Source organism: Dactylosporangium thailandense (assembly GCF_059739745.1).
Genome location: NZ_AP029195.1, coordinates 9,833,329 through 9,890,999, shown reverse-complemented (window position 1 = coordinate 9,890,999; position 57,671 = coordinate 9,833,329). Strand labels below are relative to the sequence as shown.

At 70.7% G+C, this 57,671-nt stretch carries 48 protein-coding genes, 2 tRNA genes, 2 pseudogenes and 1 riboswitch (2 of these 53 only partly in view); of the genes and pseudogenes, 33 read left to right on the top strand and 19 right to left on the bottom strand.

Features of this window, described 5'->3' with window-relative positions:
- The 6 genes and pseudogenes from AC6JBM_RS43985 to AC6JBM_RS43960 form a co-directional block, all read left to right on the top strand.
- Window positions 1-869: the 3' portion of a protein kinase family protein gene (locus AC6JBM_RS43985; RefSeq protein ID WP_497979644.1), read on the top strand. The gene continues 649 nt to the left of window position 1, outside the view; 869 of the gene's 1,518 nt are visible here — the last part of the coding sequence; the start codon falls outside the window, past its left edge; its stop codon occupies window positions 867-869.
- Between the two features lie 27 nt (window positions 870-896).
- Window positions 897-1,493 (top strand): annotated as a pseudogene (gene sigM / locus AC6JBM_RS43980) (RNA polymerase sigma factor SigM); the annotation flags it as partial.
- Window positions 1,494-1,666: 173 nt separating this feature from the next.
- Window positions 1,667-2,596, top strand: coding sequence for an RsmA family anti-sigma factor (locus AC6JBM_RS43975; protein ID WP_497979643.1), 930 nt, complete (start codon window positions 1,667-1,669; stop codon window positions 2,594-2,596).
- Between the two features lie 92 nt (window positions 2,597-2,688).
- Window positions 2,689-3,615, top strand: coding sequence for a thioredoxin-disulfide reductase (gene trxB, locus AC6JBM_RS43970; RefSeq protein ID WP_350622722.1), 927 nt, complete (start codon window positions 2,689-2,691; stop codon window positions 3,613-3,615).
- A gap of 30 nt (window positions 3,616-3,645) precedes the next feature.
- Complete coding sequence (gene trxA, locus AC6JBM_RS43965; protein WP_350622573.1) at window positions 3,646-3,981, top strand: thioredoxin; 336 nt, start codon at window positions 3,646-3,648, stop codon at window positions 3,979-3,981.
- Window positions 3,982-4,224: 243 nt separating this feature from the next.
- Window positions 4,225-5,403, top strand: a complete 1,179-nt coding sequence (locus AC6JBM_RS43960; RefSeq protein ID WP_497979642.1) for an N-acetylmuramoyl-L-alanine amidase — start codon at window positions 4,225-4,227, stop codon at window positions 5,401-5,403.
- Between the two features lie 337 nt (window positions 5,404-5,740).
- On the opposite strand, the gene AC6JBM_RS43955 is transcribed toward AC6JBM_RS43960, so the two are convergent.
- The 11 genes and pseudogenes from AC6JBM_RS43955 to rpmH form a co-directional block, all read right to left on the bottom strand.
- On the bottom strand, window positions 5,741-6,421 hold the full coding sequence (locus AC6JBM_RS43955) for a GNAT family N-acetyltransferase (protein WP_350622577.1): 681 nt from the start codon (window positions 6,419-6,421) through the stop codon (window positions 5,741-5,743).
- A gap of 200 nt (window positions 6,422-6,621) precedes the next feature.
- Window positions 6,622-7,509, bottom strand: coding sequence for a hypothetical protein (locus AC6JBM_RS43950; protein ID WP_497986677.1), 888 nt, complete (start codon window positions 7,507-7,509; stop codon window positions 6,622-6,624).
- 354 nt (window positions 7,510-7,863) lie between these two features.
- Complete coding sequence (locus AC6JBM_RS43945; protein WP_497979641.1) at window positions 7,864-8,901, bottom strand: ParB/RepB/Spo0J family partition protein; 1,038 nt, start codon at window positions 8,899-8,901, stop codon at window positions 7,864-7,866.
- The gene (locus AC6JBM_RS43940; protein WP_497986676.1) at window positions 8,898-10,283 is read right to left on the bottom strand and encodes a ParA family protein; all 1,386 of its coding nucleotides are present in this window, start codon (window positions 10,281-10,283) and stop codon (window positions 8,898-8,900) included. Before AC6JBM_RS43940 ends, AC6JBM_RS43945 begins: the two co-directional genes overlap by 4 nt.
- Before the next feature lie 511 nt (window positions 10,284-10,794).
- Window positions 10,795-11,562, bottom strand: coding sequence for a 16S rRNA (guanine(527)-N(7))-methyltransferase RsmG (gene rsmG, locus AC6JBM_RS43935; RefSeq protein WP_497979640.1), 768 nt, complete (start codon window positions 11,560-11,562; stop codon window positions 10,795-10,797).
- 1,392 nt (window positions 11,563-12,954) lie between these two features.
- Window positions 12,955-13,818 carry a bifunctional 5,10-methylenetetrahydrofolate dehydrogenase/5,10-methenyltetrahydrofolate cyclohydrolase gene (locus AC6JBM_RS43930; protein WP_497979639.1) on the bottom strand — a complete coding sequence of 288 codons (864 nt, stop codon included), beginning with the start codon at window positions 13,816-13,818 and terminating at the stop codon, window positions 12,955-12,957.
- 193 nt (window positions 13,819-14,011) lie between these two features.
- A riboswitch (ZMP/ZTP riboswitch) is annotated at window positions 14,012-14,094 on the bottom strand.
- 208 nt (window positions 14,095-14,302) lie between these two features.
- On the bottom strand, window positions 14,303-14,917 hold the full coding sequence (locus tag AC6JBM_RS43925) for a Jag family protein (RefSeq protein ID WP_350622585.1): 615 nt from the start codon (window positions 14,915-14,917) through the stop codon (window positions 14,303-14,305).
- Between the two features lie 112 nt (window positions 14,918-15,029).
- Window positions 15,030-16,088 carry a membrane protein insertase YidC gene (gene yidC / locus AC6JBM_RS43920; protein ID WP_497986675.1) on the bottom strand — a complete coding sequence of 353 codons (1,059 nt, stop codon included), beginning with the start codon at window positions 16,086-16,088 and terminating at the stop codon, window positions 15,030-15,032.
- Between the two features lie 11 nt (window positions 16,089-16,099).
- Window positions 16,100-16,371, bottom strand: a pseudogene (yidD, locus tag AC6JBM_RS43915) (membrane protein insertion efficiency factor YidD).
- Window positions 16,368-16,763 carry a ribonuclease P protein component gene (gene rnpA, locus AC6JBM_RS43910; protein WP_497979638.1) on the bottom strand — a complete coding sequence of 132 codons (396 nt, stop codon included), beginning with the start codon at window positions 16,761-16,763 and terminating at the stop codon, window positions 16,368-16,370. The pseudogene yidD and the gene rnpA overlap by 4 nt, the downstream one beginning before the upstream one ends.
- Before the next feature lie 47 nt (window positions 16,764-16,810).
- Window positions 16,811-16,948 (bottom strand): 50S ribosomal protein L34, encoded by a 138-nt coding sequence (gene rpmH / locus AC6JBM_RS43905; RefSeq protein ID WP_033360019.1) that lies wholly within the window; start codon window positions 16,946-16,948, stop codon window positions 16,811-16,813.
- A gap of 541 nt (window positions 16,949-17,489) precedes the next feature.
- On the opposite strand from rpmH, the gene dnaA reads away from it, so the two are divergent.
- The 5 genes from dnaA (at window position 17,490) to AC6JBM_RS43880 (ending at window position 23,679) form a co-directional block, all read left to right on the top strand.
- Window positions 17,490-19,208 (top strand): chromosomal replication initiator protein DnaA, encoded by a 1,719-nt coding sequence (gene dnaA, locus AC6JBM_RS43900; protein ID WP_497979637.1) that lies wholly within the window; start codon window positions 17,490-17,492, stop codon window positions 19,206-19,208.
- An 838-nt stretch (window positions 19,209-20,046) separates the two neighbouring features.
- Complete coding sequence (dnaN, locus tag AC6JBM_RS43895) at window positions 20,047-21,177, top strand: DNA polymerase III subunit beta (RefSeq protein WP_497979636.1); 1,131 nt, start codon at window positions 20,047-20,049, stop codon at window positions 21,175-21,177.
- A 15-nt stretch (window positions 21,178-21,192) separates the two neighbouring features.
- The gene (gene gnd, locus AC6JBM_RS43890; RefSeq protein WP_497979635.1) at window positions 21,193-22,065 is read left to right on the top strand and encodes a phosphogluconate dehydrogenase (NAD(+)-dependent, decarboxylating); all 873 of its coding nucleotides are present in this window, start codon (window positions 21,193-21,195) and stop codon (window positions 22,063-22,065) included.
- 2 nt (window positions 22,066-22,067) lie between these two features.
- Window positions 22,068-23,180: a DNA replication/repair protein RecF gene (gene recF / locus AC6JBM_RS43885; RefSeq protein ID WP_350622596.1), complete on the top strand. Its 1,113-nt coding sequence runs from the start codon at window positions 22,068-22,070 to the stop codon at window positions 23,178-23,180.
- Entirely contained in the window at window positions 23,116-23,679 is a 564-nt protein-coding gene (locus tag AC6JBM_RS43880; protein ID WP_497979634.1) for a DciA family protein, read from the top strand. The genes recF and AC6JBM_RS43880 overlap by 65 nt, the downstream gene beginning before the upstream one ends.
- A gap of 16 nt (window positions 23,680-23,695) precedes the next feature.
- On the opposite strand, the gene AC6JBM_RS43875 is transcribed toward AC6JBM_RS43880, so the two are convergent.
- On the bottom strand, window positions 23,696-24,253 hold the full coding sequence (locus AC6JBM_RS43875; RefSeq protein WP_350622600.1) for a hypothetical protein: 558 nt from the start codon (window positions 24,251-24,253) through the stop codon (window positions 23,696-23,698).
- Between the two features lie 438 nt (window positions 24,254-24,691).
- Here AC6JBM_RS43875 and gyrB point away from each other — a divergent pair, with 438 nt between their 5' ends.
- The 6 genes from gyrB to AC6JBM_RS43845 all read left to right on the top strand — a co-directional run bounded on the left by gyrB (window position 24,692) and on the right by AC6JBM_RS43845 (window position 30,452).
- Complete coding sequence (gyrB, locus tag AC6JBM_RS43870; protein ID WP_497979633.1) at window positions 24,692-26,635, top strand: DNA topoisomerase (ATP-hydrolyzing) subunit B; 1,944 nt, start codon at window positions 24,692-24,694, stop codon at window positions 26,633-26,635.
- Between the two features lie 32 nt (window positions 26,636-26,667).
- Window positions 26,668-29,190: a DNA gyrase subunit A gene (gene gyrA, locus AC6JBM_RS43865; RefSeq protein WP_497979632.1), complete on the top strand. Its 2,523-nt coding sequence runs from the start codon at window positions 26,668-26,670 to the stop codon at window positions 29,188-29,190.
- Between the two features lie 3 nt (window positions 29,191-29,193).
- Window positions 29,194-30,027, top strand: coding sequence for a DUF3566 domain-containing protein (locus AC6JBM_RS43860; protein WP_497979631.1), 834 nt, complete (start codon window positions 29,194-29,196; stop codon window positions 30,025-30,027).
- Window positions 30,028-30,156: 129 nt separating this feature from the next.
- Window positions 30,157-30,230, top strand: a tRNA-Ile gene (locus AC6JBM_RS43855).
- A 1-nt stretch (window position 30,231) separates the two neighbouring features.
- Window positions 30,232-30,360 carry a DLW-39 family protein gene (locus AC6JBM_RS43850; RefSeq protein ID WP_345120593.1) on the top strand — a complete coding sequence of 43 codons (129 nt, stop codon included), beginning with the start codon at window positions 30,232-30,234 and terminating at the stop codon, window positions 30,358-30,360.
- Between the two features lie 19 nt (window positions 30,361-30,379).
- Window positions 30,380-30,452: transfer RNA gene (locus tag AC6JBM_RS43845), tRNA-Ala, on the top strand.
- Between the two features lie 632 nt (window positions 30,453-31,084).
- Here the strand turns inward: AC6JBM_RS43845 and AC6JBM_RS43840 are convergent.
- On the bottom strand, window positions 31,085-31,828 hold the full coding sequence (locus AC6JBM_RS43840; RefSeq protein WP_497979630.1) for an SGNH/GDSL hydrolase family protein: 744 nt from the start codon (window positions 31,826-31,828) through the stop codon (window positions 31,085-31,087).
- A 290-nt stretch (window positions 31,829-32,118) separates the two neighbouring features.
- Here AC6JBM_RS43840 and AC6JBM_RS43835 point away from each other — a divergent pair, with 290 nt between their 5' ends.
- From AC6JBM_RS43835 to AC6JBM_RS43825, 3 genes are all read left to right on the top strand, one after another.
- The gene (locus AC6JBM_RS43835) at window positions 32,119-32,847 is read left to right on the top strand and encodes an arginase family protein (RefSeq protein ID WP_497979629.1); all 729 of its coding nucleotides are present in this window, start codon (window positions 32,119-32,121) and stop codon (window positions 32,845-32,847) included.
- Between the two features lie 193 nt (window positions 32,848-33,040).
- Window positions 33,041-34,702, top strand: coding sequence for a substrate-binding domain-containing protein (locus AC6JBM_RS43830; RefSeq protein ID WP_497979628.1), 1,662 nt, complete (start codon window positions 33,041-33,043; stop codon window positions 34,700-34,702).
- Between the two features lie 2 nt (window positions 34,703-34,704).
- The gene (locus tag AC6JBM_RS43825; RefSeq protein WP_497979627.1) at window positions 34,705-35,223 is read left to right on the top strand and encodes a YbaK/EbsC family protein; all 519 of its coding nucleotides are present in this window, start codon (window positions 34,705-34,707) and stop codon (window positions 35,221-35,223) included.
- Here AC6JBM_RS43825 and AC6JBM_RS43820 read toward each other — a convergent pair.
- Window positions 35,182-35,625: a SufE family protein gene (locus AC6JBM_RS43820; protein WP_497986674.1), complete on the bottom strand. Its 444-nt coding sequence runs from the start codon at window positions 35,623-35,625 to the stop codon at window positions 35,182-35,184. The genes AC6JBM_RS43825 and AC6JBM_RS43820 overlap by 42 nt on opposite strands.
- 23 nt (window positions 35,626-35,648) lie before the next feature.
- On the opposite strand from AC6JBM_RS43820, the gene AC6JBM_RS43815 reads away from it, so the two are divergent.
- Window positions 35,649-36,221, top strand: coding sequence for a GNAT family N-acetyltransferase (locus AC6JBM_RS43815; RefSeq protein WP_497979626.1), 573 nt, complete (start codon window positions 35,649-35,651; stop codon window positions 36,219-36,221).
- Between the two features lie 26 nt (window positions 36,222-36,247).
- Here AC6JBM_RS43815 and AC6JBM_RS43810 read toward each other — a convergent pair whose 3' ends face one another.
- Both AC6JBM_RS43810 and AC6JBM_RS43805 read right to left on the bottom strand, forming a co-directional pair.
- Complete coding sequence (locus tag AC6JBM_RS43810) at window positions 36,248-36,673, bottom strand: CBS domain-containing protein (RefSeq protein ID WP_433212504.1); 426 nt, start codon at window positions 36,671-36,673, stop codon at window positions 36,248-36,250.
- Window positions 36,674-36,758: 85 nt separating this feature from the next.
- Window positions 36,759-37,361, bottom strand: a complete 603-nt coding sequence (locus AC6JBM_RS43805) for a hypothetical protein (RefSeq protein WP_497979625.1) — start codon at window positions 37,359-37,361, stop codon at window positions 36,759-36,761.
- A 179-nt stretch (window positions 37,362-37,540) separates the two neighbouring features.
- Between AC6JBM_RS43805 and AC6JBM_RS43800 the strand changes: the two genes are divergently transcribed.
- Both AC6JBM_RS43800 and AC6JBM_RS43795 read left to right on the top strand, forming a co-directional pair.
- Window positions 37,541-38,098, top strand: coding sequence for an arsenate-mycothiol transferase ArsC (locus AC6JBM_RS43800; protein ID WP_497979624.1), 558 nt, complete (start codon window positions 37,541-37,543; stop codon window positions 38,096-38,098).
- Between the two features lie 41 nt (window positions 38,099-38,139).
- Window positions 38,140-39,000: a sulfurtransferase gene (locus AC6JBM_RS43795; protein ID WP_497979623.1), complete on the top strand. Its 861-nt coding sequence runs from the start codon at window positions 38,140-38,142 to the stop codon at window positions 38,998-39,000.
- A 19-nt stretch (window positions 39,001-39,019) separates the two neighbouring features.
- Here the strand turns inward: AC6JBM_RS43795 and AC6JBM_RS43790 are convergent, their stop codons facing one another.
- The 3 genes from AC6JBM_RS43790 to AC6JBM_RS43780 form a co-directional block, all read right to left on the bottom strand.
- Window positions 39,020-39,970: a glycoside hydrolase family 130 protein gene (locus AC6JBM_RS43790; RefSeq protein WP_497979622.1), complete on the bottom strand. Its 951-nt coding sequence runs from the start codon at window positions 39,968-39,970 to the stop codon at window positions 39,020-39,022.
- Window positions 39,960-42,362, bottom strand: a complete 2,403-nt coding sequence (locus tag AC6JBM_RS43785; protein WP_497979621.1) for a glycosyltransferase — start codon at window positions 42,360-42,362, stop codon at window positions 39,960-39,962. The genes AC6JBM_RS43790 and AC6JBM_RS43785 overlap by 11 nt, the downstream gene beginning before the upstream one ends.
- A gap of 207 nt (window positions 42,363-42,569) precedes the next feature.
- The gene (locus AC6JBM_RS43780; RefSeq protein ID WP_497979620.1) at window positions 42,570-43,448 is read right to left on the bottom strand and encodes an ADP-ribosylglycohydrolase family protein; all 879 of its coding nucleotides are present in this window, start codon (window positions 43,446-43,448) and stop codon (window positions 42,570-42,572) included.
- Window positions 43,449-43,561: 113 nt separating this feature from the next.
- Here AC6JBM_RS43780 and AC6JBM_RS43775 point away from each other — a divergent pair, with 113 nt between their 5' ends.
- The 10 genes from AC6JBM_RS43775 to AC6JBM_RS43730 form a co-directional block, all read left to right on the top strand.
- Window positions 43,562-45,337 (top strand): HSP90 family protein, encoded by a 1,776-nt coding sequence (locus AC6JBM_RS43775; protein WP_497979619.1) that lies wholly within the window; start codon window positions 43,562-43,564, stop codon window positions 45,335-45,337.
- Window positions 45,327-48,110 (top strand): hypothetical protein, encoded by a 2,784-nt coding sequence (locus AC6JBM_RS43770; protein WP_497979618.1) that lies wholly within the window; start codon window positions 45,327-45,329, stop codon window positions 48,108-48,110. The genes AC6JBM_RS43775 and AC6JBM_RS43770 overlap by 11 nt, the downstream gene beginning before the upstream one ends.
- A 254-nt stretch (window positions 48,111-48,364) precedes the next feature.
- Entirely contained in the window at window positions 48,365-48,721 is a 357-nt protein-coding gene (locus AC6JBM_RS43765; RefSeq protein ID WP_497979617.1) for a hypothetical protein, read from the top strand.
- 339 nt (window positions 48,722-49,060) lie between these two features.
- A complete protein-coding gene (locus AC6JBM_RS43760) occupies window positions 49,061-49,690 on the top strand; it encodes a TetR/AcrR family transcriptional regulator (RefSeq protein WP_350622640.1) in 630 nt (209 codons plus the stop codon).
- Window positions 49,691-49,819: 129 nt separating this feature from the next.
- Window positions 49,820-51,166 (top strand): acetyl-CoA carboxylase biotin carboxylase subunit, encoded by a 1,347-nt coding sequence (locus tag AC6JBM_RS43755; protein ID WP_497979616.1) that lies wholly within the window; start codon window positions 49,820-49,822, stop codon window positions 51,164-51,166.
- Entirely contained in the window at window positions 51,163-52,050 is an 888-nt protein-coding gene (locus tag AC6JBM_RS43750) for a hydroxymethylglutaryl-CoA lyase (RefSeq protein ID WP_497979615.1), read from the top strand. The genes AC6JBM_RS43755 and AC6JBM_RS43750 overlap by 4 nt, the downstream gene beginning before the upstream one ends.
- A 122-nt stretch (window positions 52,051-52,172) precedes the next feature.
- Window positions 52,173-53,162 carry a hypothetical protein gene (locus AC6JBM_RS43745; protein WP_497979614.1) on the top strand — a complete coding sequence of 330 codons (990 nt, stop codon included), beginning with the start codon at window positions 52,173-52,175 and terminating at the stop codon, window positions 53,160-53,162.
- A 237-nt stretch (window positions 53,163-53,399) separates the two neighbouring features.
- Window positions 53,400-54,989, top strand: coding sequence for a chaplin family protein (locus AC6JBM_RS43740; RefSeq protein WP_497979613.1), 1,590 nt, complete (start codon window positions 53,400-53,402; stop codon window positions 54,987-54,989).
- A gap of 187 nt (window positions 54,990-55,176) precedes the next feature.
- Entirely contained in the window at window positions 55,177-56,691 is a 1,515-nt protein-coding gene (locus AC6JBM_RS43735) for an acyl-CoA carboxylase subunit beta (protein WP_497979612.1), read from the top strand.
- 13 nt (window positions 56,692-56,704) lie between these two features.
- A protein-coding gene (locus tag AC6JBM_RS43730) for an acyl-CoA dehydrogenase family protein (protein WP_350622652.1) crosses the window boundary here: on the top strand, window positions 56,705-57,671 show its 5' portion. 191 nt of this gene lie beyond the right edge of the window; only the first 967 of its 1,158 coding nucleotides appear in the window; the start codon lies at window positions 56,705-56,707; the stop codon falls past the right edge of the window.

Here is a 57,671-nt window from a genome sequence, read left to right as displayed (position 1 = left end):
CGCTGCAGACCCCGCGCCAGGTGCGCGCCGGCGTGCCCGCCGCCCTCGACTCGCTCGTCGCCGACCTGCTCAACCCCGACCTCCCGCTGCCCTCGGCCGAGTCGCTCGCCGGCGAGCTCGCCTCGTTCGGCAGCCTCGAGGAGGACGAGGTGGCCGAGGAGGGCGGGCGCGTCGACTTCGCCGCGTTCGACTCCGCCGCGCAGTCCACCGCCCCGCCGAAGCCCGCCGGGCGCAAGCTCGCCGTGGGCGTCGTCGGTCTGCTCGTGCTCGCCCTGGCCGGCACGCTGGCCGCGGCCCGCGTGCTGGGCGACCCGGCCACGCCGGAGACTCCGTCGCCGGGGAACGCGCCGATCGGCACGACCGCGTCGCAGCAGGCCAAGCCGGCCGGGCAGCCGGTCGTGCTCAAGATCGATCCCTCCAAGGTCCGCATCGTCGACCCGCAGGGCACCCGCTCCGAGGTCAAGGACGCCGACAAGACCGTCGACGGCGACGCGAACACGGTGTGGAAGACCGAGCGCTACCCGAAGGCCGACTTCGGCGGCAAGAAGAGCGGCATGGGCGTGTGGCTCGACCTCGGCGAGGAGAAGCAGGTCGTCTCCGTGCAGGTCGACTTCCAGACCCCGGGCGCGGACGGCGAGCTGCGGTCCGGCAGCCAGGACCTCGGCAGCGGCCAGTCCCAGGACCAGGCGACGGTGCAGCAGTACGCCACCGTGGCCGGCACGCCGCGGCAGAACATGGGCAGCACGACGATCTTCAACGGGCCGGAGCAGAAGACGCGCTACCTGCTCGTGTGGATCACCAAGCTGCCCAAGGAGAGCAACAGCGGATACCGCGTGGCTATCGGAGAGATAACCGTCCGGGTGCAGTGACCCCACGGACCGGCCGCGATCGATAGGGTGCGACCCGTGGAAGCTGCGGAGCCGGGCGCGCGGGACACGCGCGACGACGCGTGGCTGCTGCGTGCCCACTCCGGCGGCGACCCCAACGCCTTCAGCGAGCTCGTCCAGCGCCATCGCGACCGTCTCTGGGCGGTCGCGCTGCGCACGCTGGGCGACCGCGAGGAGGCCGCCGACGCGCTCCAGGACGCGCTGCTCTCGGCGTTCCGCGCGGCCGGCAACTTCCGCGGCGACTCGGCCGTCACCACCTGGCTGCACCGGATCGTGGTGAACGCGTGCCTCGACCGGGTGCGCCGGCGCCAGGCCCGCCCGACGGTTCCACTGCCCGAGACGGACATCACACCGGCCCCGGCGAGCGACCGCGACACGGCCATGGACGTGCGCCATGCGCTGCAACAACTGCCCGTGGAGCAGCGGGCCGCGCTCGTGCTCGTGGACGTGCAGGGCTATCCCGTCGCCGAGGCCGCCGCGATGCTCGGCGTCGCGGAGGGCACCATCAAGAGCAGGTGCGCACGCGGCCGGGCCCGGCTCGCGCTGCTCCTCGGTCACCTGCGGAACCCCGTCGACGGTGGCCGCGTCCCATCTGAGGCGGCCCGGGCCGACGCTGCCGCGAACGCCCGAGCCGCCGCACCGACCGACGCCCTGCACGGCGGCCGGTCCGGCGTCCCGCACGACGCCCGGGCCGACGACCGAGCCGGGCCGACGACCGACAACCGCCCCACCGGGCTCGCGTCAGACGTCCCATCCGCGTCCGGAAAGGAGGGTGGCGCGTGACGGCCTTCACCGAAGCCGACCTCGACCGGCTCGCCGATTTCGTCGGCGGGGCGCTGGACGGCACCCCGGCCGCGGACGACGTGCGCCACCTGGTCAGCACCGAGGAGAGCTGGGCCGAGGCCTACGCGATGCTCGTGTCGGCCGACGCGGTCATGCGTGACGAGCTGCACGCGCTGGGGGCGGAGGCGGCACCGGTACCGCTGGATGTGCAACAACGCCTCGACGCGGCCCTGGCCTCGGCCGTCACCGCGCCCCCGGCGGACGCCCCCGTGGTCGACCTGAACCGTGCGCGCGAAGCGCGCAGGCGGCGCCGGATGCGCTGGACCGCGGGGCTCACCGCGGCCGCCGCGGTGCTCGTGTGCGGCGGCGTGGGCGCGCAGGTGCTGCGCGAGTCCGGAGCCACCAAGTCCGACCGGCCCTCGTCCGCCGTGCCCAACATTGCCGCGGGCGGGCCCGAGCGCGGCTCCGCCACCGGCGCCCAGGGCGACTCCGGCCCCGGGTCGTCGGGGTTCCTGCCGTTCGCGGGAGACTCGCCGATCATCTCCAGCGGCCGCGACTACGCCCGGGGCACGGTCGGCGGCGTCACCGAAACGGTGCCGAAGACGCAGTCCCGCAACGACATGCAGGGCAACGGCGGGCCGAGCGCGTTCGACAACAGCGCCAAGGCCCCGGCGGCCGTGCCGAGCCCCCTCGCGCGCCTCGCCGAGCCGGCCGCGCGGGCCGCGTGCCTCACCGCCATCACGAGGGAATACGGTGGTCAGGTGGCGCTGGTCGACTACGCCGCGTTCGAGGGACAGCCGGCGCTGGTCGTGGTCGTCGACGGTTCGCGGACCGCGGTGGGCAAGCGTCTCGTGATCGTCGTCGGGCCGGACTGCGGCCTCGGCGGGGCGATCGCCGACGAACGGTACCGGACCACCGCCCCGTAGTGGTGATGTGGCACACGAGTCACCGTCCACCGGGAATGGCCGGTTCGTAGGATGACGTTTTGCTGGCACAGGCTGAATTCGAGGAGTCGACCGTGGACGAGGTCCGCAACCTGATCATCGTGGGGTCCGGTCCCGCCGGGTACACGGCTGCCGTCTATGCGGCCCGGGCCAATCTCAAGCCGCTGGTGATCGAGGGCGTTACTTCCGGTGGCGCGCTGGTGACCACCACTGAGGTGGAGAACTTCCCCGGCTTCCCGGACGGCATCAACGGGCCCGAGCTCATGGACAACATGCGCAAGCAGGCCGAGCGCTTCGGGGCCGAGTTCATCACCGACGACGCGACCCGGGTCGCGCTCGACGGCCCGGTGAAGAGCGTGTGGATCGGCGAGACGGAATACCGCGGCAAGGCCGTCATCCTGGCCACCGGCTCCGCCTGGCGCCCGCTGGGCGTGCCGGGCGAGCAGGAGCTGCTCGGCCGAGGCGTGTCGTCCTGTGCCACCTGTGACGGCTTCTTCTTCCGCAACGAGAACATCGTCGTCGTGGGCGGCGGCGACTCGGCGATGGAGGAGGCGACCTTCCTCACCCGCTTTGCCACCAAGGTCACGATCATCCACCGCCGCGACTCGTTCCGCGCCAGCAAGATCATGGCCGAGCGCGCCCTGGCCAACGAGAAGATCGAGGTTCTCTGGAACAGCGTCGTGACGGAGGTCGTCGACGCCGGCGGCCGCGTCGGCGCCGTGCGCGTCAAGAACACCGAGAGCGGCGACGAGCAGGACCTGCCGGTGGCCGGCGTGTTCGTTGCGATCGGTCACGACCCGCGCAGCGAGCTGTTCCGCGGCCAGGTCGAGCTCGACGACGAGGGCTACGTGAAGGTGGCCGCGCCGAGCACCCGCACCAACATCGAGGGCGTGTTCGCCGCCGGCGACGTCGTCGACCACACCTACCGGCAGGCCATCACCGCCTCGGGCACCGGCTGCGCCGCGGCCCTTGACGCCGAGCGGTTCATCGCGGCCCTGTAGAGCAAGAGAGCTTGGAGAGAAGGAGAGCGCATGGGAGCCATCCAGCCCGTCAGCGACAAGACCTTCGAGGTCGACGTCCTCAAATCGGATATTCCGGTTCTGGTGGACTTCTGGGCGGAATGGTGCCAGCCGTGCCGCAAGATCGAAACCATGCTGAACGAGATCGCCGCCGGTGAGCTCGCCGACAAGGTCAAGATCGTGAAGGTCGACATCGACAGCAACCCGGAGACCGCGCGGGCCTACCAGGTCCTCTCGGTGCCCACCCTGACCGTGTTCAAGGACGGCGAGCCGTTCCGCTCGGTCGTGGGCGCCAACCCGAAGAGCGCGCTGGTCCGGCTGATCGAGTCGGCGCTCGACCCGGCCTGATCCCAGCCTCCGATGCCCCGTCTCCGCCGTCGCGGAGGCGGGGCATTTCGGTTCCGGTGTAACGCTGCGCTCGCCGCGGCGCTTTTTCTCCGTGGTGCGGTGCTCGGTAGGGCGCGCCGACGAGGCGGTGGGAGTACGCTGCCTCGCGGACGCGGCTCGGCATGGGTGAATCGCCCCATAACGGCGCGCTCAGGCGGGCACGTACGATTCCGACGCGGGGCACAGGCACTTCAGGAGGACCACATGCGGGCTATCCGGCGCGGGGCGCGGGGAGCGGCGGTTGCCGAGATCCGCGGCATTCTGGTCGTGCTGGAGCTGCTGGAGGATCTCCTGCCGTCGGATCCGTCGTGGGGCGATCCCGAGTACGACGCCGACGTCGAGCGGGCCGTGCGCGCCTTCCAGCAGAGCCGGGGCCTCACCGTCGACGGTGAGGTGGGCGACGAGACCTGGCGCGCCCTGGACGCGGCCCGCTGGCGGCTCGGCCAGCGCGCCCTGTTCCACACCGTCGGTGACCCCTACGTCGGCGACGACGTCCGCCAGCTCCAGGAGCGGCTGCTCGAGATGGGGTACAACCCCGGCCGCGCCGACAGCATCTACGGCAGCCGCACCGCGCACGCCGTGGCCCAGTTCCAGCGCGAGGTCGGCCTGCGCCCCGACGGCGAGTGCGGCCCGGCCACGATCGGCGCCCTGCGCCGGCTCGGCCGCAAGGTCATCGGCGGCCGGCCCCAGCTCCTGCGCGAGGCCGAGGCCTTCCGCGCCTCCGGCCCGACGCTGCTCGGCAAGCGCATCGTGATCGACCCCGGCCACGGCGGCCCCGACACCGGACACGTGGTGCCGGACGGGCCGCTGCGGTGGGTGGAGGCGGACCTCGTGTATGACCTTGCGGCCCGCCTGGAGGGCCGTCTGGCGGCCGCGGGGATGCGGGTGAACCTCACCAGGGGTCCGCAGCCCACGAACGCTCTGAGCGACCGTGACCGGGTGGCCCTCGCAAACGAGCTCGGCGCCGACCTCCTTATCTCGATCCACCTCGACGGCCACGGCACGCCCATCGCCGACGGCGTCGCCACCTACCACTACGGTTCCGTCTCCGGCCCCACCTCCGTCGTGGGAGAGCGGCTGGCCGGCCTCGTGCAGCGCGAGATCGTGGTCCGCACCGGGCTGCGCGACTGCCACACCCACCCGAAGACCTGGGAGCTGCTCCGGCTCACCAAGATGCCCGCCGTCCGGGTCGACGTGGGCTACCTGACGTCGCCGGGGGACCGGCGGCAGCTGATCGACCCCGCCTTCCGCGACCGCGTCGTGGAGGCCATCATGGCCGCGGTCCAGCGGATGTACCTCCCCGTCGAGGCGGACGTCCCGACCGGCTCGATCGACGTGAGTCTGCTTCGGGCCTTGACCGGCTCGACCGCTCCGACCGCGTAGCGCCCGTCCGACATCTGGCCCGGGGCTGTGCGGCATCAGGCCGTCGGCGCTTGCCGAACGCGGCTGCACCCACGCCGAACGCGGCTTCACTCACGCCGGTCGCAGCTTCACGCCGAACGCAGCTCGACCTCAGTCGGCACTGCGGCGCTCGGTCGGCGCCGCGACCTCCGCTGCGGGCACGGGCCTGAAGTCGCTCTGCCGGAACGGACAAACCCGGCCGGCCAACACGACCGCCTCCGCCGGCGGCTGCGCAGCGCCGGCTTGCGTGGCCGTCGGTCGGGCAGCAAGCAGCGCGCGGATTTGCCCGGATTTGGGAGCCTTTACGGAGTCGATCGGCTCAGCCGGAAGTCATCTCTCGAGTCGCCGGGCGAACGGGGAGCACCGGGCGGAGCAGCGACTCCGGGCTCATCGAGCCGAGCAGCTTCTCCAGGGCGTATTCGACGTCCGACTTCCACGACAGCGCGGTTCGCAGCTCGAGACGCAGACGGGGATAGCGCGGATGCGGTCGTACGGTCTTGAAGCCGATCGACAGGAAGAAGTCCGCCGGCGCCAGGCAGCCGCGCTCATTGCGCCCGGCCTCGTCGACCTCGCCGAACTTCGCGTCGCCGAACGCCTCGATCGCCTTCACGCCGCGCTTGGTCAGGTCGCGCGCGACGCCCTGGACGAGCATGCGGCCGAGCCCGCCGTCGGCGAACGGCTGCACGACGTGCGCGGTCATGAGCAGCACGGCGTCGGGCGAGACCGGAGACGTCGGGAAGGCCATGCTCCGCGGCACGTACGCGGGCGGCGCGAACATCACGAATCCGGCCGGCATTCCGTCGACGTACACGAGCTTGCCGCACGAGCCCCACTCGAGCAGCGTCTGCGAGACCCAGGCCTCCTTCTCGAGGCCCGGGTCGCCGTTGGCACACGCCCGATCGGCTGAGACGGGATCGAGCTCCCAGAACACGCAGTCACGGCACGATCGAGGAAGATCCTCGAGGGTGTCCAGCGTCAGACTGACGAGACGTCGCGACATTGGCCCATCTCCACCGCACCCGGGATTAGCTCGTCCTGATCGTACGCACTCGTGACACGCCGTGGGACCCATCCGCGGACAGTTCCTTATCCCCGCTCCCCCCGGCGACCGTTCGGGTGGATCGCAATGACCGGACGGCTACCGAGCGTGGCCGCGTGCCCGTGTCGCGGGTGCTGCTGCCCGTGCCCGCAGGACCTCGGTCAGCGGGTCGGGGTCGAAGGCTGTTGCGAGGCCGGGTCGTCCGGTGCGTCGCCGTTGCCCGCGGCCGGCTCCGGCACCACGACGTCGCCGTTCTCGGCCGCGGCGGCTGCCGGCTCCAGGGCGTCGTCGGACTGGGCCTGGGCCTCGCGCTCGGCCAGGCTCGTCGGGGCGGTCCAGTTGATGCGCGGCGGCTCGGCCAGCGGGCGCCCGCCGAACTCGGCCAGCCACGCGGCGACCATCGCCAGGTTCTCGCGCCAGCGCTCCTCCGGGATCGGGGGCAGGATGTCGTCCCACAGCGCGAGGAAGGTGCCCTGGAGCTGGAGCCGCCCATAGGGCCGGGCGAGGAACCACACATGCAGGTGCGCCGCGCCGTCGCCCCAGCGGTTCACGTGAACCCGGGCCACGTCGTCCAGCGAGCGGATCGCGCGCTCAAGGCGGACGGTCATCACGCCGAGCTCGGCCGCGAGCATGTTCGGCAGGTCGCCCAGGTCGAGGTGCGACCGGGACTCGAGGATCAGCACGGCCGGCAGGCCCGTCGGGCGATCGAGCGCGCGGACGCGCCAGCGGTCGCTCACCCAGATGTATGCGTCGTCCGGCGCCGCGCAGGCCCGGCACTCGGCGGGGTTGTCGCCGTGGCGCGGGGGCTCGATCGGCACCGGGTCGAGGAGGCGTTTGACGCGGATGTCGCCCTCGAACGGGAAGGTGGGCCAGTAGGTGAAGGCGGGGAGCTCTTGCGGTTGCTGCGGCGACTCGGGCACGAAGCCGACCCTAGCCGACCCGGGGCCCGGTGTCCGTACCCTGTGGACAGTGGGCGAGTTATCCACAGGGTCGGTGGACTGTGCTGTGGATGACGCGATCGAGGTCGTCCTACGTGTGGCGATGTTCATCCACAGGGCCGCGACGCATTCAGCGCTCGGTTTCACGTGAAACGGGTGAGCCTGTGGATAACCCCTGTGGACAAGATTCGCTCAGAGCCGTTCTCTCAAGATTTCTTCCCGCCGACTTTTCGGCCTCCGGGCCTCCGGAACGGCACTTTTCGGCCCCCGCTGGGGTCGGTTCCTGCTCTTGGCACCGCGGACCTGGCTGGGCGGGCCCCTCCGGCCGAAGGCCCTCGGGACCGCCCATTTGTCTGGCGGGAGCAACGGTCAGATAGTGACGCGGACCCGAGTCATGGATCTTTGGAAAAGCACGAGGGCCGATCCCGATGGGTACGGGATCGGCCCTCGCTCTGCGCTGAGGCGCTACTGCTCCTGCTGTGTCGCCGATTGCTCCTCCGGCACGCCGATGATCCCCACGATCCGCTCCAGGTCGTCGACCGTCGCGAACTCGATCGTGATGCGCCCCTTGCGGCGGCCGATGTCGACCTTCACCCGCGTGTCGAAGCGGTCCGAGAGGCGGTCGGCCAGATCGGACAGCGCCGGCGCGTGCGGCTTGGCGCGGCGCTGGGCCGGGGCCGACTTCTTCGGCGCGCCCTCCGCCACGGCGAGCTGGACGAGCTCCTCGGTGGCGCGCACCGACAGACCCTCCGCGACGATCCGCGTCGCCAGCGACTCTTGCTCGGCCGAGTCCTCGAGGCCGAGCAACGCACGCGCGTGCCCGGCGGAGAGGACGCCCGCCGCGACGCGGCGCTGGACCGGGGCCGGCAGGTTCAGGAGGCGGATCGTGTTCGAGATCTGCGGTCGGCTCCGGCCGATGCGCTTGGCGAGTTCCTCGTGCGTCGCGCCGAACTCCTCGAGCAGCTGCTGGTACGCGGCCGCCTCTTCGAGCGGGTTCAGGTTCGCCCGGTGGATGTTCTCCAGGAGCGCGTCCCGCAGCATCGCGTCGTCGCGCGTCTCGCGGACGATCGCCGGGATGGCCTCCTTGCCCAGCGCCTGGGCGGCCCGCCAGCGGCGCTCACCCATGACGAGTTCATACTGCTGCTCACCCTCGGTCTCGCGCAGCTCGCGCACGACGATGGGCTGGAGGAAGCCGACCTCCTGGATCGAGGTCTTCAGCTCCTCGATCGCCTCGTCGTCGAACACCTGCCGCGGCTGCTTCGGGTTCGGCGTGATGGCGCCGACCGGGATCTCGGCGAACCGGGCGCCCGGCACCGGGGCGAGCGCGTCGGCCGCCGGAGCGGGAGCCGGAACCGCCGGGGTCTCCGCCGGGGCGCCGTTCGTGACGTTCGGGGGAGTGGCGAGCGCGGTCGCCGTGCCGGTCGCACCCTCGGCCGGCGCGGCGGCGGTTGGGATGAGAGCGCCGAGCCCTCGCCCGAGACCCCCACGTCGGTTGGACTTCATGCGACCCCTCCCACCTGTGCGCCCTGCGCACCGCGCAGCGCGATTTCCTGCGCCGCCTCGAAATAGCTGACCGCACCCCGCGAGCCGGGGTCGTACGTCATGACCGACTGGCTGTAGCTCGGCGCCTCCGATACCCGCACGTTGCGGGGGATCACCGCGTTCAGGCACTTCTCGCCGAAGTGGTTCCGCACGTCCTGCTCGACGAGGTCGGCCAGGCGCGTGCGCCGGTCGTACATCGTCAGGAGCACGGTCGTGATGTCGAGGTTCGGGTTGAGGTGCGACCGGACGAGCTCGATGTTGTTCGTGAGCGCCTGCACGCCCTCCAGCGCGTAGTACTCGCACTGGATCGGGATCAGGACCTCCTCGGCCGCGACGAGCGCGTTGACCGTGAGGAGGCCGAGGGACGGCGGGCAGTCGATGAAGATGTAGTCGTAGTTGTCGCCGCCGGCCTCGATGGCGCGCTTGAGTCGCGACTCGCGGGCGACGACCGAGACGAGCTCGATCTCCGCCCCGGCGAGGTCGATCGTCGCCGGTACCGCCCAGAGGTTCGGGATGCCCTCGACCTGCTGGGTCACCGCGTCCAGCGGGGCACCGTCGATGAGGCAGTCGTACACGTCCGGCACGCCCGAGTGGTGGGGCACGTTGAGTCCGGTCGAGGCGTTGCCCTGGGGGTCGAGGTCGATCACCAGCACGCGGTTGCCGTGGAGCGCGAGGGCTACGGCGATGTTCACTGCGGTGGTCGTCTTCCCGACGCCGCCCTTCTGATTGGCTACACACATCGTGCGGCGCCGTGGTGGGCGGGGCATGGTGATCTCCCCGCTCGGGTTGAGAATCTCCACGGCGCGCTTTGCCTCCTGTGCGAGCGGGGGGTCTTCGGTTTCACGTGAAACATACGCGTCAGTCATGGCGCCCTCGGTATCCGCGGTGACGACGGACGGGTGAGGCCGGGGGGATGGTGGGTTCCGTCGTTCGGGCCGCACCTCGGCCTGAGAAGCGTCGACTGTTGGCGATACTCCCCGGCCGTAAAGGGTACCGGTTGCGCCGCGCTCGTTCGGGCCCGCTACCTGAAACTCCACCGTGCCCCCGCGTGTCGACTCCGCATCCGAGCGCGTCGGCGAGCCGTGCGGCGGAGCGGACACGGGATTTCGCGGCGGTACCGCATGAGGCACGTTTGGCGAGACCGGCCCCGGAGTCGCGGAGGGCGCTCCGGGGGCCTCGAATCGCACCGGCTCGACCGGGCGCGAGGAGTCGCCGTGCTCTGCTCGGGGCTGTGGCACCGGTCGGCCACTCGGGCGTACACCCCAGCCCTCTATCCCCGTTTCACGTGAAACATGACCGTCTGCATCGCCGTAGCCCGGACCATCATCGCTGTCGCGCACCATGTCAGTCCCGTCCCGCTCGGAAAGGTGTGCACCCTCGGCCGCCTCGTCCGCCGGCCCGTGGTCCTCGGGAACATCCGCCGTGTGGTCGACGGTGTCGAGTCCGTCGGTCGCATCGATGGAGGGTTCGCCGGGAGCCGCCCGCGGGCCGGAGTCCGCCGCCCTGGGGGTCGTCCCGGCGGTACCGGCTCCGGAGTCGTCCGCCCCCGCGGGGCGCTCGCCGTCCGGATCCGTTCCGTCCAGGCCGGCCCCATCGGGTGCCGTTCCGTCGGACAGAAGAGTGGCGCGGGGCCAGCCTACGGCGCTTCGCCGGGCGGAGCCATGACTCACCGGCGCGTCGTTGGCCTTCTCACCCCAACTCGGCCGCCAAAAGACCAGAAATCCGTCAACTCGCCGGAGCAGGCCGCCGAGTCGCTGTATCGGCGACATCGGCCATCCGATGCCGACCGCCCTGCCGTCCGCCATGCGTGGTCCCCGTTCCCCGTTGCCCGGGGGTCGCGGAACACGCCCCCGGTTATCGGCCGCGACGCCCTCCGGACTTCCGGGGACGCGCGCCTTCCCGCTGCCGCACGTCTCCCGCGTCTCGGGTCCGCGCGGCTTCCCGCTCGCGCGCGGCCCCGGCCTTGCGGACGCGCACGCCTTCTCGCTCCCGCACGATGTCGACCACGGTGGTGGGCTCGGCGAGGATGGCGTCCCCGCACGTGCGCACCGAGGCCGTACCCGCCCCGAGCTTCGTCAGGACCTCCGCGTGCTCGGCGACCTCGGCCGCCGCGGAGGCGCCCTTCATCGCGAGCAGATGGCCGCCGATGGCGGTGAGGGGGAGACACCAGCCGGCGAGCCGGTCGAGCGGAGCGACGGCTCGGGCGGTGACGACGTCGGCGAGCGCGAGCTTGCCGACGCACTCCTCGGCCCGGGCGCGGACCACGGTGGTCCGCTCGAGGCCGAGGGCCGTCACCGCTTCGGAAAGGAATGCGGTACGTCGTGCGAGCGGCTCGACCAGGGTGACGGACAGGTCGGGACGAGCCACTGCCAGCACCATACCGGGGAGACCGGCTCCTGACCCGACGTCGACTACGGAGGCACCCGACGGAATGAGGTCCGCGACCACGGCACAGTTCAGGAGGTGCCGCTCCCAGATGCGGGGCGCTTCGCGAGGCCCAATGAGCCCACGCACAACTCCATCGGTAACGAGCAACTCCGCGAAGCGGGTCGCGGCGGGGAGCCGATCCCCGAAGACCTTCTCGGCCACGGGGAGAATCTCGCTGGGCACTGCACCGTCCATGAGGTCAAGCAAACCATGGTCGGCTCGCGGCCCCCGGACGCGGGGAGCACCCGGCGGGCGTGTTTCACGTGAAACGTGGTCGGTGGCCGCAGTGGTTCTTGGGTGGGTGGTGGCTGCGGGACCGGTGGGGCTGACAGGGCCGGCGCTACTCGAGGGCGGAGAAATGGCTCGGTCTCGGCCGGGGTTGGGCCGCCTGGCTTCGGTCCCCGCGATCGGGTGCGGAGTGCTTGGCGGCGCGAGTGGTGCGGTCGCGACGCGAGGCGGCGAAACGGCGGGGAGGCAAGCGCGGCGGCGGAGCCGATCGGGCGCTCGGGCCGGCGTGGAGGTTGGGGGCACTCCAGCCGCGTGCACGGGGGAAAAGGCGTGCATCGCGCATGCGGGATGCGACGGAAGCGCGTGGCTGTCCTGGGTCCTGCGGGAGGGCGTGTCCGTGTCGAGTCGGCAGTCGGTTGAGGTCCAGCGCGGTGTCCCGGACTGAGAGCCCTCGACGCGCCGACGGCCCAGGCGGACAGGACCGGCGCCCTCCGAGCGCGACGGGCGGGCCGCGCTCGGGTGCGACCGGCCGACTCGAAGCGGGGCAACACGTGAACGGCAGCCGGAGCGGGCGGCCCTCGGGACGGCGCTGGGGGGAACGAACGCACCGGGCCAGTTGGACTAGCACGCAGAGATGTTGAGCAAGTCGGCCACGCGAGGCGCGACAGTTGGCTGGGCGGGGAGTCGTCTGCGGAGCCACTGCCCTCACCCCATGGCACAGTGCTGGCGCGAGTTCGGACGAGCGGGGAAGCCATCAGTTCGCGACTAATGCCGAAGACCGCCCGACACGACCTCATGCCCTTAATCCCGACAGAGCCGGCGGCCAGCTCTCCTCGGCGCCGCTCGAACGCTTGGCAGTCGATCGACTCCTACATCCCTCGCCTGCGGAGCGACCCGTGCACGTCGTTGCCACCCACCCCGCCGCCGGGCCGCATTGAGTATGGGCGGGCGAGCTCGGCGGACGGGACGAACGGCCACGGACTCACGAGCAGACACAAGACTCTCGTAGACGGGCGAAAAACCGCGGCCGCGAGTTGCCCCTCGGTGATCGAAGCCACCGGGCGGGTCCAACCCCAGGAGACCCCGAACACGGACTAGGGATCTCGGCATCGCCACGGACCTCGGAGAGTCTCAATACTTCTCGACAACACCGACGGCACGCGGCACGCGGCACGGACGGGACGCCGGTGCCGAACCCGAGTGCAGCCGCGTCATCGCCACCCTCGACCTCGCCGAACGCCTCGGCGCCCTCGATCGGCGGGCAGCCGGGCCGGTGGTAGACGAAGTCGGCGATGATGCCTATCGAGAACGAGCAGCGCCGGAGGAGCGGCAAACGCGCCCCGCCCCTCCGGCCCCGTTTCACGTGAAACGGCGCTCGGCGGCCTCGATGGCGTTGCGGAAGAGCATGGCCACCGTCGTCGGGCCTACGCCGCCCACGCGCGGGGTGATGGCGCCCGCCACCGTTTCGCAGGACTCGTCTACGTCGGGGAGGAGGCGGCGGCCGGAGTACCGTACGCCGCCGCCGATCACGACCGCGCCCGGCTTCACGTGCTCCGGCTGGATGATGCCCGGGACGCCGGCGGCGGCGATGAGGATGTCGGCGCGCAGCGTGTACCGGGGCCAGTCCGGCACCCCGGTGTGCACGACGGTCACGGCGGCGTTCGCCGTGGGCCGCTTCTGGGCCAGCAGCATCGCCAAGGGACGGCCGAGCGTCGCGCCGCGGCCGAGGATCACGACCTCGCGGCCGCTGACGGGGATCTCGTAGTGGGCCAGCAGTGCCTCGATGCCGGCCGGGGTGCAGGGGAGCGGACCCGGGATGCCGGCCGCCAGGCGACCCAGGTTCAGCGGGTGCATCCCGTCGACGTCCTTGTCCGGGTCGACTCGCATGAGGGCGGCGTCGTAGTCGAGGTGCTTCGGCGTCGGGTACTGGATCAGGAGCGCGTGCACGTCCGGGGCAGCGTTGAACTCGTCGATCGCGGCGTGGAGGTCGGCCTGCGTCGCGTCCGCCGGGAGGTGGCGGTGCGGGGAGTCGAAGCCGAGCTCGGCGGCCTGGCGTTGCTTGATCCGGATGTACCCGGCGCTGGCGTCGTCGTCGCCCACCAGGATCGTGGCCAGGGACGGGGTGATGCCTCGCGCACGGAGGGCCCCGACCCGCGTGGCGACGTCCGCGAGGATGCTCTCCGCCACCGGGGCACCGGGCAGCAGGCGAGCGGAGCCGGACACGGGCGCGGAACCAGGCGCCACCGTGGGACCGGCACCGGCAGCGGAACCAGGCGCCGCGGTCGAACCAGGCGCCGCGGTCGAACCAGGCGCGGAAGAGGAACCGGAAGCCGAGGGGGCGGAACCGGCTGAGGGAATGGCGCCGCCGAGATCGGAAGCGGAAGCGGGTGAGTTGCGCATACGACTCCTCGTCACACGTGAGAGCCCAGGCGGTCGACTCCCACGACGAGGCTTCCCGATGGTTGCCCATCCTCGATGCCGCCAGTCGCGTCAACAACCAGTATGCCCGTGGCGAAGGGGGAGCGGCCAAGCGGGGAACGCGGGCGAGAGCAGAACAGGAGCGGTCAAGCTGGACCGCGGGCCAGAAAGGCCGAGGGCAAGGGGCCGAGGGCAAGGGGCCGAGGGCAAGAGGCCGAGGGCAAGAGGCCGAGGGCAAAAAGAGAACCGCCCCGGACCAATGCCGGGGCGGTTCAGGAAGAGCAGAAAATCAAGCGGTCGGGCGAACCACGATCCGACGGGACGGCTCCACGCCCTCCGACTCGCTCTCCACCCCGGGCAGGGCGTTGATCACGTCGTGCACGCACTTGCGCTCGAACGCGCTCATCGGCTCCAGCCGCACAGCCTCGCCGTACTCCTTCACCTTCTCGGCCGCGTTCTTCGCGATCGCCCCGAGCTCCTTGCGCCGCAGCGCCCGGTACCCGCCCACGTCGAGCAGCAGCCGGCTCGGCGAACCCGTCTGCCGGAACACGGCCAACCGGCTCAGCTCCTGCAGCGCCTCGAGGGTCGCGCCCCGCTGGCCCACAAGAGCCTGCAGCCGCTTGCCCGAGCCGTCCCCGCCCTCGACGACCTCGACGACCGGCCGGCCGCTCACGACGAGCTCGTCGATGTCGCCGTCGTAGTCGAGGATGTCGAGCAGGCCCTCGACGTAGTCGGCCGCGATCTCGCTCTCGCGGAACAGGTCCGCGCTCGAGCGGCCCGAGCCGTTGGCCGAGGCCGAGGACTCCTCGTCGCCTTCGGTCTCGGACTCGGTGGACGCGGCAGCCGTCTGCTCGTCCAGGTCCTCGGCGCCGAGATCACTGGTGGTGTCGGTCACGAAACTCATCTCCGCTTGTTTGGGGCGCCGAGGCGCCGTCACAGGTCGTCGGTGAGGGGTGGGTTGCTTGCAGGGAGCGCCCCGCGCTGGGCTCGTTGAGGGGTGGCCCAGCGGGGTCGCATCAACCCGACTGCCGCTTCGCGGCGCCACCCTTCTTCGGGTTGATCGGCTTGGCGCCGGGCTTCGGAGCCCGGGACGGCCCGGTGGCCTCGGGGGCCGTGCCGTTGGCCTTGGCGCCGGTCGCCTTCGCGGCGCCCTTGCCGTTGGTCCGCTGCTGCGCCGCGGCGTCCTCGCGGGCCTTGGCGAACAGCGCGCCGAACCCGCTCGGCTGCTTGGCGTCGGCGGCCTTCTTGGCGCCGCCCTTGAACGGCGTGTTGTTGGTCGACGCGCTCGCCGGCGGCGGGTACTTGTGCAGCACCCAGTACTGCTGGGCCAGCGTGATGGCGTTGTTCGTGACCCAGTAGATGATGACACCGATCGGGAAGTACCAGCCGGACGTCAGGGTGAAGAACGGGATGCCGTAGAGCATGAACTTCTGGATCATGCGCTGCTGCGGGTCGGTGTTCCAGCCCGTCTTCTTGATCATCTGACGCTGCGTCAGGTAGGTCGTGGTGATCATCAGCGCGACCAGGATGGCGGCGACGATCTTCACCGTGGTCGAGCTCGCATCGATCTTCAGCAGCTCGGCCGTGCTGCTGCTGAACTTGGCGACGATCGGGGCGTCGAAGAGGCGGGCGTCGACGGCGCTGAGGAACTCCGACTTGGTCCAGCCGTAGAGCTCCATGCTGTGGTCGGACATGCCCGGCCGGAGGTGACGCAGCACGTGCAGGAGGCCGATGAAGACCGGGATCTGCAGGAACATCGGAAGGCAGCCCATGAGCGGGTTGACCTTCTCCTCCTGGTAGAGCTTCATGACCTCCTTCTGGAGGGTCTCCCGGTCGCCCTTGTGCTTCTCCTGCAGCTCCTTCATCTTCGGCTGGATCGCCTGCATCGCGCGCTGCGACTTGATCTGCTTGACGAAGATCGGGAACAGCACGACGCGGACGGTGATCACCAGGAAGACGATCGCCAGGACCCATTGCCAGTTGGTGCTCAGAACCCGGTGGTCCGGCAGGATCGAATCCCAGACGGTGTGCCAGAACAGCATCACCTTCGAGATCAGCCAGTAGATCCCGGCCATCAGCTTGCTAATCACGACACCGCTCCAGTCACGTCGACTCGGGCTCGGGCGAGTGTCCCCGGCGCGGTGGCACCGGGTCGAACCCACCGGGGTGGAATGGGTGGCAGCGCAGCAGCCGCCAGATCGCGAGGCCGATTCCCTTCACCGCGCCGTGCGTGCCGACCGCCTCCAGGGCATAAGCGCTGCACGACGGGTAGAACCGACAACGCGCCGGCAACGCCGGGCTTATCCAACGACGGTACGCGACGATGGGAGCTGCCACGATCCGGGCTCCGGCGTTCATCGACGGACACCTCGGCTCTTCGGTCGGCGCGCGGCTTCCAGCGCCGAGTCCAGGTCTTGCTGCAGAAGGTCGAAGGACCGGGTCGCCGCCTCGGGCAGCGCCCGCACCACGATCACGGAGCCCGCGGGCAGGTCGGCGAGGCGCGGGCGCACGAGGTGCCGCAGCCGTCGCTTCACCGTGTTGCGCACGACGGCGTTGCCCACCGCCTTGGAGACCACAAACCCGGCCGAAGGCGACAAGTCAGAAGGATCCGAAACGCCGGAAACCCCGGGCCGCGGCGGCCCGGGGTTCAGGAAATGCACAACCACTGCCCCCCGGCCGGCGCGACGTCCGTTGCGAATGGTGGCGGCGAAGTCTTCCCGCCGCCGCAGTCGCTGAGCGGCCGCCAGCACGCTGCCTCCCGGAAGGCCCGGTCGAAGAAACGGCTTCGAACTGACAACTAAGCCGAGAGGCGGTCGCGCCCCTTGGCGCGGCGCGCCGACAGGATCGCGCGGCCGGCACGGGTGCGCATGCGCAGCCGGAAGCCGTGGGTCTTCGCGCGCCGGCGGTTGTTCGGCTGGAAGGTGCGCTTGCTCACGTCGAGGCTCCGTCTTCGTGACTGGCGGGACGCGGAGGAGGCGCCCACGGGATGTCGATCAGTGATTGGAGTTTACCAGGGAGCGGTCCTCCAACCGAAACAGGGTACGCGCCGCCTCACGGACCGTCAACGATCACGCTACGAGCCGGGGTGTGAACAAAGAAATGCCTGGTAGAGGCCGAAATCCACAGGCTCGTTGTGGACAAAGGTTGAGTGGTTGTGGACAACGCTGTTAACGTGCCCGGTTGCCGGTAGACACCGCGACTCCGGCGACGGGACAAACTGGACTTTCCGGGATTCGACGGGCGTTCTGCGAGGGGGGCAGACACGCGCCCGACCTGCATGACCTCTGCGTAAGCGCTGATCACCGCACGGTCAGCACGGGACGAGAGGGAATCAGGACGATCCGTCCACGGGACATGACTCGTTGATACACAGGTTGTGGAAAACCTGTGGACAATGATGACCCGGGACGGCGGGAAGAACCGGGCACCGTCCACTCGCGGTGGGGGCCGCGAATGATGATGGGGGTGCGCGAACGGTGACGGACACCGACCTCGCAGCGATCTGGAACGCAGCGACGAACCAGCTCGCCGACGGGCTCGACTCGGCGCAGCAGCGTGCGTATCTACGCATGACGCGGCTGCGGGCGATCGTCGAGGACACCGCGCTGCTCTCGGTGCCGGACCCGTACTCGCGCGACATGATCGAGAGCCGGCTGCGCCCGGTCATCACGGAGGCGCTCTCGCGGCTGCTGGGCCGGGCCATCCAGGTGGCCGTGACCGTCCGGCCGCCCGAGGACGCGCCCTCGCTGCCGGCCCCGTCGGCGTCGCACTGGTCCAACGGCGCGTCGCAGTCGCTGCGCGAGCCGCTGCCGGGCGCCCCGATCTCCGGGGACGAGCCGACGGAGCGGATGCCCGAGCACCGCGTCAACCCGATCGGCGAGCGGCGGGTCGCTGAGCACCGGGGCGTCGCACAGGTACCGCCGCCGGAGCACGACCGCCTGTTCGACCTCCCGGGCGACGTCAAGCCCGCGGACTCCTGGCGCAACGAGCACTCCGGCACCGCCGTGGAGGCCGCGGCCGAACTCGGTCGCTACGAGTCGTCGAAGTACGAGTCGCAGTACGAGCCGCACGAGCCCCCGCGGGAGGAACTGCCCCCGCCGCGCCCGTCGACGCCGGGCACCGGCCGCGAGGACCGCCGCAACGCCCCGCCGGCCGGGGACTCCGCCGGAAACCGGCTCAACCCGAAGTACACCTTCGAGACCTTCGTCATCGGCTCGTCCAACCGCTTCGCGCACGCCGCGTCGGTCGCGGTCGCCGAGTCGCCGGCCAAGGCCTACAACCCGCTGTTCATCTACGGCGGCTCCGGGCTGGGCAAGACGCACCTGCTGCACGCGATCGGGCAGTACGCCACCATGCTCGGCAACGCGCGCTTCGTGCGCTACGTGTCGACGGAAGAGTTCACCAACGACTTCATCAACAGCCTGCGGGACGACAAGACGCAGGCGTTTCAGCGGCGGTACCGCGACGTCGACATCCTCCTGATCGACGACATCCAGTTCCTGGAGACCCGCGAGCGCACCCAGGAGGAGTTCTTCCACACGTTCAACACCCTGCACAACGCCAACAAGCAGATCGTGATCAGCTCCGACCGCTCCCCGCGCCAGCTGGCCACGCTCGAGGACCGGCTGCGCACGCGGTTCGAGTGGGGCCTGCTCGCCGACATCCAGCCGCCGGACCTCGAGACGCGTATCGCGATCCTGCAGAAGAAGGCGGCCCAGGAGCGGCTCTTCGCGCCGCCGGACGTGCTGGAGTTCATCGCGTCGCGGATCGCCTCGTCCATCCGCGAGCTCGAGGGCGCCCTGATCCGGGTCACCGCATTCGCCAACCTGACCCGGTCACCGGTCGAGCTCAGCCTCGCCGAGGAGGTCCTGCGCGACTTCATCCCCGACGGCTCCGGCCCGGAGATCACCGCCGACCAGATCATGGCGTCGACGGCGGACTACTTCGGTGTGAGCCTCGAGGACCTGCGCGGGCACAGCCGGTCGCGGGTCCTGGTGAACGCGCGCCAGGTGGCGATGTACCTCTGCCGCGAGCTGACCGACCTCTCCCTGCCCCGCATCGGGCAGGCGTTCGGCGGCCGCGACCACACGACCGTCATGCACGCCGACCGCAAGATCCGGCAGCAGATGGCGGAGCGGCGCTCGCTCTACAACCAGATCGCCGAGCTGACGAACCGCATCAAGCAGACGACCTGAGCCGCTTTTCCACAGTGATCCGGTCGTCCACCGGCCCTCTTCACAGGGTGTGGACAAGTCGTTGTCCACACCCTTCGCGCCCGGCCGACCTCGCGGTAGTCGCCAAGTGGCCCTACGTTGTCCACACCTCGCCCACAGGTTTTGGCTGGTCATCCACAGCCACGTAGGGCCCCGGGTCGGTCGGGTTGTCCCCAGCTTCCACACGCTGTCCACAGAAATCCTGTGGATAACTTCATTCGTGCCAAATTCCGGGGGTGAGTAACCGGGTGACTACCGAAAGCACACAGGCGTTGCCCACAGGCTGTGGATAACTCCTGGGGAGTACGTGTGGAAGACATGTGGATGCATCCGAAGAGTGGTGGACAGGTGGCCGAACGTGAGCAGAGTTCGGGCCATACGATATCCACAACCACGGGAAAACCCTGGGGATTACCGGTGGACAACCGGTGGAAAACTCCTGTGGATATTCGTTCGTCCACAATCCACAGGGCTGAGCCCACCGGCTCATGCACAGCTCATACCCAGTGCTATAAGTCCTCTGACCTGCGCAAAGGCGGGTTTTCCACAGTTTCCACACCACCTATGATTACGAGTAGTTTTTCTTTTAAGAAGAGAAGAAAAACAATCATCAGCGTGTGGATCGGGTCGGGCCGCCGGGTTCGGCGGGGTCGGTGCACGACCGCCCTCCGGAGGCCCTAAGGTTCGATGAGCGACCCCGGCACCGGCGACAATCGAGGCCCACACACGTACGCCCCGGAGCGAAATCCCGGCGGCCAGGGCATCTGGCGCGCGAACAGCGGCGAACATGAAGTACCGATGACGATGCGGGAGGACCGCGATGAAGTTCCGAGTCGAGCGCGACGCGCTCGCCGATGCCGTCGCCTGGACGGCCAAGAGCCTGCCCAGCCGCCCCTCGGTGCCCGTGCTCGCCGGCGTTCTGCTGCGCGTCGCTGACGGTCGCCTGCAGGTGTCCGGCTTCGATTACGAGGTTTCCAGCCAGGTGACCGTCGAGGTCCAGGCCGACGCCGACGGCGCGACGCTCGTCTCCGGCCGCCTGCTCGCCGAGATCACCAAGGCCCTGCCGGCCAAGCCGGTGGACTTCGCGGCGGTCGGCGCGCACGTCGAGATCACGTGCGGCAGCGCGCGGTTCACGCTACCGACCATGCCCGTCGAGGACTACCCGACGCTGCCGGAGATGCCCGAGTCCGCGGGCACCGTCGAGGCCACCGTGTTCGCCGGGGCCGTGTCGCAGGTCGCGATCGCGGCCGGCAGGGACGACACGCTGCCGATGCTGACCGGCGTGCGGATCGAGATCGAGGGCAGCAAGCTCACGCTGCTGGCCACCGACCGGTACCGCCTGGCCGTCCGCGAGCTCGAGTGGCGCCCCGACGAGCCCGACATGAGCATCGCCGCGCTCGTGCCCGCACGCACGCTCGACGACACCGCGAAGACCCTCGGCCCGCTCGGCGGATCGGTGTCGGTCGCCCTGTCGCGGGGCAAGGTCGGCGAGGGCATGATCGGCTTCGCGGGCGGCAGCCGGCGCACCACGTCCCGGCTGCTCGACGGCGACTTCCCCAAGGTGCGGGCCCTGCTGCCCGACACCCACAACGCGCAGGCGCGGGTCCCGGTGGCGGCGCTCAACGAGGTGGTCCGGCGTGTCGGCCTGGTCGCGGAGCGCCAGACGCCGGTCCGGCTGTCGTTCAGCACCGACGGGCTCGTCGTGGAGGCCAGCGGCAGCGAGGACGCGAAGGCCAGCGAGGCGATGGACTGCCAGTACGAAGGCGAGCCGATGACGATCGCCTTCAATCACCAGTACCTGCTCGACGGCCTCAAGGCGCTCGACGCGCCGATCGCGGTGTTGTCGTTCACTGACCCGAAGAAGCCTGCGGTCATGTCCCCGGCCAAGGATGATGGAGAAATCGTCCCTGGGTACTGGTACTTGATCATGCCGGTTCGCATCGGCAGCTGATTCGGAGGCACGACAATGCAGCTCGGTCTCATCGGCCTGGGCAGGATGGGCTTCAACATGCGCGAGCGGCTGCGCGCCGCCGGGCATGAGGTCATCGGCTTCGACCATCACCCTGACGTCACCGACGTCGCGAACCTCAACGAGCTCGTCGAGAAGCTTGCCGCCCCGCGCGTCGTCTGGATCATGGTTCCGGTGCAGTTCACGGAGCCGACGATCGAGGAACTCTCGGATCTGCTGCAGGCCGGCGACATCGTGATCGACGGCGGCAACTCGCGCTTCAGCAACGACAAGCCGCGGGCCGAGCGGCTCGGCGCCAAGGGCATCGGCTACCTCGACGTGGGCGTCTCCGGCGGGATCTGGGGCCGGACCAACGGCTACGCGCTGATGGTCGGCGGCGAGAAGCAGTACGTGGATCACTGCATGCCGATCTTCGAGGGCCTCAAGCCGGCCGGCGAGTTCGGCTTCGCCCACGCCGGCGGGCCCGGCGCCGGGCACTACGCGAAGATGGTCCACAACGGCATCGAGTACGGCATGATGCACGCCTTCGCCGAGGGCTACGAGCTGCTCGAGGCGTCGGAGTACGTCGACAACATCCCCGAGGTCATCAAGAGCTGGCGGGCCGGCTCCGTCGTGCAGTCCTGGCTGCTCGACCTGCTCGACCGCGCCCTGGACGAGGACCCCGACCTGGCCGGGATCAAGGGCTACGCCGACGACACGGGCGAGGGCCGCTGGACCGTCGAGGAGGCCATCCGCCTCGCCGTGCCCATGAACGTCATCGCCGCGTCGCTGTTCGCCCGCTTCGCCTCGCGCCAGGACGACTCGCCGGCGATGAAGGCCGTCGCCGCGCTGCGCAACCAGTTCGGCGGCCACGCGGTCAAGAAGGACTGAACTTGTACGTCCGGGGCCTGGAGCTCGTCGACTTCCGCAGCTACGAGCGGGTCGTCGTCGAGCTGGGCCCCGGGCCGTGCGTGCTGGTGGGCCCCAACGGGGTCGGCAAGACCAACCTCGTCGAGGCCCTCGCCTACGTGGCGACCCTGGAGTCGCACCGGGTCGCCACGGACGCGCCGCTGGTCCGCTTCGGTGCGGCCCGCGCCGTGGTCCGCTGCGCCGTCGTGCACGACGAGCGCGAGCTGCTCATCGAGCTGTCGATCGAGCCCGGCCGCGCCAACAAGGCCCGCCTCGGTCGCTCGCCCGTGACCCGCACGCGCGACATCCTCGGCGCCCTGCGCCTGGTGCTCTTCGCGCCCGAGGACCTCTCGCTGATTCGCGGAGACCCTTCAGAGCGGCGACGGTACCTCGATGAGCTGCTCGTCGCCCGCCAGCCCCGCTTCGCCGGGGTCCGGTCCGACTACGACCGGGTGCTCAAGCAGCGCAACGCCCTGCTGCGCAGCTCCTACCTGGCGCGCAAGACCGGCGGCAGCCGCGGCGGCGACCTGTCCACCCTGGACGTGTGGGACACACACCTGGCGCGCCACGGCGCCCAGCTGGTGCGCGCCCGGCTCGATCTCGTCGAAGCGCTCGCCCCGCACGTGGCCAAGGCGTACTCCGCCGTCAGCGCGAGCCGCTCCGACGCGCGGATCGCCTACAACGCGTCGTGCGCCCTCGGCGACGATCTCGAGGCGGCCCTGCTCGCCGCGCTGTCGGAATCGCGACCGTCGGAGATCGAGCGGGGCGTGACGCTGGTCGGGCCGCACCGCGACGAGCTGACGCTGACCCTCGGCGAGCTGCCGGCCAAGGGGTACGCCAGCCACGGCGAGTCGTGGTCCTACGCGCTCGCGCTGCGCCTGGCCGCGTACGAGCTGCTGCGCGACGACGGCGTCGAGCCGGTGCTCGTGCTCGACGACGTGTTCGCCGAGCTCGACGCGGGCCGGCGCGACCGGCTGGCCGCGCTCGTCGGCTCGGCGAGCCAGGTGATCGTGACCTGCGCGGTGGAGGATGATGTCCCGTCGACGTTGCGCGGGATGCGCTTCGAGGTCGGCGGCGGGGAGGTTCGACGTGTCTGAGGCGAATCCGGAGAAGTCCGGGCCGGAGCTCGCGCGCGCGGCGGTCGAGGCCGCGCTGGCCAAGCACCGTGCTCAGCCGCGCCGGAAGTCCGTGCTCGACGGGCAGCCGCGCCGGCGGGGGTACACGGGACCGGGGCCGGACCCCCGCGACCCGCAGCCCTTCGGCTCGGTGCTCGAGCGCCTGGTCAAGCAGCGGGGCTGGTCGCGGCCGACCCGCGAGGCGCGGATCTTCGGCGAGTGGGCCAAGGTCGTCGGCGAGGACATCGCCGCGCACAGCCGCCCGCTCAAGCTGGAGGACGGCGAGCTGACCATCGAGGCCGAGTCGACCGCGTGGGCGACCCAGCTGAAGATGCTCGCGGCCAAGCTTCTGGCCGGCATCGCGCGTGAGGTCGGTCACAACGTGGTCAAGCGTCTGCACATCCAGGGGCCGAGCACGCCGTCGTGGAGCAGCGGGCCGCGTCGCATCCGGGGCCGCGGGCCCCGCGACACCTACGGCTGAGCCTCAGCAGGTCTGCTCAGAAGTCGGCATAGACCGCGAAGCCCCGGTGGGCGCAGCGGCGGTAGAACTTGGCCAGCACGTCGAGCTCCGAGATGGAGTACGACCACTGCGGCGCGTTGCCGGAGTCGTCCCGCAGCGCGTCCAGCCGGCTCTGGAGCCAGCGCAGCTGCTGCTCGGCGAGGCGGGAGCCCTCGAGGGCCTTGCGCAGCACCGAGCTCACGGTCTCGAACGTGATCTCGTCGCCGTATTCGGCGTGGCCGTTGACGAACCGCTCCAGCCCGCCGGCGATCCACGCGCAGTCGTCCGGGCTGATGACGGGATCCTCGTCCTCGGCGGCCGCATCTGTGGCGAAGAGCACGCCGTTGAGTCCGAAGAGGAGGTCGACGAGCTCGGTGTACCCGGTCACGCGCACAGTGCCCGTCTTGGCCACGTGATCGGCCAGGGCCGATGCCGGCCCGGCGTGCAGTGGCAGCTTCTCCGCCAGGTCGGCGAAGTCGACGAACTCGGCCGGCGCCACCGGATCATAGAAGCGGCCGGTGCGCGGCCACTGCACGGCGACGTTGTCCAGCCCCATCGCGCACCCCTCATCTTTCACTTCTGCCCCGCCCCGCGGCGGGGAACATACGGCACGAACGGCCCCTTGCGCGACCCCCGGAAGCTCCAAAAGCCGGAATCGGAGGCTGTACTGCCTGTGCCGCCCGCCACCAGGCCGGAGTACCCCTCCCGCGTGGGGGGACCTTCGGCCCGCACCGTTCGGCCCGCTACGAGGACTACAGGCCCGTCCCGGTGCGAAATTGTCGCCCGGACACAGTAGGATTGCATCGGCTCAGAGAACAGTCGATCACATCCCGCGCGTGCGTCACAGCGGTGGTCGGCCGCAGGAGGTCAGGGCGCTTGCCAGAGGAGCGTCGGCTACCAGCGTGCCTTCTCCCGTCACCGCACACGCACCGACTCCGCACGCGACCCGGGGCGCCCACCAGCGCGGCCGGCCAGTGCGAGAAAGCGACCGAGGGTGGCAGCAAACAAGCCCGAACAGTCCTACGACTCCTCTTCGATCACCGTCCTCGAGGGGCTCGAGGCGGTCCGCAAGCGGCCAGGCATGTACATCGGCTCGACCGGCGAGCGCGGCCTGCACCACCTGGTGTGGGAGGTCGTGGACAACGCCGTCGACGAGGCGCTGGCCGGCTTCTGCGACACGATCGAGGTCACGCTGCGCGCCGACGGAGGCGTGCGCGTCGTGGACAACGGCCGCGGCATCCCGGTCGACATGCACCCCAAGGAGAAGCGGCCCACGGTCGAGGTCGTGCTGACCGTGCTGCACGCCGGCGGCAAGTTCGACGGCCAGGCCTACGCGGTCTCCGGTGGTCTGCACGGCGTCGGCATCTCGGTCGTCAACGCGCTCTCGACGCGCATCGACCTGGAGATCCACAAGGACGGGTACGTCTGGCGCCAGCGGTACAACAACTCCAAGCCGGAACCGCTGCAGAAGGGCGAGGAGACCGACCGCACCGGGACCAGCGTCACCTTCTGGCCCGACCCGACGATCTTCGAGACGACCACGTTCGTCTACGAGACGCTGTACCGGCGCATCCAGGAGTACGCCTTCCTCAATCGCGGCCTTCGGATCGAGCTGCGGGACGAGCGCCCGGACACGCCGGAGGAGAAGCGGGAGGTCGTCTTCTGCTACGAGGGCGGCATCGCCGACTTCGTGCGGCACCTCAACGCGACCAAGACCCCGATCCACCGCACCGTCGTCGAGTTCGGCGCCGAGGGCGAGGGCATCGCGGTCGAGATCGCCATGCAGTGGAACGAGTCGTACGGGGAGAGCGTCTACACGTTCGCCAACACCATCAACACGCACGAGGGCGGCACCCACGAGGAGGGCTTCCGCAGTGCGCTGACGTCGGTGGTGAACAAGTACGGTGCGGACAAGAAGTTCCTCAAGGGCGACGAGAAGCTCACCGGTGAGGACATCCGCGAGGGCCTCGCCGCGATCATCTCGGTGAAGCTGGCCAACCCGCAGTTCGAAGGCCAGACCAAGACCAAGCTCGGCAACACCGAGGCACGCAGCTTCGTGCAGAAGGTGTGCAACGAGTGGCTGGTCGACTGGTTCGATCGCAACCCGGCCGAGGTCAAGACCATCATCACCAAGGCCTCGCAGGCCGCCCGGGCGCGCATCGCCGCGTCCCAGGCGCGCAAGCTGGCCCGGCGCAAGTCGCTGCTCGAGTCCGGCTCGATGCCGGGCAAGCTGGCCGACTGCCAGTCCAACGACCCGCGCCTGTGCGAGCTGTTCATCGTCGAGGGCGACTCGGCCGGCGGCTCGGCCAAGCAGGGCCGCGACCCGCGGGTCCAGGCGATCCTGCCGATCCGCGGCAAGATCCTCAACGTGGAGAAGGCGCGCATCGACCGCGTGCTGAAGAACAACGAGGTCCAGGCGCTCATCACGGCCCTGGGCACCGGCATCCACGACGAGTTCGACATCGAGAAGCTGCGCTACCACAAGCTGATCCTCATGGCCGACGCCGACGTCGACGGCCAGCACATCCAGACTCTGCTGCTGACGCTGGTGTTCCGGTTCATGCGGCCGCTGATCGAGCTCGGGCACGTGTATCTCGCGGCGCCCCCGCTGTACAAGATCAAGTGGAACAAGAAGGGTGACGACGCGCAGTACGCGTACACCGACCGGGAACGCGACGGGCTGATCGAGCTGCGGCAGCGCACCAAGCCCAACGCGAAGCCGGATGACATCCAGCGGTTCAAGGGTCTGGGCGAGATGAACTACCCGGAGCTGTGGGAGACCACGATGAACCCCGAGACCCGGATGCTCCGCCAGGTGACCTTGGACGACGCTGCAACCGCGGACGAGCTCTTCAGCGTCCTCATGGGCGAAGACGTGGAAGCGCGCCGCTCGTTCATTCAGCGAAACGCCAAGGACGTCCGGTTCCTCGACATCTGATCCCGGCCGGCTAGAGAGAAGGAATAGACAGCGTGACGGAACCGACTTCCACCCCTGAGAACCCGGAAGAGACTCCGGCCGAGGGTGGGTCTGCGGTCGCCAGCCGTATCGAGCCGGTCGGCATCGAAGTCGAGATGCAGCGTTCGTACCTCGACTACGCGATGAGCGTCATCGTCGGGCGAGCCCTGCCCGACGTGCGCGACGGCCTCAAGCCGGTACACCGCAAGATCCTCTACGCGATGTTCGACGGCGGCTACCGCCCGGACCGCGGCTACGTCAAGTGCGCCCGCGTCGTCGGCGACGTGATGGGCAACTACCACCCGCACGGCGACGCCTCGATCTACGACGCGCTGGTCCGCATGGCCCAGGGCTGGTCGCTGCGCTACCCGCTGATCGACGGCAATGGCAACTTCGGTTCGCCGGGCAACGACCCCGCCGCGGCCATGCGGTACACGGAGGCCCGCCTCGACCCGCTGGCCATGGAGATGCTGCGGGACATCGACGAGGAGACCGTCGACTTCGTCCCCAACTACGACGGCCGGGCCCAGGAGCCCACCATCCTGCCGTCGCGCATCCCCAACCTGCTGGTCAACGGCAGCACGGGCATCGCGGTCGGCATGGCCACCAACATCCCGCCGCACAACCTGCGCGAGATCGCCGCGGCCGTGCAGTGGTGCCTCGACAACCCCAATGCGGACGAGGCCGAGACCCTCGACGAGCTGATCGGCATCGTCAAGGGCCCGGACTTCCCCACCAAGGGCCTCATCGTCGGTACCGCGGGCATCATCGACGCGTACCGCACCGGCCGCGGTTCGATCCGCATGCGCGCGGTCGTCGAGGTCGAGGAGGACCCCCGCGGCCGGACCATCCTCGTGGTGACCGAGCTGCCCTACGCGGTCAACCCCGACAACCTCGCCGAGCGCATCGCCGACCTGGTGAAGGAGGGCAAGCTCGCCGGCATCGCCGACATCCGCGAGGAGTCCTCCGGCCGCACCGGCATGCGCCTGGTGATCGTGCTCAAGCGCGACGCGGTCGCCAAGGTGGTGCTCAACAACCTCTACAAGCACACACAGCTGCAGGAGACGTTCGGCGCCAACATGCTGGCGCTGGTCGACGGCGTGCCCCGCACGCTCAACCTCGCCCAGTTCGTGCGCTACTACGTCGCCCACCAGGTCGACGTCATCGAGCGGCGCACCCGCTACCGGCTGCGCAAGGCCGAGGAGCGCGCACACATCCTGCGCGGCCTGGTCAAGGCCCTCGACATGCTCGACGAGGTGATCGCCCTCATCCGGCGGTCGCCGAGCGCCGAGGAGTCCAAGAACGGCCTGATGAACCTCCTGGACATCGACGACATCCAGGCCACCGCGATCCTCGACATGCAGCTGCGCCGGCTCGCCGCGTTGGAGCGCCAGCGCATCTTCGACGAGTTGGCGAAGATCGAGATCGAGATCGCGGACTACAAGGACATTCTGGCCAAGCCCGAGCGGGTGCGTCAGATCATCTCGGAGGAACTCGCCGAGATCGTCGCCCGCCGCGGCGACGAGCGCCGCACCCAGGTCATCCCCTTCGACGGCGAGGTCTCCATGGAGGACCTCATCGTCCGGGAGGACGTTGTGGTGACGATCACGCGGACCGGCTACGCGAAGCGCACCAAGGTCGACCTGTACCGCTCGCAGAAGCGCGGCGGCAAGGGAGTCTCGGGTGCGACACTGAGGCAGGACGACATCGTCAGCCACTTCTTCGTGTGCTCCACGCACGACTGGATGTTGTTCTTTACGAATAAAGGTCGGGTCTACCGGGCAAAGGCCTACGAGCTGCCCGAGGCGAGCCGGGCGGCGAAGGGTCAGCACGTCGCCAATCTGCTGGCCTTCCAACCCGAAGAGCACATCGCGCAGGTGATTGAGATCCCGAATTACCAGGTGGCGCCGTATCTCGTCCTCGCGACGAAGGATGGCCTGGTGAAGAAGACCAAGCTGGAGGAGTTCGACTCCAACCGCTCGGGCGGCATCATCGGCATCAACCTGCGCGAGGACGACGAGCTGGTGGGCGCCGCGCTGCTCGGCCCGGAGGACGATCTGCTGCTGGTCAGCAAGCAGGCCCAGGCGATCCGGTTCACGGCCAACGACGACACGCTGCGCCCGATGGGGCGGGCCACGTCGGGCGTGATCGGGATGCGTTTCACCGACGGTGACGAGCTGCTCGCCATGGAAGTGGTCCGCGAGGGGATGGACCTGGACGTTCTGGTGGCCACCGATGGTGGTTTTGCCAAGCGGACTCCCATCGAGGAGTATCCGGTGCAAGGGCGCGGCGGCAAGGGCGTCCTCACCGCTAAAATCACGTCGCGGCGCGGTGGTCTCGTCGGCGCTGTGGTTATAAGCCCGGATGACGAGTTGTTCGCCATCACCTCAAATGGTGGCGTGATCCGGACTCCCGTGAAGCCTGTACGGCGTACGAGGGATCGGAACACAATGGGGGTCAAGCTCATGGACCTTCCCGAAGGTGTAACCATCGTCGCGATCGCCCGCAACGCCGATGAGCCCGACGAACAGGACTAGTTGATGACAGACACTCAGGCGAAGTCGGGGACCGCCTCGGCAACCGATGAGGCCAAGAAGGCCGGAGAGGCTGCCATGACGGGATCTGACTCGGGGGCGCCTGCCGCCGGTGGGGAGCCTGGCTCCGTCAACGGGGCCGGCACGTCCGGCGAGACGACGAGCGGGGGCACGCCGAAGTTCACGCGTGCCCCGGGCATGGCGCCGCCGCCCGACTCCCTGACGGTGCCGATCCAGTCGCCGGCCAGCGCCGGCGGCTCGACGCAACCGGTCTCGTTCCCGGGCTCGGGCATGGGCACGACCGCCACGGGCACGGCCAGCGTCTCGGCCATCGCCCGCGCCGCCGTGCGCACGCCGGCCGCGGCCGCGACCCAGGCCATCAACACGCCGACCCCCGCGGTCAGCGGCTCGGCCCGCGTCACCGAGGCCGTCCGAGCGGCTCGCAAGACGGTCAGCTCCGCCGTGGGCCGCGGCCCACGGCGGGCCCGGCTGCACCTCAAGCGCATCGACCCGTGGTCGGTGATGAAGTTCGCCTTCGCCGTGAGCTTCGTCCTCTTCGTCGTCCTGATCGTCGCGACCTCGGTGCTGTACCTGGCCCTGGACGCGATGGACGTCTTCAAGAGCATCAACAAGCTCCTCGCCGACCTGGTCAGCTCGACCGGCGGCTCGGCCGACAGCACCTTCCGCATCACCGCGAAGGGCGTCATCGGCGGCGCCGCCCTCCTGGGCGTCGTGAACGTGGTCCTGTTCACCGCCCTGGCCACCCTGGGCTCGTTCATCTACAACGTGTGCGCCGACCTCGTCGGCGGCATCGAGCTCACGCTCGCCGAGAAGGACTGACCTGCGGTTTTCTCCCCCCTGGTCCCGGCGCGCCGCGCCAGGGGGGGAACCGGTTTGGGGCGGGCGCGTGGGGTACGGTAACCTTCTGTTCGCACCGCTTCGGGGAGGTCTTCCCGAGGGTGTGTTGATGGGGCTATAGCTCAGTCGGTTAGAGCGCAGAGCTGATAACTCTGAGGTCGCTGGTTCGATTCCAGCTAGCCCCACATGTGGAAAAAGGTGCTGCTGGTGGTTGCCGTTGTCGGGGCCGCCGCCTATGTCGCGAAGCGCGTCAAGGCCGCGAGCGAAGAGCGCGCCCTTTGGCACGAGGCGACGACTGCCCCGGACCTGCGCTAGTCTGTAGCCCAGCCCGAGCGGGGGCGTAGCTCAACTGGCAGAGCACCGCCTTTGCAAGGCGGGGGTTAGGGGTTCGAGTCCCCTCGCTTCCACCGTCGATGGGCGCACCCTGCTCACAGGGCTGCGCCCTGTTCGCCGTTGCGACGGTGGATCCTTCCCGCTCGCTTCGCTCGCTCGAGGCGGGGGGTTCCCACCCCGCACCCCCCATGGTCGCTTCGCATCCCACTGGGTCGCTTCGCTTCCAGTTGTGAATCGTCATCTTGCGGTCGTGGATGATCCTTCGGGTTGTCGGTCCAATCGACGTCTCGCGCTGTGGACCCTTGAGTTCGTGTTGTGCGTGGTCGCGGTGTCATCCGTTGGCGTTCCAGCTTGTCATGTGCCGCTCTCTTTCATGCGGCCACGTCATTTCCTCGGCCTTGAAGACTGCCGTCCGCGCAGCACTCGGTGTCCGCGTCCTTTACCAGTTGGTCGGCGTCGCCCTTGATGACGGTGTCGTTCTCCTCCAGCGTGATCAGGCCCGCCTCTGTCAGCCGGGTCGTGGTGGCGGGGACCTCCTCGGTGACCCGCCTCGCCTTCCGGCGCGGGCGTGGTCGAACACTCCGTGTACGTCCACACCGACGCCCGAGGCCAGGGAGTCGGCCGTGGCGCGACGTGATGCTGATCGAACGCCGCAGCCCGTCATCGGGTGACCCGTCAAGAAAAAGGAGCCCCGTCAAAAAAGGGGTCAGTCGGAGAGGGGGGCGAGCTCCGGGCGCTTCGCGGTCACCCTGTCGCCCGAGGACTTGCCCGTCAGGCGGCGTTTCACCCACGGGGCCAGGTGCTGCGTCGCCCACTTGGCGTCGGCCGCCTTGCGCGACATCCACGACAGTTCTTCGGGCGGCGGCGGGGCCGCCAGCCAGTCCGGGTCGCATGGCACGTTGAGCTTCGTCAGGACGTGGGCGGCCACTCGGCGGTGGCCCGCGGGCGAGAGGTGCAGGCGATCGATGCCCCACAGGCGGGGGTTGGCGAACTCCAGGTCGTCCCACAGCGAGATCACGTGGGCGCCGTACTTCACGCCCACCGACTCGATGGCGTTGTTGAACAGGTCGACCCGGGGGCGGAGCATCTTGCCGCCCGGCATGCGGCCCGTCATGTCCGCCCAGCGGAACATCACCACGTCCGCGCCGGTGGCTCGCAGCTTCTCGATGGTCCGGTCGAAGCGGGCGACGATGCCGTCGTACTCCCAGTTTCGCCGCAAGGCGTCGTTGCCCCCGCCGGCGAAGCTGATCAGGTCCGGCTTCATGGCGACCGCGAGCGGCACCTGCTCCGCCACGATGTTGTCGAACAGGCGGCCCCGGACGGCCAAGTTGGCGTACCGGAACTCGGGGCTCGACGCCGCCAGCACACCGGCGACCAGGTCGGCCCATCCTCGGTAGCCGCGCCCGTCGGGCTGGGGATCGTCAAGGCCTTCGGTGAAACTGTCGCCCACCGCCACGAAACTCGACCACCGCGCCACCCTCTGCTCCTCCCCGTCATCTGCCCCGTTGGCATCCTGTCAGGGGCCAAGTACGTGGGAAAGCGACTTTGCCGCACACCACACCCTTCATGACACGAAGGGCGAGGCCGGCCTGTGGACGAAGCCTGTGCACATGTGGATAAAGCTGTGCACAAGACGGCCCCGGAGCGGTGAAAGAGGCAGCTCAGGGCGTTCTTGCACGCGGCCGGGTGGCGCGTGTCGGCGCTGTGGATGAATCGTCCTCACCTGGCTAGGGTCAACGCATGATTCTCGTCCCGTACCACCTCGACGAGCGCCTCGCCGGGCTCGAGGCCGACCTTCCGGCCGCGCTCGACACCGTGGTGACCGCGGAGCTGCCGGACGGGGACATCTGGACGCGGCTCGCGGCGCTCTACGAGCGGGTCGCCGACGAGGTCGCCCGGGCCGAGCGGCCGCCGATCGTGCTCTCGGGCGACTGCACCGTCTCGCTCGCGGCCGTGGCCGGGCTCCAGCGCGCCGGCGAGGACGTCGGGGTGGTGTGGTTCGACGCGCACGGGGACGTGCAGACGCTGGAGACGTCGACGTCGGGGTACATCGGCGGAATGCCTTTGCGCCTGCTCGTCGGGTATCGTCCCGAACTCATCGCCGGGCGGCTCGGGCTGCGGGCCGTGCCCGAGGAGCGGGCGGTGCTCGTCGACGCGCGGGATCTCGATCCCGCGGAGGTCGAATATCTCGCCGGCGCTAGTCTCATGCGGTACGACATCAATGCAATTCGACCCCCGGACGGTAAGTTTCTCGTTCACGTCGATCTCGACGTCGTGGATCCGGTGGAACTCCCGGGGTTGATGTATCCGGTCGATGGCGGGCCCTCCGCCGGCGAGCTCCTGGACGCCGTGCGCGACCTCGTGGCGACCGGGCGCGTGGCCGGGCTCGACGTCGCCTGCACCTGGCGGCCGGACGGCGGCAACGAACGTCGGCGGAATTTGGTCGCCGCGCTTACTAAGGCTCTCTAAAGCAAACTCAAAGGGTTTCGAACCCAAAGTAATCGCACAAAAGCACAGTGTATTTGGCGCCCGCGAAACACCTTCACGATTGGCCGAACGCGTGACCCGAGAAGCGCTTGTCTAGGGAATATTGGTAGCTGTGAGAGGACGGCATCGGGCAACGGACCTGAGGAGCAACGGGTTCGTAGCCCTCGCGGCCGGCATGATCCTTCCCCTCGTCGCCATCGGTGCCGTCTACGGCGGGTACCGCACCATGTCGACGTCGGGCTGCGCGGGGACGGTGCGCCTGTCCATCGCCGCCAGCCCGGAGATCGCGCCGGTCATCAAGGACGTCGCGGGCCGGTGGGTGAAGACCAACCCACGGGTCAACGACGAGTGCGTCGCGGTCGACGTGGTCTCGGTCGCCTCCGGTGAGGTCGCCGCGGCGATCGCCGGCGAGAGCGGTGCGACCGTGCCCGGCGTCGGCCAGGCCGACGGTAAGACGCAGGTGCCGCAGGTCTGGATCCCCGACTCGTCGATCTGGATCCAGCGCATGCGCGCGGCCCGCGAGGATCTCGTGACCCTCGCGTCGCCCTCCCTGGCCCGCAGCCCCATCGTGCTGGCCGTGCCCGAGCCCACCGCGAAGCAGCTCGGCTGGGTCGAGAACAAGGTCACCTGGAAGCAGGTGCTCGAGCAGATCGTCGGCAACAGCCAGGTCGTGCCGGGCATCGTGGACCCCCAGCGCGACTCGGTCGGCGTGTCGACCCTGGTCGCGATGGCCTCGGTGCGCGACCAGTTCGGCCCCGAGGGCGACTCGCTGACCGTCGGCGCCGTGAAGTCGCTGATGTCGGGCAAGACCGAGCAGCAGTCCGGCCTCATCGGGCGCTTCCCGCGCGACGCCGACCCCCGGACCCTGTCCACCGCGGTGACCCTCGCGCCGCTGTCCGAGCAGGCGTTGCACGCCTACAACGCCGCCGGACCGGCCGTGCCGCTCGTGGCGGTGTACCCCGACCCGGCCCCCATCGCCCTGGACTTCCCGTACGCGGCGATGCCCCGGCTGGCCCCGGATCGCGAGGCCGCGGCGGAGGCGTTCCGCCAGCAGCTCTCCGGCGCCTCGTTCCGCAACCTGCTGGCCCAGCACCAGCTGCGCGCCAACGACGGCACGGTCGGCACCGGCATGACGCTGAGCCCGAGCGCGCCGCCCGGCGGCCAGGTCACCCCGGTGCCCGACGCCAACGTGATCTCCAAGGCCCTGCAGATGTGGACCGAGATCACGCGGCCGTCGCGCATGCTCGCCGTCGTGGACGTCTCGGCCGCCATGAAGACGCCGGTGCCCACGGCCGGCGGGCTCACCAAGGGGGAGGTCGCGGTCCAGGCGGCGCAGGGGGGCCTGGACCTGTTCCCCGACTCGTGGGCCGTCGGGCTGTGGTGCTTCTCCACGGCCATGGCGGGCAGTCACGACTATCAGGAACTCGTGCCGATCGGCCCGCTGACGACCCAGCGCGACCAGTTACGGGGCGCGCTCGGGGGCCTCAAGCCCAACCCCAAGGGCGGGAGCGGGCTGTACGACACCATCCTCGCCGCCTACCAGACGGTGCAGCAGGGCTGGGACCCCGGGCGCGGCAACTCGGTCGTCGTGGTGACCGGCGGCCGCAACAACGACCCGAGCGGGCAGTCGCTCGACGGGCTGGTCGGCTCGCTGAACAAGGCGGAGAAGAAGGACCAGCCGGTGCAGATCATCATCATCGGCGTCGGCTCCGAGGTGAACCAGGCCGAGATGCAGCGCATCGTCGACGCCACGGGCGGCGCGGTCTTCATCGCCTCCGACCCGTCTAAGATCGGGGACATCTTCATGAAGGCCCTCGCACTCGACGACGGACGCTGAACTTGAACTTGGAACTCTCGCCGGCGCTCGACGCGCCCGCGCTGCTCGCCCCGCCCGTGCACACCGCGCTGAAGGCGCTGCCGGACGCCGGCCGGGTTCAGGTCGCGCCGATCGATCCCGGGCTCGCCGACACCGCGGCCTTCTGCGAGGCGTACGACGTCACCCTCGAACAATCCGCGAACTGCGTGATCGTCGTCGGCAAGCCGGCCGGCATCTACGCGGCCTGCGTCATCCTGGCGACCACCCGCGCCGACGTGAACGGGGCGGTCCGGCGGCTGCTGGGCACCCGCAAGGCCAGCTTCGCGCCCATGGACGACGCGGTGGGGCTCAGCGGGATGGAGTACGGCGGCATCACCCCGATCGGTCTGCCCGCCGACTGGCCGGTGTACATCGACGCGCGGGTCCAGTCCGTCGACGCCGCCGTGATCGGCAGCGGCATCCGGGGGAGCAAGATCGTGCTGCCCGGCGCCGTGCTGGCCTCAATCCCCGGCGCCACCGTCGTGGACGGCCTGGCGCTCTGAGACCTGGCGCTTGAGTCGCTGCAGGATCGCCGTGCCGCCCCGCACCCGCAGCGGGCTGATCGCGTTGGCCAGGCCCATCCGCTGGTAGAGGTCGGCCGGCACGGCCAGCACCTCGTCGGCCGTCGCGCCCTCGAGCCCCTCGGCCAGGATGCCGGCGAAGGCGCGGGTGGTCGGGGCCTCGGGTGGGCAGTCGAAGTACAGCTGAACGGTCTTCTGCTCGGTGACGTCGGCCTTCAGGAAGAAGGGCGTCTGGCACTCCGGCACCTGCTCCATGCCGGCGTGCTCCGCGAGCTCAGGCGGGAGCGGCGGGACGGCGTCCGAGAACTCCAGCAGCATCTCGAGCACCACGTCCCGCGGCGCGGAGGCGAACTCCTCCACGATCGCGGCCAGCTTGCCAGGCATCTCCACCTTGCTAACGTACCGCTGTGCCGACCCTCGTCGCCGATGTGCTGAAGCCCGGAAGCCTCGCCGCCCTCACCCAGCCCGTCCTACCGGCCGAGGGCCTGACGCTTCGCCCGTGGCGGCTCGCCGACCAGCCCGCGGTCCTCGCGGCGTATTCCGATCCGGCCATCCAGCGCTGGCACTGCCGCGCGATGGACGACGACGAGGCGGCCGCGTGGGTCGCGGCGTGGCCGGAGCGCTGGAGCACCGAGACCCGGGCCGGCTGGGCGATCACGACGGACGGCGACGAGGTGGCGGGGCAGATCTCGCTCCGCGCCCTGCAACTGGTCGACGGCCAGGCCGAGGTGTCGTACTGGGTGCTGCCCGCCTTCCGCGGCCGCCGCATCGCCCCGCGGGCGCTCGGGGCGCTGGCGGGCTGGGTCTTCGGCACGCTGGGCCTGCACCGCCTGGAGGTCCGGCACTCCGTGGAGAACACCGCGTCGTGCCGGGTCGCGACCGTGGCCGGCTTCGCGGCCGAGGGCGTGCAGCGTAAGGCGCTGCGGCACCTCGACGGCTGGCACGACATGCACGTGCACGCGCGCCTCGACAGTGACTGATCGAGGCGCGCGCACCGGGCGGACCTTCAGTTGTTGGGTTGGGCCTTACTGATGCCACCGAGGACCGAATCGGGGTCGATCTCCTCAGCCAGATCCCCGATCGACACGATCCCGACCAGCCCGTTGTTGTCGTCGCAGACCAGCACGCGGCGCACGGCCTGGTCGCGCATGAGCAGCGCCGCGGAGTGGATCGAGTCCTCGGGCCGGACGGTGACCAGCTCCTTGGTGAGGATCTCCCCGATCGTCGTCGCCGCCGGGTCGCACCGTTCGGCGACGGCCCGCACGACGATGTCCCGGTCGGTCACCAGCCCGCTGAGCTCGGGTCCATCGGCCACGACCACATCGCCGATATCCTGCTCCCGCATGGTCCGTGCCGCCTCGGCGAGCGTCGTCTCGCTCGGCAGGTAGACCACGTTGGTGGTCATCACATCCCGGACCGTCTGCATCGTCATCGCCAAGACCTCCCGACCTCGATGCGGATCTGTTACCCAGCCCACCATGCTCTTAACGATCACGGCATCCGGTCGGGCCGGGCGCCTACAGGTTGAGGCCCACCCCATCGGCGAACTGGTCGCGCCGCACATGCCGGAACGCGATGGTGAGCGCCTCGACGGGCAGCCCCAGCGCCCTGAGGATGGCCGCGTGCTGCTCCTCGGCGAAGCCGGAGCCGTCCACGTTACGCAGCGCCGCATCGATCGCCCCGAGATCGGCGGCGCCGACCGCGAACGGCGCGAACGCGGCGGCGTCGGCCCCGAGCGGCCCCTTGGGCAGCTGATCCGTCGGCAGTACCTCTCCGTCGAGCCGAGCCTTGAACTCCCCGTCGGAGTCCTCGAACCACTCGACGATCATCTCGAGCTCGGAGACGTACCGGTGGGTGGGCCGCCCGTCCTCGTACACCCGGCAGGTCACGACGTCGGAGTCGAACACCTCGAACGTGAGCACCGAACAGTGCAGCACCTGGCTGACGGGCAGCGCGATCGGCTTCAACAGCGCCCCGCCCCACTCCTCCTCACGCGGGATGACGGCGACGCGCCCGGCAACCACCGGCACCACGAGCGCCGCCCGCCCGGTCGCCCGGACGACTCCGACGACGTCGTCGAACTCGGCCGCGACGAGCACGGTTTCGTAGCTGGTCCCCATCAGAACGCCCCCCGGTTGAAGATCAAATTGCCTAGCCGGATTGTCCCCACTTGACGCCCGCAAAGTAACTCAGCAACCATTGAGTCAATGGATGCTGAGCTTTCCTCACTGGGCGCCGGCCTCGTCACCCGCGCCCGCTCGGAAGGCGACCGCCGGCGCTGGACCCCGCGGAGCGGGTGGTGTTCGTGTGCACGCACAACTCGGCCCGCTCGCAGCTGGCGGAGGCCCTCTGGCGGGACCGCATCGGCGGCGCCGTCGCCTCGGCCGGCACCCACCCGGCCGCGCGCGTCCATCCCCGGGCCGCGCGGGGTTCCGGGGCGAGCCTCGGGCCGGCCGGCGTCGTCCGGGGCAACGTGCGACACGACACCGTCAATCTGGTGGCGATGCACGCCGGCCTCGGCATCTGGTCGCCGACCACGCTGCGGGGCCGGCTGAGGGCGGCGCCGACCGGCTGCGCGCTGTACTACAACGTCGACTGGAGCCGACCCGCCCAGCTCTTCGGCTCGGTGTGGCTCGGCGCCACGCTGCTCGTGCTCGTCGGCGGTGCGGCCGCGGCGGTCTACCGGCTCGTCACGGGGCACGTCGAGGCCGCCGGCACCCCCGCGGTCGTCGCCGGCGTGGCCGCAGGCGTGGCGCTGCTCTTCTTGGGTCTCGTCGCCGCCGTGCGTGCCGCGAGCCGCGACCAGGTGGCCCTGCTGCACTCGTGGGTGGTCGAGCGGCTTCGGTCGCAGAGCTGAAGGCGAGCCCGGCGGGGCGCCGGAAGAGGGACAATCGAACAATGACTGCGTACGCGCACCCGGAGCGGGTTGTCAGCACCGACTGGCTGGCTGAACATCTCGGAGAGCCAGGCCTCGTCGTGGTCGAGTCCGACGAGGACGTGTTGCTCTACGACACCGGGCACATCCCCGGTGCGGTCAAGGTCGACTGGCACACCGAGCTCAACGACCAGGTCACGCGCGACTACCTCGACGCCGAGAACTTCGCCGCGCTCTGCCGCCGCAAGGGGATCAAGGCCGACGACACGATCGTGTTCTACGGCGACAACTTCAACTGGTGGGCGACCTACGCGCTGTGGGTGTTCGAGCTGTTCGGGCACCGTGACATGCGCATTCTCGACGGCGGACGGTCCAAGTGGGTCGCCGAGGGGCGGGCGATGACGCGGGACGTGCCCGTGCGGGAGGCCACCGACTACCCGGTCACGCAGCGGGACGACCTGCGGATTCGGGCCTTCCGCGAGGACGTGCTCGAGCACATCAAGGCCGATCGTCCGCTCGTCGATGTTCGGTCGCCGGGGGAGTACACCGGCGAACTGCTCCACATGCCGGACTATCCGCAGGAAGGGGCGCTGCGGGGCGGCCACATCCCGGGGGCGCTCAGCAAGCCGTGGAAGCAGGCGACCCGCGACGACGGCTCGTTCAAGCCGGCCGACGAGCTGCGCGCGATCTACGCCGACGAGCTCGGGCTGCGGCCGGACGACGACATCGTGGCGTACTGCCGCATCGGGGAGCGCTCGTCCCACACCTGGTTCGTCCTCACCCACCTGCTCGGCTACGAGCACGTGCGTAACTACGACGGGTCGTGGACGGAGTGGGGCAACCTGGTGCGGGTGCCCGTAGCGAAAGGGACCGCGCCCAGGTAGCGGGCGCGGTCCCCTCGGGTCACTCGTCTTCGGGTGGCAGCGAGACCAGGTAGTCGACGACCTCCGAGTACCTGGCGCTCGCCATCGCCACGGTGAGGTCGGCCGCGCCGTAGTACAGCCGCAGCTCGTCGCGCGCCTCGTCGTGGACGAGACCGGTCGGGAAGACCACGTTCGGCACGTCCCCGACGCGCTCGTAGTCCGCGTCGGGGCCGAGCAGCCAGCTCGGGGTACGGCGGATGACCTTGGTCGGATCGTCCAGGTCGAGCATGACCAGCCCGACGCGGTAGATCGACGTCGCGACCATCTGCTTCACGCCGTGGTACACCGCGAGCCAGCCGTGCGGCGTCTCGATCGGCGGCGGGCCCATGCCGATCCGGGTGGCGTCCCACCAGGGGCCGGAGCGCGACTGCATCACCGGCTCGGGCGTCGTCCACGAACGCAGGTCCTTGGACTTGGACAGCCACACGTCGGCGCGTGCGGACAGGACGGAGACCGGGCGGTGGAACAGCACGTAGTCGCCGTCGATCCTCCGCGGGAGCAGCGACGCGTTCTTGTCCTCGGGCGGCATCACGATGCCGAGGGGCTCGACCGTCTGGAAGTCCTCGGTCCTGGCCAGCGCGACGCAGGGGCCGCCCGGGCCGTACGCCGTGTAGGCGATCACGTAGCCGCCGAGCTCCTCGACGTACGTGACCCGAGGGTCCTCCACGCCCCAGCAGCTGTGGGCGTCGGTCGGGTCGTCGGCGATGAGCGGCTTGCCCTCGACCGTCCACCCGGTTCGCCCGTCCTTGCTGCGGGCGACGGTCAGGTGCGAGATGCCGCGGCGATCCTCGACCCGGCAGAGCAGGACCGTGTCGCCGTTGTGCATGCAGGCGCCCGGGTTGAAGACGCTGTTGATCGGATACGGGAAGTCCCTGGCCGTGACCAGGGGGTTGCTCGCTTCCCGATGGAAGAGCTCCGCGTCAAAGTGCATCGGAATGGTCCTCCGTGGTGCGCAGGCGGGGCGGTGTGGCCGTCGCGCTGAAGCCGGCCGATGCCCGCCCGACCACGCGGCCCTTGTTGGTGGGCTTGGAGAGCGTGGTCGTCGGCAGGGAGGTCGGGACCGGGGTCGTAGCCGCCACTGGATGCGGCAGCGCGGCCAAACCGGCCCTGAGCAGGCTGAGAAGCGCTTGGTAATAGGCTAGCGTGGACTCGGCCCCTTGGTTCCCATTTGGCTCAGTGGCAGACAAACCGTCGTGGCAGGCCCCGGTCGCGTCCACGTACATCCGGGCCCCGGCCCGGTTGCGGCCCAGGAACCAGGCGAAGGCCCAGCCGGCCAGCCGCGCGTGGTGCGGGTCGGCGGTGTGCTGCCACGAGTCCACGAGCGCCTCGGTCACGGCGGCCGCGTCGAGCGGCTGCTCGTCGCCGTCGTCGGCCACCCAGTGCGCGGCGGGCTCGTCCCGCTGGTGCCACTTGTTGCCCACGCAGCGCAGGGTGCCGTCGGCCAGGCCCACGTGCTGGACGTACCAGTCGAGGGCGGCGATGGCCCGGGCGGCCGCGGCGTCGTCCTCGAGCAGGGCCGCGCCCAGGAGCATGGCCTGGGGCAGGCGGGCGTTGTCGTAGGTGAGCTCGGGCTCGAACCAGCGCCAGGACGGGTCGGCGGCCGACGTCTCCGTCAGCGCCTCGTCGAGCCGGTAGAGCAGCGGGGCGGCCTGTTCCGTGCGGCCGGCGCGGGCGAGGCCGATCAGCGCGTACGCCGCCGCCCGCAGACCCAGCCCGGCGAGCCCCTCGGTGCGCGGGCCGAGCTCGTCCAGCAGGGCCGCGGCCGGACGCCGGATGTCGTCCGGGACGGCCGGGGTCCCCACGAGCACGCCCAGGGCCCAGACCGTACGACCGACGTGGTCGCCCATGTGCGGCCAGTCCTGCCAGGTGCCGCCGTAGCTGAGCACGTTGTGCATCGCCCCGGAGGGGTCGTAGGCCGCGGTCAGGAACCGGATCGACTGCCGCAGCCAGCGCGTCGCCGCCGTGGTCGGCCGCGCCTCCGCGCCGACCGCGAGCAGGTCCGCGGCCACGATCGCCAGCCGCGCCACGTCGTCGACGCAGTAGCCGGAGGACGGGTCGGGGATCGGGCCGCCGGCGAACTGGATGATGCCGATCTCGTCGGTGAGCCGGCTCAGGTGGTCGAGGTTGAGCGGCGGCGCGGCGGCGGTCGCGTGGCCCGGGCGCGCGGTGGCCGCCTCGGCCTGGCGCACGACGTCGGCGACGAGATCCGCCTCGCGGGCCGCGACCGCCGGCCAGGGCAGCCAGGACGCGCACGCCTCGGCGACCGTCTTGGCCGCGGCGAGCGCCCGGGCGTCGCTGAGCAGGTCGATGATCTCGGCGGCGAGGGCGGCCCCGTCGCCGATCGGCACCACGCGACCGGCCCCTCCGGCCAGCATGTCCTCCGCGTAGGAGTACGCCGTCGAGACCGCGGGCAGACCCGCGCCCAGCGCGAACGTGAGGGCGCCCGAGCAGATCTGCTCGGGCTGGCGGTACGGCGTGACGAACAGCGTGCTCGCGTGCAGGATCGCGGAGAGCTCGTCGAGGGCCAGGAAGGCGTCGACGAAGTGCACGTTGCCGGTCAGTCCGAGCCGCCGCACCTGCTCGTGCAGGCTGTCGCGGTAGGTCTCACCCTCCTGCCGCTTGATCTCGGGGTGAGTCGTGCCGGCGACGATGTACTGCACGTCGGGGTGCTTGCCCACCACCTCGGCGAGGGAGTCGATCGCGATGTCGATGCCCTTGCCCTTGCCCAGCAGGCCGAAGGTGGTGAGCGTCGGCTTGTCCCGGACCTTGTCGAGCAGCTCGCGCAGCTCCGGCCGCAGCGTGGACGGCTCCGGCGGGCGGCGCATCGCGTCCGGCGCGCCGTGCGGCACCACGACGAGCTGGTGCCCGGCGGCGATGCCGGTGCGGATCGCGACCCGGCGCGCGGTCTCGGTGAACACCGTGACGCGGGCGGCGCGGGCGCAGAGGGCGCGCAGCGTGGCGGCCTGGCCGGGTGACGGGTGCGGGAGCACGGTGTGCAGCGTCAACAGGTACGGGATGCCGCACGCGTTGAGCGCGCGGGTGAGCTCGAGCAGGTGTGAGCCGTCGGGCCCGCCGAAGATCCCGTACTCGTGCTGGATCAGCACGACCTGGACGCCGGCCTCGCGCAGCATGCGGGCCGCCGAGGAGTAGTCCTCGATGCGGTCCTGGGTGATGGTGGCGACGACCTCGTCGCCGTAGGTGTGCCCGTCACGGTCGATGGCCACGACGACTGATTCCAGGTCGTCGGTGGCGACACCCAGCGCCTCGCGCAGGTCCGCGGTGTAGGTCGCGAGACCGCATTGGCGGGGCAGATAGGTCGACACGATACCGAGTCGATAGGTCGCGGCAGGGTGTGGCATGAGCACATTGTTACCCCGGGCGACTCCGAAAAACCTTCATTCGCCGGGATGAGGAACCTGCGCTGATCAAGCTCCTACGCAGCTCATGCCCGATATCACCCCAGAGAATCAAGGATAATGGTCAATATATCGCATTCGCCTGCGCAACAGCCCATTGCTCACGTAGTGTGACTACGGCCTCTGGAGCCAATCCGGGAGCGGTTCACGAGCGCCGATCCATTCGGAGGGAATGCCGGCCGTACCGACCCGAGCCGCGACCACCCCGCCCACGATCGCGCAGACCGAGTCGACGTCGCCGCCCGCCCGCACACAGGCCTCCAGCGCCGCCGGGTAGTCCTCGAGGTGCGCCGCCGCCACCCACAGCGCGAACGGCACCGTGTCCTGCGCCAGCGCGTGGGAGCCGTTGCCGAGATCGGCCGCGGCCTCCCGCGAGTCGGTGCCCGGCGCGATCCGGGTCGCCCGTGCGATCCCGTCCCGCACGTCCGACGGCGGCAGGTGGTGCAGCACCTGGCGCAGGAGGCTCGGCGTGCCCGCCGGCCGGTCGCCGGCGGCGTGCGCGGCGGCCAGGGCGACCGCGACCGCGCCGGCCACGCCCTCCGGGTGCCGGTGGGTCACCTCGGCGGACAGCACCGCCTCGCGCGCGGCGAGATCGGGGTCGGCGCGGAAGAAGGCGCCCAGCGGCGCGACCCGCATCGCGGCCCCGTTGCCGGCCGAGCCGCGCCCGGAGAACAGCGCGCTCGCGGCCGAGCGCCAGGGCACCCCGGCGCGGATGTCGGTGAGCAGGGAGACGGAGCCGCGGCCGTACCCGCGGTCGGCGCTCCAGCGCTGGGCGAACGCGACGGCCAGGCGATCCTGGTCCACGTGCCCGTCGCGCCGCAGCGCCTCGAACAGCGTGCAGGCCATCTCCGTGTCGTCGGTCCACCGCCAGGGCGCGGGCGGCGGCTCGAACACCGCGCCGTCGGCCATCGCGGGCTTCATCTCGAACGGGGCGCCCAGCGCGTCCCCGACGGACAGACCGGTCAGGCTCGCGGCCGCGGCGGGAAGATTCACCGGCCGAAGATAGTCGATGACGGCCGGAGATTTTCCAGGTGTACTGCCAGCAGGACGATCATCGCGACCGAAACGGGTCGGGAAATGTCACACCCACGAGGTAGCGTGCCCGCGTGGATCGGACGTTCCAAGTGGACCTGCGCGGCATCGTCGACCTGCTCAGCCACCACCTCTACGCGAGCCCCCGGGTCTACGTCCGGGAGCTGCTGCAGAATGCCGTCGATGCGATCACGGCCCGCCGCTCGGCCGACCCGGGCGCCCCGGCCGCGATCACCATCGAGCCGCCCGACGTCACCGGCGACGGCACCCTGCGGGTCATCGACACCGGCATCGGGCTCACCGAGGAGCAGGTGCACCAGTTCCTCGCCACCATCGGGCGCAGCTCCAAGCGCGACGACCTCGGCTTCGCCCGCCACGACTTCCTGGGGCAGTTCGGCATCGGCCTGCTGTCCTGCTTCCTCGTCGCCGACGAGATCCGGGTGCTGACCAGGGCCGCGGACGGGCCGGCGGTGCTGTGGCGGGGCTACGCCGACGGGCGCTACAGCGTCGAGACCGACGGCCAGTATCGGGCCGAGACCGGCACGACGGTCACGCTCGTCCCGCGCCGCGACGCCGAGGAGTGGCTGAAGCGGCGGACCGTCGTCGAGCTGGCCGCGCTCTACGGCTCGCTGCTGCCCTTCCGGGTCGAGATCGCCGGGGTGCCGATCAGCGGCGAGGGGCTGCCCTGGCGGCCGGGGGCCGCGGGGCGCCGGGAGCGGCTCAGTGAGTACTGCCGGGAAGTCTTCGGTTTTGTTCCCTTCGACGTGATCGACCTCAAGGTGCCCGAGTCCGGGCTCACCGGGGTCGCGTTCGTGCTGCCCACGCCGGCCAACCCGGCGGCACGGGCCGGCCACCGGGTCTATCTCAAGCGGATGCTGCTCGCCGAGGGGGCCGAGGGGGTGCTGCCGCCCTGGGCGTTCTTCGCCCGCTGCGTGATCGACACCAGCGAGCTGCGCCCGACCGCGAGCCGCGAGGCGCTCTACGAGGACTCGCTGCTGGAGGCGACCCGCGAGGCCCTCGGCGACCAGCTGCGGGGCTGGCTGATGCAGCTCGCCGGGCGCAACCCGCGCCGGCTGGGCGAGTTCCTCGACGTGCACCACCTCGGGGTCAAGGCGCTCGCGCTGCACGACGACGAGATGCTGCGCCTGGTCGACCGCTGGTGGCCGATGGAGACCAACACCGGCCGCATGACGCTCGCCGACTTCCGGGCCCAGCACGGGCTCGTGCGCTACTCGGCCCAGCTCGACGAGTTCCGCCAGATCGGCGCGGTCGCCGCGGCGCAGGGGCTGCCGCTGGTCAACGCCGGATACATCTACGACACCGAGATCATCGAGCGGCTGCCGCACGTGGAGCCGGGCGCGCTCATCGAGCGGGTCGAGCCGGGCGACCTCAGCACCGCCTTCGACGCGCTCGAGCCCGAGGTCGAGCTGGCCAAGCGCCCGTTCGTGCAGCTGGCCCAGCGCGCGCTGGACCGCCTCGGGTGCGAGGTGGTGCTGCGCTCCTTCGACCCGGCGGGGGTCCCGGCGATGTACCTGACCAGCCGCTCGGCCTCCTTCGCGGCCGAGCTGCGGGCCACCCGCGAGCGCGTCGACGACGTGTGGGCCGACGTGCTCGACGCCCTCGCCCGCACCGACGAGCAGGACCGCTCCCAGCTGGTGCTCAACTACCGCAACCCGCTCGTGCGGCGGGTCACCGAGATCCCCGACGCGGACCTGGTCCGGCTCGCGGTCGAGGGGCTCTACGGCCAGGCCCTGCTGCTCGGCCATCATCCGCTGCGGCCGGCCGACGCCGCGCTGCTCAACGGCTCCTTCCTGGGTCTGCTCAACAAGGCGGTCGGACATGAAGAGTGAAGAGGAGCTGTGGTCGCTGCTCCGCGAGGCCTACCAGATGCCCTACGGCGGGGCCCAGATCGCGCTGGTCGAGCAGGTGATGCAGCACGCCGACGCGGGCGGCCACGACGAGCTGCGGCTGGCCTCGCGGCTGTTCGCGACCACGGCCTACGTGCACGGCGGTGAGACGGCCAAGTCGTTCGTGACGTTCTCGTGGTGCCGCGCGGAGTATGACGCGCACCCGGAGCGCTTCGACGAGCAGGACGAGCACATGCTGCTCTGGCATTTCAAGTACATGGTCAACGGCCTGCTGAAGTTCCCCGCCGTCCCGCTCGGGCGCACCTACGACGTGCTCGACGACATGGAGCGCCGGTTCCGGGCGGGCGGGCACAGCCTGCACGCCGTCTACGCCTACCGCTACCAGGTCGCCGCGCACGTGGGCGATCCGTCGGCCGACGACTGGTATGCGAAGTGGAACGCCGCGCCCCGCGACGGCAACTCCGACTGCGCCGGGTGCGACCCGGGCGAGAAGGTCGACCACCTCGTCAGCCGGGGCCTCGACGAGGAGGCGGTGGCCATGGCCGCGCCGGTGCTCGCCGGGCGGCTGACCTGCGTCGAGCAGCCGCAGTCGATCCTGACCTCGCTGATGGTGCCCTACGCGCGCACCGGCCGGCTGAGCGAGGCGGCGGACGCCCACCGGCAGGCCTACCGCCGGCTGCGCGGCAACCTCGCCGACATGCAGAGCGTCGCCGACCACATCGAGTTCTGCGCGCGGACGGGCAACGAGACCCGCGGCCTGGAGATGGTGCAGCGGCACCTGCCGTGGCTGGAGCGCTCGCCCAGCCCGCAGGCCGAGATGTGGTTCTGCGCGGCGTCGGCGCTGCTGCTCGGCCGGCTCGACCCGGCCCTGCCGCTGGGCGCGTCGACCGCCGGCGAGCTCGGCGCCGACCTGGCCGCGCGGGCCCGCGACTGGGCCGCGAAGTTCGACGAGCGCAACGGCTCGGACGCGGTCTCCGGGCGGATCGAGGCGCTGCTCGGCGCGGCGCCGCTGGTCGGGCACCTGCCGCTGAGCGCGGTGGCGCGCCGCACCGAGGCCGCAGTGGTGCCGCCCGTGCCGGTCGAGGAGTTGCCCACGGACGCGACGGCGCTCATGGATCGGGCCTGGCAGCTCTACGACGAGCATCGGATCGACGCCGTCGAGGCCGCGTTCGCCCGCTTCGACGAGCTGCACCCCGACCCGCCGGCCGAGCTGGCCGTGCGCCGCCTCGACGGCCGGGCCCGGCTCACCGCCATCCGCGACGACGGCGGCACGGCGGCCGAGGCCCTGTTCCGCGAGACCGCCGAGGCCCACCGCGCGCTCGGCCACGACCTGCAGGCGCTGGCCGCCGACTCGCGCGGGGTGCTCGCCCGCCGGCCCGACGAGGAGATGCTGGCCGAGCTCACCGCGCTGACCGAGCGGATCGTCGCCCACCCCGACGCCGACGCCGACCTGCGGGCCGAGGCACGGCTGCGGGCCGAGGGCGCGTTCATGCGCCTGGAGCGGCCGGAGGAGGCGCTCGCGGCCGTCGACGCCGCCGTCGACGAGCGGCCGGCCAAGGCCACGCTGCGGGCCGAGCTGCAGGCCCGGCGCGCCCGGGCACTGCTCGTGCTCGAGCGCTACGACGAGGCAGTGGTCGCGGCGGAGGAGGCGCTGACCGGATACGCCGAGATCGGCACCCCGCCCGCGGCCGGCATTCCGGCGCTGATCCGCGCCCACGCGCTGGGCAACCTCGAGCGCTTCGACGACGCGACCGCCGGGTTCGACCAGGCGCTCGCCCTCGCCTCCGACCGCAACTACCGCCTGTCCGCCCTCGTGGGCCGGGCCCGCTCCCGCCTCGCCGCCGACCGCCCCGACAGCGCGATCGACGACCTGGTGGAGGCGGTCGCCGACCACGTGGCCCACGGCGAGGACGTGCCCGCGGCGCTGCTGCGCTACGACCTCGCCACCGCCTACCACCAGGCCGGCCAGTCCATGGACGCGGCCGAGGCCGCGGAGAGCGCGCTCGACGCGCTGGACCGGGTCGGCGCCCAGGACCAGGCGGACCAGACCCGCTACCTGCTCTCCCGCGTCTACCGTGAGCTCGGCGAGCTCGACCTCGCGCTCGGCCTGCTCAAGACGCTGGCGACCAACCTCGACGGCTACGACAACCTGCCCGCCCGCGGCCGGATGCTGCAGGAGGCGGCCCAGCTGCTCTACGAGGCCGACCGCGACGCCCAGGCCGCCGAGCGGTTCGCGGCCGCGGCGGAGGCGTTCCGCGCGGCGGGCATCGTCCAGGCCGAGATGTACACCCGGCGCCTGCGCGCACTCTCCCTGCGCTGGGCGGGCGACATCCCGGCGGCGCTGGACGCCCTGGCCGAGGCCGACGCCCTGGCCCGCTCCCTCGACGGCACCGTGGACGAGTCCGAGCCCTGGCTGATCTGGCAGCGCGCCATGCTCGACACCGACGCGGCGCGCATCCACATCGGCGCGGGCCGCCTGGACGACGCCGCGACCCGCTCGGCGAGCGCGGCGGAGGCGCTGCGCGCGATCGGCTCCCTGAGCGACGCCCTCGACGCCGACTTCCTGCACGCGGAGACCCTGATGCGCGCGGGCGACCCGGCGGGGGCCGAGGCTCGGCTGCGGTCGGTGCTGGGGGCGGTGCCGCGGGGGTCGCAGTTGGAGCAGAACTCGGCGTGGATGCTGGCGGAGTCGCTGGAGGCGCAGGGGCGGTCCGACGAGGCCGATGAGGTCCGGGGCAAGTATCTGTCTGAGTAGTTGGTCGGCTGCTGCCGCGCTGGGGCGTGTGTTGCTTCGGCGCGGCAGTTTGCCGACAAGTCGGGCGCCTCGCGCCGCGACATATCGGACTTATGCCCCGGCCCCGGTTTCAGGGGGTCGTTGCAACGCCTGGCTTGATCAGGGGTTGCCGTGTTCGAGATTCGGGAGAGTCGTCGCCTGCAGGGGTGTATGCCGTTGTTGGCGGAGCGTGCGGTGACCGGTTGCTTGCGGGTGTGTCGCAGGCGGCGGTCGCGGTGGAGTTGGGTCGGCCGCGGTGCACGGTCAGCCGGGAGATCGCCTGGAACCGGGACCCGGACGGCGGCGGCTACCGGCCGTTCGCCGCGCAGCAGCGCGCCGAACGCCGCCGGGCCCGGCCGAAGACGCCGAAGCTGGCCGGGAACCCGGTCCTGCGGGATCTGGTCCGGGACCTGCTGGCCTGCCGGCACAGCCTGGCGCAGATCAGCGCCGGCTCCGCCGCCGAAGCCGACGACCAGCGCGGCATCGCGCAGCCGCCCGCCCTCACGGTCCAGCGCCACCGCGTGATGGCGTCCTTGCCGACGTCGAGCCCGAGGAACGTCACCTGCCGCCTTGCCGGTAACGGGCCTTCGTGACTTCGTGCGGTTTGCACGACGCACGGGTGGCTGGGCGGCGCGGGTGCGTGGCCGGAACTGGCGCCCGAGGGTGGCGAGAGTTCCCTGCTCAAGATGGGCGTGCTGGGCGGCCGTGGTTCCGACGGGCCGAGGGCCTCGCGGCCGCGATGCCGACCCGTCGTGTGAAGAGGGGGCGGCTGGGAGTGCGTGGTGGGTGGAATCGGGCGCGGTTTCGCGTCGAAACAGGGGCGCGGCGGGCGCGGGTTGACGCAAGGGTGGGTCGGCGCAGGGGCAGTGACGAGGTGTGATTGACTTAACGAGCGTTCAGCCCGAGGCTTGACAGGGGGATAGGCTTTTCCAATGACGCTGGAACGGCAAGCCGTACGTCCGCCCGCTCAGACTCGCGGTGCCGGGCGGCGTTCCCGGCGCGAGGAGATCCTCGAGATCGCCGTCGGCCTGTTCGCCGCGCGCGGGTATCACGGCGTGTCCATGGACGACATCGGGGCGGCCGCCGGCGTGACCGGGCCCGCGCTCTACCACCACTTCGCGGGCAAGGAAGCCATGCTCGCCGCCGCGCTCATCCCGGTCAGCGAGCAGCTGCTCGCCGGCGGTCAGGCGCACATCGCCGAGGCGGGCGACGACCCGCGGGCCGCGCTCGCCGCGCTCGTCGACTTCCACGTCGAGTTCGCGCTGGCCAACCCCGCGGTCATCGCGCTGCACCTGCATGAGCTCGACCGGCTGCCCGAGGAGCCGCGGCGCCAGATCCGCCGGCTCCAGCGCCTCTACGTCGAGGAGTGGGTCGCCACGCTCACCGCCCTGCGCGGCGGAGAGCTCAACGACGGGGAAGCCCGCGTGCTGGCCCACGCCGCGTTCGGTCTCATGAACTCGACGCCGTTCCTGGGTGGCGAGGTCGACCGCGTCCGCCGCGCCGAGCTGCTGCGGGCCGCGACGCTGTCGGCCCTGCAGGGGTCAGAGGCGGAAAAGGGGTAACGAGCGGTGGACCGGAATGCGTCGTGAGGCTGAACGCGCAACGACAGGCGTCACCGTGTTGACCAGCCAAAATCTGGTTATCCACAGGGTCGCTGCATTCCTTTCCACAGACTTGTCCACAGGAGAAACATGCTGACCTCGTTGCTCGTCGCCAACCGGGGTGAGATCGCCCGCCGGGTCCTGCGCACCGCGCGCCGACTCAACATCCGGACCATCGCGGTGCACTCGGAGGCGGACGCCGATCTGCCCTTCGTCCGGGAGGCCGACGAGGCGGTGCCGATCGGCCCCGCGAACCCGGCCCAGTCGTATCGCAACGCCGAGGCCGTGCTCGCTGCGGCGAAGGCGACCGGCGCCGAGGCCATCCACCCCGGATACGGCTTCCTGTCGGAGAACGCGGCCTTCGCCCAGGCCGTCGTGGACAACGGGCTGATCTGGGTCGGGCCGGGGCCGGAGGCCATCGCGGCGATGGGCGACAAGATCAACGCTCGCAATCTGATGGCGGCGGCGGGGGTACCGGTGGCGCCCGGCACGACCGACCCGGCGACGAGCGCGGACGCGGCCCTGCGGGCGGCCGAGGCGATCGGGTTCCCGGTCATGGTCAAGGCCGCGGCCGGCGGCGGGGGCATGGGCATGGCGGTCGCGAACGACGCCGACGGGCTGCGGGCCGAATACGACAAGGTGCGCGCGTTCGCGGAGCGGATGTTCGGCGACGGCTCCGTGCTGATCGAGCGCTACTTCCCGCGGGTCAGGCACATCGAGGTACAAATTCTGGGTCTGGCCGACGGGCGCGTCGTGGCGCTGGGCGAGCGCGAGTGCTCCGTGCAGCGGCGCAACCAGAAGCTCGTCGAGGAAACCCCCTCGCCCGCGCTGACCCCGCAGCAGCGCGCCGACCTGCTGACGGCGGCCGTGCGAGCGGGCGAGGCGGTCGCGTATCGCAACGCCGGCACCGTCGAGTGCCTCTTCGACCCCGACGCGGGCCGGTTCTACTTCCTCGAGATGAACACGCGGCTGCAGGTCGAGCACCCGATCACCGAGGCGGTGTTCGGCGTCGACCTGGTCGAGCAGCAGCTGCGGGTCGCCTCCGGGCTCGCGCCGAGCTTCGACCCGGACGCGCTCGCGGTCACCGGGCACGCGATCGAGGTGCGGGTCAACGCCGAGGACCCCAAGCGCTTCCTGCCCGGGCCCGGTGCGATCACCACGTGGACCGAGCCGGCCGGCGAGGGTGTTCGCGTCGACTCCGGGTATGCCGACGGCAACATCGTGACGCCGAACTACGACTCACTGCTGGCCAAGCTGATCGTGCACGGCGCCGACCGGGCCGACGCGCTGGACAAGCTGCGCGCCGCCGTCGCGGGCTTCGAGGTCGCCGGGCCGAAGGTGAACCTGCCGTTCTTCGCCGAGCTGCTGGACAACCCCGAGTTCACCAGCGGCGACTACGACACTGGAATCGTCGGACGCATGAGGACGAAGCAATGATTTCGATGCGTGAGGTGGCACCGCGGGACGGGCTGCAGAACGAGGACCCCGTCCCGGCCGCCGACAAGGTCCAGCTGCTCGACGCGCTCTCCGGCACCGGGGTCGGGCGGATCGAGGCGGTCTCGTTCGTCCATCCCAAGGCGATCCCGCAGATGGCCGACGCCGGCGAGGTGTGGGAGCGGGCGAAGAAGAACCCCAGCGTGCGGTACAGCGCCCTCGTGCCCAACACGAAGGGCGCCGAGCGCGCGATCGCCGCGGGGTTCACCGAGATCGAGGTCGTCGTCTCCGCGTCGGACACGCACAACCGGCGCAACGTGAACCGCTCGACCGACGAGTCGCTGGACGACATCGCCGGGCTGATCGATCTGCTCCACGCGGCCGGCGCGAGCGCCGAGGTGATCATCGCGACCAGCTTCGGCTGCCCCTTCGAGGGTGACATCGACCCCAAGCGGGTCGCCGGGATCGTGGACCGCGTGGTGGCCGACGGCGCCGACCGGGTCGCGTTCGGCGACACCACCGGGATGGGCACGCCGCGGCGGGTCGAGGACGTCATCGGGCCGGTGCGTGAACGGCACCCGGACCTGCCACTGCTGCTGCACTTCCACAACACCCGGGGCACGGCGCTGGCCAACATCCTGACCGCGATGCGGCTGGGGATCACCGAGTTCGACGCGAGCGTGGGCGGGCTCGGCGGGTGCCCCTACGCGCCGGGCGCCACCGGCAACGTGGCGACCGAGGAGGTCGTGCACATGCTGCACGACATGGGGTACGACACCGGAATCGACCTCGGAGCGCTGATCGAGGCCGCGCGCCTGGCCCAGGAGATCGTGGGGCGGGAGCTGCCGTCGGGAGTGCTGAAAGCGGGTCCGAGACTCCCCCTGTGAGGCTTGTGTCCGATTCGCCCGGTGTTGTGGCGTGTCCCCGGCCGGGGCGGTTCGTTGCTCAGTACGGAAAGAGTCACATGTGGGGCGTATGCCCGACATTGAGCCCGTACTGAGAGGCGGACATGGCCCAGTCGAGGAGCGAGCGCAACCCGCGCACGGCTTCGCTGCCGGCCGTTTCCCGCTGCGCGAAATACGCCGTTCGCGGTCTGGTGGTCGCCGGGTTTGCCGGTGTGGCCTGGCTGCTGTCGGCCTCCGCGGCGCACGCCTCCAGCGGCTCGATCGACTCCGACCAGCCCACGCTGCTCACGCCGGTGACCAACCTGCTCATCGGCGACGGCGGCGCGCGGCACACCGGCATGAGCGGCGACCAGCACCAGGTTCTCCAGCACCGGCCGGCCCGGCCGCAACCGGGTCCGGACCACCAGCAAGGTGACCTGCTGACCGGCACCGTGCTCACGGTGCTGAGCCCGGTGGCGCAGGCCGCCGCACCCGTGACCGGTACGGTCACCGGGGCCGTGACCGGGACCGTGTACCGGACGGTGACACTCACGAAGGCGCCGGTCCAAACCGTGGACCGTGCGGCCCGCTCGACGACGGCTGACGTGTCGAGTGTCAAGCACACGAGCACCAAGAGGCCGGCAAAGGCCGGCATCACCAGGACCCACCAGAAGCGGATGCAGGAGCCGGCCGTCCAGGCCGTGCCGGTCCGGGTCGGGTCCGCGAGCGACATCGCCGCCGCGGCGACCGGCACCTCCCGTGCCGGCGTCGACCCGGCCGTCGCCGTACGTGCCGCCGACCGCCTCCGCGTCCTGCGGGCCGCCGAGGCGCTGAACGGCGCGCACGCCATGCCGGTCGTGGACCGGAACGTTGCGCAGGGCGCGAACCACGTGCCGCTGCTGCCCCGCCCGGCGCCCATTCCGGCGCCGCCGGCGGCCGGCCTCGCCTCGGGGTTGCCGAGCTCCGGCTCGGGCCTCAACCACGAGAGTGGCTCCGCCGCCGTGCTGCCCGCCGCGCCGGTCGGCACGAAGGTGCTGACCTTCCGGCCGGACGCGGTCGAGGACGTCGAATTGCGGCTGCTAGCAGCCGAGAAGCCGACAGTCTCACCCGACTGAGGCCGTTCCGGCCAGCCGCCGCGACGCGTTGCGGGCCGACGGAACGTTGCCTAGGTCTTAGCGGACCCGCATTGAGCACATCGCGGCATCTGAAACACGCAATACGAAACAACCAGGGCGCACGTCGACAGGGCGGAGCCGGATAGAGCCTGCCCGCACGCGGGTTCATGACTCCGTACCGCGCCCACTTCCTTGCAGTACCGAGGATCAATAACTACCGAAGGGTCTCAAATCCCCATGAAGACGTGGGTTCGTAAGTCGCTCAACGTGGGTGTGCTTTCCGCGGGCTTCCTGCTCGTCTCGGGCGGGGCCGCGCACGCCGACTGGACGACGGGTTACAACGCCGGCCTGCTGAACGGCAATCAGTTCGACACCACGCTGCAGGTGCCGGTCAACGTCTGCGGCAACTCGATCGCCGTGCTCGGCTTCGCCGACGCGAACTGCGGCGGCGGCGCCACCGCGGTCAAGACCGAGAGCGCCAGCGCCACCGAGAGCGCCACCACCGAGGACTGGACCTCCGGCTACAACGCCGGTGTGGCCAACGGCAACCAGCTCGACACCACGCTGCAGGTGCCGGTCAACGTGAGCGGCAACGCCGTCTCGGTGCTCGGCTTCTCCAGCGCCTCCTCGGCCGGCGGCGCGACCGCCGTCAAGGGCGACGTCAACGGCTCGGACAACGGCGGCCGTCGTCACCACCGTCACCACGGTGGCGGCAACGGCCAGGGCAACGGCAACGGCAACGGTGGCGACTACAACGCCGCCGCCAACGGCGACTACACCGAGAGCGCCGCGAACCGGACCGAGGACTGGACCTCGGGCTACAACGCGGGCCTGCTCAACGGCAACCAGTTCGACACCACGCTGCAGGCCCCGGTCAACATCTCCGGCAACGCGATCGCGCTGCTGGGCTTCGCGGGCGCGTCCAGCCAGGGTGGCGCCTGGGCGGTCAAGGGCGAGAGCGCCCAGACCGAGAGCGCGACCACCGAGGCGAGCCACACCACCGGCTACAACGCCGGCCTGCTCAACGGCAACCAGCTGGACACCACGCTCCAGCTGCCGATCAACCTCTGCGGCAACTCGATCGCCATCCTCGGCTTCTCGAGCGCCAGCTGCGGCGGCGGCGCGGTCGCCTACAAGGGTGACGGCGGCATGGGCGACGGCCAGGGCCAGGGCAACGGCGGCGGCCACCACGGCCACGGCCACGGCCACGGGAACGGCAACGGCAACGGGAACGGCAACGGCGGCTACGGCGACGACGGCAACGGCAACGCCAACGGCGGCTACGGCGACGACAACGGCCAGAGCAACGGTGCCTACTCCAACGCGTCCGGCGACGCCAGCGACACCGGTGCGGCCGCCAACAACGCGTCGAAGACGCACAAGGCGAGCAAGAAGAAGTCGATCGACCTGGGCGAGCACGCCAAGACCGGCAAGAAGCACCACAACGGCACCGGCGCGGGCCTGTCCGCCGCCAGCAACCCGGGCTACGGCAACGCCGCCGCGAACGGCGACAACGGGTACGACGGCAACGGGAACGGCAACGGGAACGGCAACGGCAACGGCGACGACAACGGCGGCTGGGACAACGGCGGCCGTCGTCACCACCGTCACCACGACGGCCGGGGCAACGGCATGGGCAACGGCGGGGCCACCGCGGTGAAGGGCGGCTGCGGCGACTGGACCACCGGGTTCAACGCGGGCCTGCTCAACGGCAACCAGGCCAACACCACCATCCAGCTGCCGGTCAACATCAGCGGCAACGCGGTCTCGATCCTGGGCTTCTCGCAGGCGCAGAGCTCGGGCGGGGCGCTGGCCTACTCCTGCTGACGCGATAGCGGTACCCCCTGATCCGCAGGGGGTACCCGGACCCCATGGCGCACGCCGACCCGTGTCCGGAAGGTCCGTCGTAGCAGCGAAGAAGTCCACGCTGTTGGAACTTCACCTCCGCGTCGGCTAACCTGAACGATCGTTAGACATGAACGATCGTTCAGGCAGCCGACGCGGAGGTCGCACCATGGAGGGTGATGCCCTCAATCAGACGCGCAAGCGGGTCGAGGCCGGCGGCGCGGAGAAGTACCACGCGGCCAATGCCGCCCGCGGCAAGCTTTTCGCCCGCGAACGCGTCGCCCTGCTCGTCGACGAGGGATCCTTCGTTGAGGACGGGCTCTACGCCAACGCCCTGGCCGACGGCCTCCCGGCCGACGGCGTGATCACCGGAGCGGCGACCGTCGACGGGCGGCCGATCTGCCTCATGGCCAACGACTCCACCGTCAAGGCCGGATCCTGGGGCGCCCGCACCGTCGAGAAGATCATTCGCATCATCGAGCGGGCCTACGACACCGGTGTCCCGATGGTCTACCTCGTGGACTCCGCCGGCGCGCGAATCACCGACCAGGTCGAGCTCTTCCCCGGCCGGCGCGGCGCCGGCAAGATCTTCCACACCCAGGTCCGGGCCAGCGGCAGCATCCCGCAGGCCTGCGCGCTCTTCGGCCCCTCCGCGGCGGGCGGCGCCTACATCCCGGCCTTCTGCGACGTCGTGGCCATGGTCGAGGGCAACGCCTCGATGTATCTCGGGTCCGACCGCATGGTCGAGATGGTCACCGGCGAGAAGACCACCCTCGAGGCGATGGGCGGCGCCCGGGTGCACTGCGCCGAGAGCGGCGTCGGGCACTTCCTGTGCAAGACCGAGCACGACGCGATCGAGACCATCCGGCACTACCTCTCCTACCTCCCGTCGAACTGGACCGCCGAGCCCCCGGTCGCCGAGGCCCGCGCCGAGACCGGCCTGCCCGAGATCCCGGCGAGCGAGCGCCAGGCCTTCGACATGCGCAAGGTCGTCAAGGGCCTGCTCGACGAGGGCTCCTTCTTCGAGATCCACGCGCTGTGGGCCCGCGAGCTCACCGTCGGCTTCGGCCGGCTCGACGGGCGGGTGGTCGGGGTGGTCGCCAACAACTCGATGTTCAAGGGCGGCGTGCTCTTCGTCGACTCCGCCGACAAGGCCACACGGTTCGTCCAGCTCTGCGACGCCTTCAACGTGCCACTGCTGTTCCTGGCCGACGTTCCCGGCTTCATGGTCGGTTCGGCGGTGGAGAAGCAGGGCATCATCCGCCACGGGGCCAAGATGATCACGGCCATCTCCGAGGCGACGGTACCCAAGATCTGCGTGGTCATGCGCAAGGCCTACGGTGCCGGCCTCTACGCGATGGCCGGCCCGGGCTTCGAGCCCGACGCCACCATCGCGCTGCCGACCGCCAAGATCGCCGTGATGGGCGCGGAGGCGGCGGTCAACGCGGTCTACGCGAACAAGATCGCCGCGATCGCGGACGAGGGCGAACGGGCCGCGTTCGTGGCGCGAATGCGCGCCGACTACGAGCGCGACATCGACATCATGCGGCTGGCCAGCGAGCTCGTCGTCGACACGATCGTCGAGCCGGCGGCCCTGCGCGGCGAGCTGGTGCGCCGCTTCACCGCGGCCCGGGCCAAGGACCGCACGTTCTCCCGTCGCCGTCACGGCGTGACTCCGGTTTAGAAGGGCATTCGTCATGGTCGACTTCATGCTCGGCGAGGAGCTCGAGGCGCTGCGCGAGAGCGTTCGCGAGTTCGCCCACGACGTCGTCGCGCCGGTGATCGGCGACTACTACGAGCGGCACGCCTTCCCCTACGACCTGGTCCGCCAGATGGGCAAGATGGGGCTGTTCGGGCTGCCGTTCCCGGAGGAGTACGGCGGCATGGGCGGCGACTACTTCGCCCTGTGCATCGCCCTGGAGGAGCTGGCCCGCGTCGACTCCTCGATCGCGGTGACCCTCGAGGCCGGGATCTCGCTCGGCGCCATGCCCATTTATCGGTACGGCACGCCGGCCCAGAAGGAGCGCTGGCTGCCCAAGCTCACCTCGGGCGAGGCCCTGGCCGCGTTCGGCCTGACCGAGCCCGGGGCCGGCAGCGACGCCTCCGGCACCCAGACCCGCGCGGTGCTCGACCAGGAGACCGGCGAGTGGGTGATCAACGGCTCCAAGGCCTTCATCACCAACTCCGGCACCGACATCACCGCGCTGGTCACGGTCACCGCGGTCACCGGCGTCAACCCCGACGGCAGCAAGGAGCTCACGGCCATCATCGTGCCGAGCGGGACGCCCGGGTTCACCGTCCAGCCCGCCTACTCCAAGGTCGGCTGGTGCGCCTCGGACACCCACGAGTTGAGCTTCGACGACGTGCGCGTGCCGGCCGAGAACCTGCTCGGCGAGCGGGGCCGCGGCTACGCCCAGTTCCTGCGCATCCTGGACGAGGGCCGGGTCGCGTTCGCCGCGCTCGGGGTCGGCCTCGCGCAGGGCTGCGTGGACGAGTCCGTCGCCTACGCGCGGCAGCGGCGCGCGTTCGGCAAGGCGATCGGGGAGTACCAGGCGATCCAGTTCAAGATCGCGGATATGGAGAGCCGGGCGCACACCGCGCGGCTGGCCTACTACGACGCGGCGAGCCGCCTGGTCACCGGGCGCGACTTCAAGCGCCAGGCGG

Excerpts from the sequence above, each read along its gene's own strand:
- AC6JBM_RS43875 (WP_350622600.1), bottom strand. The coding sequence starts at position 24,253 with ATGGGGCTGGACAACGTCGCCGTGCAGTGGCCGCGCACCGGCCGCTTC.
- AC6JBM_RS43945 (WP_497979641.1), bottom strand. The coding sequence starts at position 8,901 with ATGAAGTCCAACCGACGTGGGGGTCTCGGGCGAGGGCTCGGCGCTCTC.
- AC6JBM_RS43790 (WP_497979622.1), bottom strand. The coding sequence starts at position 39,970 with ATGCACTTTGACGCGGAGCTCTTCCATCGGGAAGCGAGCAACCCCCTG.
- AC6JBM_RS43925 (WP_350622585.1), bottom strand. The coding sequence starts at position 14,917 with ATGAGTTTCGTGACCGACACCACCAGTGATCTCGGCGCCGAGGACCTG.
- AC6JBM_RS43805 (WP_497979625.1), bottom strand. The coding sequence starts at position 37,361 with ATGGGGACCAGCTACGAAACCGTGCTCGTCGCGGCCGAGTTCGACGAC.
- AC6JBM_RS43770 (WP_497979618.1), top strand. The coding sequence starts at position 45,327 with ATGAAGAGTGAAGAGGAGCTGTGGTCGCTGCTCCGCGAGGCCTACCAG.
- AC6JBM_RS43750 (WP_497979615.1), top strand. The coding sequence starts at position 51,163 with ATGATTTCGATGCGTGAGGTGGCACCGCGGGACGGGCTGCAGAACGAG.
- AC6JBM_RS43760 (WP_350622640.1), top strand. The coding sequence starts at position 49,061 with ATGACGCTGGAACGGCAAGCCGTACGTCCGCCCGCTCAGACTCGCGGT.
- AC6JBM_RS43755 (WP_497979616.1), top strand. The coding sequence starts at position 49,820 with ATGCTGACCTCGTTGCTCGTCGCCAACCGGGGTGAGATCGCCCGCCGG.
- AC6JBM_RS43860 (WP_497979631.1), top strand. The coding sequence starts at position 29,194 with ATGACAGACACTCAGGCGAAGTCGGGGACCGCCTCGGCAACCGATGAG.
- AC6JBM_RS43820 (WP_497986674.1), bottom strand. The coding sequence starts at position 35,625 with ATGCCTGGCAAGCTGGCCGCGATCGTGGAGGAGTTCGCCTCCGCGCCG.
- yidC (WP_497986675.1), bottom strand. The coding sequence starts at position 16,088 with ATGGCCGGGATCTACTGGCTGATCTCGAAGGTGATGCTGTTCTGGCAC.
- AC6JBM_RS43740 (WP_497979613.1), top strand. The coding sequence starts at position 53,400 with ATGAAGACGTGGGTTCGTAAGTCGCTCAACGTGGGTGTGCTTTCCGCG.
- AC6JBM_RS43835 (WP_497979629.1), top strand. The coding sequence starts at position 32,119 with ATGATTCTCGTCCCGTACCACCTCGACGAGCGCCTCGCCGGGCTCGAG.
- AC6JBM_RS43745 (WP_497979614.1), top strand. The coding sequence starts at position 52,173 with ATGGCCCAGTCGAGGAGCGAGCGCAACCCGCGCACGGCTTCGCTGCCG.
- AC6JBM_RS43810 (WP_433212504.1), bottom strand. The coding sequence starts at position 36,673 with ATGACGATGCAGACGGTCCGGGATGTGATGACCACCAACGTGGTCTAC.
- AC6JBM_RS43830 (WP_497979628.1), top strand. The coding sequence starts at position 33,041 with ATGATCCTTCCCCTCGTCGCCATCGGTGCCGTCTACGGCGGGTACCGC.
- rsmG (WP_497979640.1), bottom strand. The coding sequence starts at position 11,562 with ATGGACGGTGCAGTGCCCAGCGAGATTCTCCCCGTGGCCGAGAAGGTC.
- AC6JBM_RS43955 (WP_350622577.1), bottom strand. The coding sequence starts at position 6,421 with ATGTCGCGACGTCTCGTCAGTCTGACGCTGGACACCCTCGAGGATCTT.
- AC6JBM_RS43795 (WP_497979623.1), top strand. The coding sequence starts at position 38,140 with ATGACTGCGTACGCGCACCCGGAGCGGGTTGTCAGCACCGACTGGCTG.
- gnd (WP_497979635.1), top strand. The coding sequence starts at position 21,193 with ATGCAGCTCGGTCTCATCGGCCTGGGCAGGATGGGCTTCAACATGCGC.
- AC6JBM_RS43735 (WP_497979612.1), top strand. The coding sequence starts at position 55,177 with ATGGAGGGTGATGCCCTCAATCAGACGCGCAAGCGGGTCGAGGCCGGC.
- dnaN (WP_497979636.1), top strand. The coding sequence starts at position 20,047 with ATGAAGTTCCGAGTCGAGCGCGACGCGCTCGCCGATGCCGTCGCCTGG.
- AC6JBM_RS43940 (WP_497986676.1), bottom strand. The coding sequence starts at position 10,283 with ATGGTGCGCGACAGCGATGATGGTCCGGGCTACGGCGATGCAGACGGT.
- AC6JBM_RS43950 (WP_497986677.1), bottom strand. The coding sequence starts at position 7,509 with ATGAACATCGCCACACGTAGGACGACCTCGATCGCGTCATCCACAGCA.
- AC6JBM_RS43960 (WP_497979642.1), top strand. The coding sequence starts at position 4,225 with ATGCGGGCTATCCGGCGCGGGGCGCGGGGAGCGGCGGTTGCCGAGATC.
- AC6JBM_RS43880 (WP_497979634.1), top strand. The coding sequence starts at position 23,116 with ATGTCCCGTCGACGTTGCGCGGGATGCGCTTCGAGGTCGGCGGCGGGG.
- AC6JBM_RS43850 (WP_345120593.1), top strand. The coding sequence starts at position 30,232 with ATGTGGAAAAAGGTGCTGCTGGTGGTTGCCGTTGTCGGGGCCGCCGCC.
- trxA (WP_350622573.1), top strand. The coding sequence starts at position 3,646 with ATGGGAGCCATCCAGCCCGTCAGCGACAAGACCTTCGAGGTCGACGTC.